Origin of the sequence: Staphylococcus sp. GDH8C109P, assembly GCF_017893405.1 — a bacterium.
Lineage (GTDB): Bacteria > Bacillota > Bacilli > Staphylococcales > Staphylococcaceae > Staphylococcus > Staphylococcus cohnii.
In genome coordinates this window covers 343030-395930 of record NZ_JAESMX010000014.1, presented here as the reverse complement: position 1 = coordinate 395930, position 52901 = coordinate 343030, and the positions used below count along the sequence as shown (strand labels likewise).

The following is a 52901-nucleotide window of genomic DNA, read 5'->3' as shown; positions in this document are numbered from 1 at the left end:
TTTTACTTTGCAACAGAACCTGATTTATTAAGAACTTGCTTTTCCCATTACAAAAGTTATCATACTTTAAATGTTATCTAAACCCTTAAAGGTTTTGAACAACTCACTTTAACTTAAAGTAACACTTTTATTTCAATATGTAGTCTAAAAGCGGGATAGATATTCACTATCCTGCTTTATTTTGTACGAATATAAATAATTAAAAACCTTTAATGATTGATTACTTTATCTATTACCCTTAATAAAAAATAACACAATAACAGTCTTTAATATTTAATCGCCAAACACTTTATGTACCTTTTATTAAACTTTGTAAAACTATATTGCTTTATAATAGATTGTACTGTATAAATAATAAAAAATGATGTAATTTTATAAATTAGGATGAGGATGATTTTATGAAAAAAGATAGTTTTCAACGATTTTCTTTAAGAAAGTTTAAAATTGGGACTGGATCCGTATTACTGGGTACATTTTTAATGATAGGTATGCACAATGAAGCCAATGCCAGCGAACTAGATTCAACACAAATTGCACATCAAACATTCGTCGAGGATAACAATAAGACAACCACTAAATCAAATGAATCAGCTAATCAAAATGATAATGAAACAAAAATAGCAAAAGCAGATTTCTCGGTAAGTATGAATGATATGACTAAATATACAAATACGACAGGAGAAGTAACAGCACTAGAAACTAATGTAAATACATCCGATGTAAATCAATCAGAAGTAATAAACAATACGCCATCTTCTTATGCTGAAAATCAATATCCTGCCCAAAAAATGACTTCAACGACAGTTGAAACTACTTCAGATATAAATAAAGATGCTGATAAAGATGGCAATTTAACATATTTCCAAGAACAAAACGGTTATATACCACAAAGCACTCAAACTGTTCAAAATGGTGTCAAAACAGGTGAAAATTGTACGGCAGACGAAATAACTACATCATATACAAATAATGTTAATTTAAATGCCAAAAGTATCATGGATACAAATTTAGATGATTATTCCAATAATGGATACCAAGAAAAAGTTAAAAATCCAAATAATCATCCTAATGCGATAGATACAGAAAATTATGGTCCGGGTAACTTAGAAATTCAACATTGGCAAGATGGTCCAAATGAAGCTACTAAAACACAATATTGGAGAGCCGTTTTCGCTACTGATTATGCAATAAACAACGCCGAGATGAGAGTTACACTACCATATGAAAATGTAACCACAACAGACGTAACAAACTGGGTGGTAAATCGATATTACCCTGCTGTTTCAACTAACGGCACGAGTAAGTATCAACATATAATTACTCCAATGAGCGTAACATTTGATGGTAATGTAGCAATTATCAGTTTTGGTAACATCGAAGCCAATAGTGCTTATGGCATAATGTTTACTAAACAATTTGATACACCGCAAAATTTGAGTAATGGATTACTTTCTACAAGTGCAAATGTAGGTGGGACGTGGAATGAAGAGGACCTCCAAAGACAGTTAGAAATTAAAAAAGAAAACATGCGAACGCAAGGTTTTACTGAAGATGAAATTAATAACGCACAATTAGATTATATAAAAAGTAACCTAAGTCCGAAGCAAATTGAGTATATAAACGAAGTATGCGAAATCCCGAACAATCCTAGCAACCCAGACAATCCGAATAATCCTGATAACCCTGATAACCCAGACAATCCGAATAACCCGGACAACCCGGATAACCCGGACAACCCGGATAACCCAGACAACCCAAATAACCCAGACAACCCAAATAACCCGGACAATCCTAGCAACACAGACAATCCGGATAATCCGAATAACCCTGATAACCCGGACAACCCGAATAACCCGGACAATCCTAGCAACCCAGGCAATCCCGATAATGCTGACACCTCTTCCAACTCGGGTAATCTAGATAACCTAAATTATTTAGATAATACAGGTAGATCTGAATTTATGAATAACTCAAATAATCACGTAACATCTAAACTTATGCATTCCACTTTAGAAACAGAAGTAACTAAAAATAGTAACGATTATTCTGATAAAGATCAACTACCTAATACTGGACAATTACAAGATAAAGCAAATCCATTATGTGGTGTGGTCGCAGCAATGTTTGGCGTTATATTCATCCTATTCAGACGTAAAAGCATACGAAAAGAACGTTAACTTTAATCCATAAAACAAAACATAAGGTAACATGCTAACCTTCAAAAAATTTCTTTTATAGTAAATATAGCAAAAAGGCTACTAAAACCAGTACTTCCGGTTACTTAGTAGCCTTTTAAATATATTCATTACTTCAATATTACGATATTACCTCTATAAAATTTTTGTTTGCTGTTAAGTAGTTTCCTTCTTGTGTGACTAATCGAGGTGTTGATTTATTGGTATAGGCAATATTAGCTATGTTAATCGTATCTCCAACTTTAAGTGTTTCCAGTGGTTCATTTTTAAATGTTCTAGAGTTATACAATTTACAAACTTTTTTAATTTTAACTTCACTAGGAACCTCTGTAATATATTTGTGATGGTCATCCATGTTAATCTGCGTTACAAAATCCTTATTTGCTGTGATTACACTACCGTCTTCAAGAATTAATCTAGGTGTACCATTCGATGTGAACTGAACGTCTGTCGGCACCACTTTTGTACCTGGATTTAAGCTCACAATCTGTTCTTTAAATTCAATGTCGCGATATACATTTGTTTTTTTAAGCGTCATCAGTGGTTCTGAAGCTTTTAAGAAATATTTTCCTTTGTATTTTTCCCTCAATTTATTGACGAACTCTAACTTAAAGCTTTGTCGTTTCATTTTATAAATTTCATTATTACTTGGGTAAGAAGCGTAAACCAAAGCGATATCATTCATTTCACCAAATTCGACACCGAGGTTAACATCTATCTCTTTCGCTTGTTTAAATTGTTGCTGATGAATATAAATGTTTTTATCTTTATACACATAATCAACATGATACGCGTTCGCTGCGTTATTAATTTCAACTAATTTCACACCATTGATTTGTATATTTTCTGGTTTCAACACTTTAATCACTTCATATAATTCACCATCTAGCATTTGTGTCCCTTCATAAACTGGATAACAACGCACAGGTGTGGGTTCTAAAACATCATAATTACCATCGATTTCCATGTAAATTGCATCTTTTTTAATATAATAATGCCAATAACCATAAACAAGTGCTTCTGTAAGGTTTAAGAAATCTTCCTTATTTTCTTGATGGTAAAGTGTATACATAGCTATGAATTTTTTATTGTTAATAAATTCCTTCATATCGTAACCATATTCATTTAGTATATGTTCTACTTCATCAAAAATAGCATAAAACGTTTGCTTATCATCAGATTTTAAAAACGTTTTTGTATGCAACAACCTTCTAAAAAAGTCTACTTCCACCATTCTAGATAACATCATCTTTTTCAGAGATTCGGATATATCCATATTACAAATGCGCTTGGTTATATTCACATTCAAATAAGCTTTATCTAACACTGAAGTCTCTTTCACAAGCGATTGATTCTCATCGTATCTATTCACATGATAAGCAGGTATCGTAGACATTGTAATATTTTGAATCTTAGAAATAAGATCAATGAAAAATAATTTGTCCTCCCCAAATTTCATATGTTCAAATTGAATCTGATTATTAATTACAATTTCGCGTTTGAATACTTTGCCCGGTGGCCCTACTGCTCGAAAAATCTTTTCAATATCTTGTGGCATCAACTTTGACGCATCTTTATATGCTGTGAATCTAGCATGATACGTAATGCTTTTATTCGTATGTTTGAAAGTTTGTCCTAAGCCTAACTCTGCATCATCTGCATTTACTTTCTCCATAAATCTAGGAAATCCTTCTGTATCTAACCAGTCATCTGCATCCAATAAGGCGATATATTTGCCCTTCGCCTCTTTAATACCTATATTTCTTGGTTCTGAAGGACTACCTGTATTCGTTGGTAACTGAATTAATTTTATAAAATCATACTGACTAGCATAACTTTCAATCATTGCTACCGAATGATCTGTAGAACAATCATCGACAAAAATTGCTTCTAATTTTGAGTGTTCCATATTTAAATTGATTAAAGATTCAATGCATTTTTTTAAAAATGGTTCCTTATTATAGACCGATATAATAACCGAGACTAATTTGTTCATTCAATTCTCCCCTTTTTAATCTACTAGGTTATTTTTATAACTTTGATAAAACTTGTCATACTTAACATTCCCGATGCCACCCACTATATATTTACCTAGTTTGAACTGGTTAACCACATAAGCAATACATATTGAGAACGTAATTGTCAGCGTAAATGTGAATAGTATATTGAATATAGGATGATCATGTAATGTCCCTAACCTATGTACAATAAAGTAGTGAATTAAGTATATTGAAAAAGAATAATTGCTAATTAAGATGAAAAATTTCGGTACATATTTAACGTAAGATGATATTAAAAAGAAGATTAAGATTATCATAGTTACATAAATTGGCGTGTCAATACGCTTAGAATCCACTAGTGTTAGCCAGCCCGATAAATAATTGATCAACGTTATAACTATCACAATGATAGTTCCTAACACAATGTATTTCGTATATTTTTGTATATTTGTCATCAGTGCTTCGTAATAATAACCCATATAAAAACCTAGCAAGAAATAACTAAGCCAACCTATGAAAATCATCCAGCCTTCTCGTTGCCATAACCAATTTAAATACCAAACTTCAGGTGCATCGACAAATGTTCTCATAGCCCAAAATAAAGTCGTAACGATTAACGAATATGCGATTAATTTTAATGGGTTAAGTTTTACTAAGTATTTCGCGAATAGCATATGTAAAGCATAAAATTGGAAGATAATAATAATGAAATACGTCAGCGTACCACCATGAAACATCATAAATTGAACAGAATCTAGGTATGCCGTTAAATTACTAGGCTGCCCGTAGACATACGCTAAACCTAAGTTAATGATGATATATGGAATTCCTAATGTCAGCACTTTCTGTTTCACAAAACCTTCTTTCACCTGGGTCTTATACTGTTTGGCTAATAAAAACTCAGAAATAAAAACAAACATTGGTGTTGCGTATAATAATAGTAATTGAAAAGTTCTTAATAAATAGCCATCATTAGGCATTTCAAATTTATAAAAAGTTGTAGTAATTGTATGAATCATCACAATACTTAGACAAGCAATTGCTCTCATCCAAAAAATAATTGATGTATATACTTTCATAATTGCGCTCCTCTTTGGATTGTTCTATGTATATTCAAATTTTCGCAAACATGAATTTGTCATTTTGCATGAAATAACGTGAATTATATTACAATGTTTTTTTGAATTCAAACATTTCATTACTTTTTAAATATATATTCAGAACCTAAACATTCGTATTATATGCTTACCTCTATAAACTTTATAATATGTGCGTAAATACAATTGTTGCTTTTCTGCAAAACATCTAAAATTTTAGACTTCCCTTAGACTACCCGTCAATGAATCTTACTAAAATATAAAAAACCCCAATACGTATACATACGCATTGAGGTCCTTACCTTATTAAAAGAAATATAATTATTAAAATTAAAAACTTAAAACGTGCTACTTTATCAATAAATTCAATATATTATCCTTAATTTTCTGGATAGACTTGCTTGATTGCATCATTGAGTGCTTCGGCAAAGTCATACATTGTGGTAGTCCAATTTTCTATTTTTTTACGTGACGCTGTGCTAGCATCTCCATCTTTGAAAAATGCTTTTCTTAAAGCAGTCGTTAATTCTAATTGAACACCTGTGCTTTCTTCTACTTTATTTATAAAATTAGCATTACTCAGTCCACCAAGGTATTCTGGTGGTATCTTCACTACAAATCCTTTACGTTCAAGTTGACTTTGAATAGCATCTCTAAGAGGTGATTGATAACCACCTAAGTATACGAGCTGTTCTTCCCCTTGAGCACCATGAATTGAAATTGTAGCTGTTCGGTCTTGGATCATGTCATGTAAAGTTGCATCATCATAATTTGTAGATGTGACATGTAATTGTGTATTATTGGATGGACGTATCGCTTCAAATGAAAAATAATCAAAATCACCATTGTTCGCCACTAATTTTGTTAATTCTGAAGTACCTTGTTCAATATTTCCGCCGTGTGGTGCCACGATCAACACTGATTTCCCAACATTTCGCGTATCTTTCTTCCAATCGATACCTTCTTTCGTATCATTATATAATTCTGTCATAGATTTATAGTAATCCTGTTTACGCGTTGCATTTTGTGTATTTGTCTCTGTTTCAGGAGTTACTTTTATTGCTTCTTGTGACTGCAATGTTTTATCTTGCGTGTTCGTATTTTCGAGTTTCGGAGTTGCTATATTTGGGAGTTCTTCATTTGTTTTGACTAGTGATTTGGTTATTGTACTTGGTTGCACTGGTGCAGATGTTGTAGGTACTGTTGATGATGTGTTTGGTTTTGTAGACGGCGACGTCGATGTACTTGATGTCTTTGGCGGTGTACTCGGTTTCTTTACCGTTGTCGTCGGTGCTTTTGTTGTTGTGCTTGGTTTTTTTATTGGAGTTGTTTGTGTCTTTGTCCGTGCTTTTGTTGATATTACCGAGGTCTTTATCGTTGAAGTTGGTTTTTTCACCGTTGTTGAGGTGGGTATTTTTATTGTCGTGTTCGGTTTCTTTGCTGTTGTCGTCGGTGCTTTTGTTGTCATACTCGGTTTCTTTACCGTTGTAGACAGTGTTTTAGACGCAACAGGCGCTTTAATCGTCGTTGTGGAAATAGCTTTACTGACTGGTTTTTTTACAGGTACTGACTTCTTCGTCACTGGTGCTTTTTGTGTTATGGGTTTTACTGTTGCTTGTGGTTTTTTAGTCGTTACATTGGTAGTAGCTTTAGTTGTCGATGTTTTTACCATTACAGGTTTTACTGTTTTCACCGTTGTAGATGGTTTAGTTGTCGCAGGCGCAGGTTTAGTTGTTTTTGTTACCGTTTGTGATTTTACTGTTGAAGTACTCGCATGTGCATTTTCACTTACTAAAGCAATCGTGCTAATCCCAATAGCAGTCGTTAAAAGCCCTAACATTAACTTCTTACTAGAAAAAGTACATTTATTCGTTTTCATATTCATTCTTTTCCCCTTAATGTTTTCTGTAATCTTAATAATACACAATGTTTTTCAAAAAACAATAATTAAATTAATGTTTAACTGTTATTTTTCATTTGTTGTACTATGACATTAAGTGGCTTAAATCCAGAAATATAAAGTACTTAATTTTTTATTAAAACAGAACGTTATATAACAAGTAAACCAAAATATTATTTAGGTTAAAAAATTAGAATAATTTCAAAAACTCGTTGAAGCTATGATTTTATATTTAAAAAAGTAAAAATATAAAATGAACATTCTATAATTATCTATTTAGTTTTTTACTTTATACTATTAAAAACCCCCAAATTTATATTTTTAGCCTTGGGGGAATAATGCCGAATGAGTAAAATGTTTGTTTTCAATGTATAAAAATTTTGAAAATATAAATCAAAAATAGTTCGATTTAATATTATTTTTGACGATTTTAATTGAAAGTTATGCTGTTAATATTAATCAAACTAAATAAGTACCTCTTACAATGTATTATTTAATTTTTTATATTTTAAACACTTTTATCCTCTTTATAGAGGTTACTAGTTTGTTCCACATAATGCGGTCTATTTTTTACTTCATAATAAATTCTACCTATATATTCTCCAATAATTCCAATAGATATTAACTGTACACTTCCTATGAACAAAATACTAAAAATGATAGTAAAATATCCTGGTTCAGTAACACCTGATGTTAATGCATTAATAAAGTTTATTAATAAATACATAATACTCATAAAAAATATAAATAATCCTAGATAAATCATAAGCCTTAAAGGTTTATGATTAAAAGATAAAATACCTTCAATTCCGTAGTCTAAAAGTTTAGCAAATGTCCACTTTGAATCACCTTCTTTTCTAACAATATTATCGTAACGAATAATTATCTGTTTATAACCAACCCATGAAAAAATTCCTTTTGAAAAACGTTGTGTTTCTTCCATTTTTGAAATAGTTATCAATACTTTATTGCTTAACAATCGATAATCTCCAATACCATCAACAATAGATGTATCTATCAATTTGTTAAGTAATTTATAGTACAATTGTGTTGGGAATTTTCTAAAAAAAGCTTCTCCCTTCCTATTTCTTTGAGCAATAACTTGATCATATCCTAATTTGTATTTCTTAATCATCTCTGGAATCATTTCAGGAGGATGTTGTAAATCAGCATCTATTATTATAGCAGCATCGTAATCAAGACTATTTTTAATCCCTGCGTACATAGCAGCTTCTTTTCCAAAATTTCTTGAAAATGATACATATTTAACATTCGAATCATTCTCTGAAAAATTCACCAATTTTTCCAGTGTATTATCCGTACTCCCATCATCAATAAATAATAAATTATAATGATAATTAATTCTTTTAGCATTCTTTTGCATTATTTCTGTTAGTTTATTGTAAGTAAACTTTATAATCTTACTTTCGTTGTGGCAAGGTATAATAATTTGTATTTTCAATTTACATGCTTCCTTTTTTTTAATGAAAATGCATAAATATAACAATCATATGATATCATATAATTATTATATGGAGTAAGGATGAACAATATTGAAAATTTTAAAAATTAAACCTATTATATTAATTGGTATATTTTTCTTTATAATGAGCTTATTGATACCATTAACTGGGGATGATTGGACCTGGAAGTCAGAAAAAGGTATCCAAAGACTTCAAAGTGCTTTTTATAACTATAACGGAAGGTATATAAGCAATGTATTAGAAATATTATCAGTTCGTTTTCAAATGTTTAAAATATTATTAATGACTCTATTCTCAACATTACTAATATTTTTTATGTCGAAAATAATTTTCAGAGACAACGCAAACAAAAATAGTATTTATGTAATAATATTTGTTATGATAATGCCAATTTCTATTTTTCAACAAACTTTCGGTTGGGTAGCAGGCTATGTAAATTATGTAATATCGATTGTCTTGGTGTTATATTTTATTTTATTGTTCAAAAATATTTTTGAAAATAATATTAAATTAAAAACTTGGCAAAAATATTCAAATACTATATTAGCTGTGTTCTCTATGTTATTTGTAGAACATGTAAGCTTATACTTACTTTTTATAGGAGTATTATTTAATATAATTTTATATGTGAAATACAAAATTATTAACAACGACTACTTATTAATTTTTATAGGATTTATTGTTGGAGCAATTATCATGTTTAGTAATAAAGCATATTTTTCTATATTTATGGGCACAGATACATACAGAACAGTAGGTAGCGATGACGGTTTAATTACTAAAATGTTAGATATTTTTGTTTATCAAATGAATTATCATTTCTATGTTAATAATATTATTATGATTTTAATGATTTTTATAATTTGTTTAATTATTGCGTTCAAACTTGATAAAATGAACACCGTAAATACTATATTATTAACACTTTTGGCGTTAGGACCTTTATTTCTATTTGTTAATCAAAAAAATTTATTAGAGTTTAGAAAAGGATCTGACATTTATTATTTTTCTAGTTTGATATTTATAATTTTTATAATAACTTTTATAATTTATATTATTTATAATTTTAGAAAAGAAAATATTTTTATAAATTTATTATTTTACTTGATAAGCAGCATTATTTTAACAGCGCCGTTTCTTATTATTACGCCATATGGTGGTAGAGCTGCATTAGGAAGTATTATATTTATAATATTGCTTTTATTAGAATTAACAAAATTTATTTTAAAAGACCATTTTTTCACCCATCTTAAGATATTAAAATTTGGAGTAATTCTATTACTTATAGTATCGATACTTTATCCATTATATGAAAACAAAAAAACTGAATTAGAAAGAAATTTAATAGTATCCAATCTAAGTAACAGCGAAAAATCGGTGAAATTACCTGAACTTCCTTATCCTGAGTTTCATCAAATGCCAGATCCTAAAGAAAATGTATATATGACTCAATTTTATAAAAAAATATACGACGTCAATCCTGAAGTGAAATTTATTTTTAAACCTAATTAAAACTACATTAATTTCCAAAAATAGTTATATATAATGTCTTAATTGAAAGCAAGTATGCAAAAAATCAAAATTTGCATACTTGCTTTTCTAGTTACTATACTGACAATAAATTATTATTTGAGTTTATATTTTATTTATAAAAATAAATGATAAACAATATATCAAAACATTTTACTGAACCAACGACTATTTTAATATATTGTTCTCATTAGTAAAAAATGTATTGCCATACACAAAAGAAAAAGTATATAATATTGAAGAAATAATCACACATTTACTTTTTACACAATAAAAATAGGGGGACAGATTAAGTGCATAAACCATCTTGGGCAATAAAATATATTGCTGCTATCATTACTACAGCTCTGATAGTTTGCTTGGGGATAATATTTCATGTTGATAAAGTGGAAGCCGCTGAAAAAATTACTGATATAGATTATACAGTTAACCATAAAGTAACCAAAAAATCTCCAATAACAACAAATGAGACAAAAAAGGCCAATACAATTAATGGAGTTAAAAATACTAAAAGCGTTAGTAACAAAAATTTAAAAACACAACACAATAAAGTTCAGTTTCCTCAACAAAGCACTAAATTGCAATACAATAATAAAGACATAAATATAAAAAGACCTGTTAAAAACGATGTTTCACAAGAAACTCCGAAAGTAATTTCAGGTAAAAATGCGCAACCATCATCAAAATCTATAAAAACACTATCACCTTCACCAATAACGCCAAAGAAAAAACAAGCAAAGCAACCAATCATTCAAAATAAAAATAAGACACAAGCTATTATGCCCACTGACAAAAATCAAAAAGCAAATACAGCTATTAAACAAAAACGAAGTGGATTATCAAAAGCAAAAGTTCGAGTATCTCAACATACTTCTTCTAAGCGTAAATCAAAAACTATAAAACCACAGCTACTATCAAGCTCAACTAAGGTAGCAAAGAAAAAAACGAATACGACTAAAGTAAATAAAAATAAGAAACCACAAACCTTATCTGCAACAGCAAAAAAGCAGCAAGTGAAGACATCAATTAAACAAACAAAAGCATCTAAAAGTGTAAAAGTTATTCCAAAAACAAATAAGAAAACTACAAAAAACAGCAACTACTATAATCAAGCACCTAAAGCATGGTCATCAAAGATACCAGGCAGTGATAATGTGCGTGATTTTGGTCAAACTACTAAAGCATCCGGCATCAATGATGCATTAAAAATCATGAAAAAATCCGGCAATAAAGGGGTTACTTTAGAACATACGACTGCGAAAACAGCCAATATTGCAACCGTATTTAATTGGAATCCTAGTAAAAAAGCACTGACTTATGGCACTGGAACTGCAATTGGTAAACATACCATACTAACAGCTAATCATGTCATCAATAATCCAGAAGCGCATAAACCAATGTCACCATCTTCAATACAAAATCTAAGAGTGAACTTGCTACAAGAAGGTTCAAGTTACACACGCTCACTCAAAGTAGTTGGTGTAAAGATGATGCAATTTGGTGATGTCGCGTTATTATATACAAAAGAAGATATTTCGAAGTATATGAAAATACGTAAAATAGCTCCTGAAAAATCGATTACCAATATCAAAGCTAATACACCTATTCACATGTATCATTATGGATTGCCAACTGGCAAATTCAAAAATGATCCTATGGGTACGATGTATCATTCTAAGGGTAAATATTCCCTTATGGCTCGTAACATCAATCCAATGGGCTATTATCAAATGATGGCTGAGCCAGGTTCTTCAGGAGGCGCCATTTTAAATAATAAAAATGAAATTTTAGGTATCCATGCTTTTAGAATCGATTCAGGTGATTATAAAAAATACCACCTAAATACGATGGCAGAATTAAGAAGTAAATTACGCAAAGAAGTTATTCAAAACATTATCTAAGCTATTTAAAAAGCATCTTCGGTTGTTATTGAAGATGCTTTTTTTATCTTTTATTTTTTCAAATTTGTAGCAGACTTTCACCGTAGAATTATTATGCTAAACAAATCAAAAAAAGGATTAAGCAACCTATGATTGCTTAATCCTCAAAGCTTATATTAGTGCTATTTAAAAAAGTATTCGTAACACTTTAATCAGTACTAACTTTTTTAATCAAAAGACTTTAATTTTTCTTTCTTCTAAACACCGTAAGTAGTATACCGCCGATTAACGCTAATATACTCGCAAAGAATCCAGTATTATTCGTTTCTCCTGTTTTTGGCAATTGTTTCTCTTTAGTTGTATTAGGTGATGCTGAAACTTTTGCTGTATTTTCCGTGATTGATACATTTGATGTATTTAGTGTATTTGGTATATTCGGTGTATCCGACGTATTTGGTGTGTCTGGTGTATTTGGTGTATTCGGCGTATTTGGTGTATCTGGCGTATTCGGCGTATTCGGCGTATTCGGCGTATTCGGCGTATTCGGCGTATTCGGCGTATTCGGCGTATTCGGCGTATTTGGTGTATTTGGTATATCTGGTGGTGTTGGATCTTTTTCATAAGGTACTGGTGTGTCCTTCGATGGATCCTTTGGATCTGTTATCGATGGTGGGATATATCCTCTTTCTGGATGGTCTGGATCTACCGGAACCAATGGGTTCCCACTTGGATCTTTCGGCGTATAACCTGGAATGTATGGTAATGGTGGATTATCTGTTGGCTCTTCTGGCGTCTCATCATATCCTACCGGCGGTTGTTCTGTACCTGGTTTATTTGGATCGTACACGTCTCCTGGGTTTTCTGGAATAAACGGAATATATTTCCCTAATGCTTTATAGATATACGTAACCGATGTTGTTCCCTCTACAACTTTTCCTGTTTCACGATCCCCTTCTTTGACTCTTGAGAAGAAGTACTTTTTTACCATCTTTTTCTATGAATTTCGGCTTGTGATCTGTCGTATCATACGCTGTGTCTACATTTGAATCTGGCGTATCTACTACAGATTCTTTAATCGGATTGCCTGCTTCATCAAGATAGTCAACAATGACATTTCCTTGTTTAATTTCTGGTGTTGGATCTTTTTCATAAGGTACTGGTGTGTCCTTCGATGGATCCTTTGGATCCGTTATCGATGGTGGGATATATCCTCTTTCTGGATGATCTGGATCTACCGGAACTAATGGGTTACCACTTGGATCTTTCGGCGTATAACCCGGGATATACGGTAATGGTGGATTATCTGAAGGTTCTTCTGGTGTCTCATCATATCCTACCGGCGGTTGTTCTGTGCTTGGTTTGCTTGGGTCATACCCTTCTCCTGGATTTTCTGGAATAAATGGAATATATTTCCCTAACACTTTATAAATATATGTGACAGATGTCGTCCCCTCTACTACGCTACCAGATTCTTGATCGCCATCTTTGACTTTTGAGAAGAAGTACTTTTTACCATCTTTCTCTATGAATTTTGGCTTGTGATCTGTCGTATCATACGCCGTATCGACGTTTGAATTTGGTGTGTCCTCTACTGTTTCTTTAATCGGATTGCCTGCTTCATCTACATAATTCACCACGACATTTCCTTGTTTCAATTCTTTATAAACGTAAGTAACCGTCTTTGTTCCTACTTCTATTTTACCTATCGGTGCATCTGATGTAGTTAAATGCCCGTGATTATCAACTTCACCTATCATATAATTACCTGCTGAAACAAGTTTATAAGTTTTTCCATCTTTTTCAATTGTCATTGGACGATGGTCTACTACGGTATCATAATCTGTCCCTGCTAACCCATCCTTAACATCTTCAACTGAAGATTTTAGTTCATTACCATCCGTATCAACATAACTGACAACTACATTCCCTTTTTTGGTGATGTAATAGTACACGACAGTATCTGGATACTCAAAGTTATTTGAAATATCAAACGTTCTTCCATTATCATATCGTGAATTAGTCACTTCTCCTTTTTTTAGTCTCACAATAGAGCTAGACGTTGCATCGCCCCCATCATAATCTGAAACAGATATTGCTACGTTTGAAGGTAACCCATTTTTATGAAAACGGAATTTTTGGAATACCACTTGTCCTTCCAAACCGAGTTGTTGATATTTTGCTTCAGACGCAACATCTACAATTTTTTCCCTAAATTCATAACCATTAGGATTTTTTTCAAAATCATAATTCATATCTGGAAGATTATTAGATGCTATTCTTCCTTTATCTGAACTACTGCCATTCACTGGATCAAATGTATCTGGTGCTTTTGCATAAGTAAACCATACTTCACTTTCTACAGTGCTTTTATCAGCTAGAATTTTATCTTTACGATACATTGTGCCACGGCTCGTTGTCGCTTTACTATATCGAACACTACCAATTATTTTAGAAGATTGTTTGTTAATTTTTCCATTTTGATTAAGCGGTGCTCTTGTACTATCGAATGCGTATCCATCAATTTCTGGAGGTGCCGTAGTATAAGTGCTCTTAGTCCATCCATACTGAGTGAATGGTGGCGCAATTTCATTACCTTGCTCATCATAGTAATATGTTGTCTGTCCTTTCCAATGTGGTAATACAATTGAATAACTCACAACCTCACCCGTTACCAATTGTGCAGAACTTCCATAGATGGGAAGGAAATTGGATGGTTCATTTCCATCAATTTTATTCAATCTGAAAGAAAATCCATTCTTTTTTGCAACTATATTTAAAAAAGTCAATTCATCAAGTTGAATATCACTAGGTGTGATGGTTTTGATATCAATCTCTTTTACTAAAGTTTCTCTATCTTTGTTAAATACCGTAACGAAAAATTTTGTAGGTTCCCCTAAGTGGTCAACATCCTCTTTTCTAACAGAAAAGACATATTGTCTGCCTCCACTTTCACCTCTTCTAGCTACTTCGAATGTATATTGTTTCGGATCTGCTGATTTATGAATTTTATATGTTACTTTATTATTAGTTGGAAGATCAGAGTTAACACTATAACCATCCGCAGGGGGTCGAGTTAAACTTTCATTGGCTCTTCTAAACATACTGTTTGAATCATATGCTTCTGAGACGTCACGTTTTTTTATAGATTTAGGTGCTTCACTGGCAGATATATTCTCTGATTTTGAAGTATTTTTTTGGTTATTTGGTGTTTCCAATACTTCTTTTGAAGACGTGTTCTCTGACTTTGAAATGTCCATTTGATTTTCAGTAGATTTTGATAATTCTTTCGAAAATAAGTTCTCAGATTTTAAAGTGCTTCCTTGGTTTTCTGGTGCTTCAGTTACTTCATTTGAAGTTACATTCTCTACTTTCGGAGTGTCTATCTGATTTTTTGGTGTTTCTTTTGAAGATGTATTCTCTGCTTTTGATGCATCTGTTTGGTTTTCTGATGTTTTAAATGCTGATTTCGAGGATACATTTTCTGCTTTTGGAGCGTCGTCTTGGTTTTCTAATGTTTCTGGTGCTGCTTTTGAATCTATGGTTGCACTATCTACAGTCAAAGAAGGTTTTTCATCAATTTCAGCAGCAGACGCATCATTTGTTGTAGCAACAAATAATATAGCGCCTATTAAAACACTAGCTGCACCAAAATGGTATTTTTTGATTGAAAAACGTTGTTTCTGTTCGTGGTGTTTGAAAATCTTCATTTTCGTTTCTCCTCCTTATATAAAACTTACTTATATATTAATATTACTCCACTCAATTGTCCACAATGAATTATATTTATTTTTTTAAAAATATAGTACATTTATTACTTATTTAAAATAAAGTTCACGAAATTAAATTTTATAGCGTAAAATATTAATGAGAATTGATTTTAATGGCTGCTTTAATTCCAAAAAATTTGTATATTAAGAAGGTAATGAGCTAAAATTTCATGAATTTATCGAAAATAGCAATCACTTTGCTGATTGTAATCAATACATTAATACTAGCAATTAAATATAAAAATGCTCCCATCATGTTTACATTCTTTAAAATGTCTACTTTGATGGGAGCATATCCTTATAGTTAACTTTTTTAAAATTCATATTTATTTTTCGCTTTAATTTCTAATGAAAGCAGGCGTTGACTAGAATGAAAATGTGTACTACTCATGCATGCGCATCAGTTCAGATAAATTTTCACATTGTTAATCTAGAGTGGGAGCACGATATTTTTCAACCAATCCAATAACTACCCCATCTCTAATTTGTGAATTTTCTAAGATACTGAGTTTCTTCCTCTACCACATAAAAATTAAATTATCTACTAAACTTTATGCTTCTTCTCCAACAACTGTGAAGCGTTCGTTTTTATGTTGTGGATTTTCAATTTCGTCTAAAATAGCAATGGCAAAGTCAGCATAACTAATATAGCTATTACCATTTGAATTCACTAATAAATTATCTTTACCTGATTGATAATTTCCTGTTCTGACACCATCTGCATTAAAATCTGCGGATGGGCTAAGGAAGGTCCAAGTTATACCTTGTGTAGCTTCTAAATCTTGTAAATTTCTACCTTGACCTTTTGCAGTAGGTGCAAATATTTCAGGGAATTCTGGTGTATCTATTAACTTAGTTGTTTGTGCTTCATCAACATATAAGCTACCAGCACCACCTACAATAATCGCTCTTGTATCTGTTCCTTTTAACGTTTCAATCAATGCACGACCAGCAGTTACATGTGCTTCTTCCTCACCAAGTGGTGCACCAAAAGCATTCACAACTACATCTAAATCTTTTAAGTCTTCCGCTGTAATGTCGTATATTTCTTTTTCTAATACATTTATATTACTATTAGATAATTTTGAAGCATTTCGAACGATGGCTGTTACATCATGTCCTCTATCTATTGCTTCTTCTAATACCAAATTTCCAACTTTTCCAGTTGCTCCAATAATTCCAATTTTCATAATAAATTCCTCCAATTTTTAATTAATATAATACGTTTAAAATGACTACTAATAGCGATAAAATGCTAACAATAAAGCGTAAACTGCTTTCATTTTTTCAATGACACTTGCTGCCAGGACACTAGTTTTGACGAGTTATTAACAGGCTCTAATCGAGCTAACGGTTTTGCTCACAGCTCAAACATTTGCCCTTCTATCGATACATCTGAGCCAGTTTCTCAGATTACTTTTTCAAGTTAATCCTTATCTATAAAATTGACACACATACCCCGAATAAATACTTATTTTCAGTGAACAACCAGCCTTCTTTCAGTTCAGTAAGGTTGATGATGATCGTTAAGGTTGTTTTAAGACACTTTATTAAATGCTTTTCAATTGTGGCTATGTTTGTAATTGTAATAGTTACAGTTACAAGTCAGTCATACGGATAGATTTATCCGTTATTTACGAGTATTTTATTGACGATGCTGTCTAATGTGACACCTTTTAATACCGCTTCCATTGCATCTTGTGCACTTTCTAAAATAACTTCCAACACACTTTGAATATTGGCACCAACTGTACAATTGATATTCGTGTCTTCATGTATTTGGAATAAATGTCCTTTTTCAACCACTTCCACAGCTTTATAGACATCAAATAATGTAATTTCATCCAATGGTTTCAAAAGCTTAGCACCTGAGTTGCCTCGAGATACGTCAATAAAACCCGCTTCTTTAAGTCTCCCCATCAATCTTCGAATAACCACAGGGTTCGTATTCACACTATCTGCGATTTGAGTCGATGTTAAAGTATATTCTCTTTCAACCTTAATTAAAGCTAATATATGAACAGCTACCGTAAAACGACTGCTTATTTTCATACCAATCACCTCATGTAACCATTATAGTTACATCTATTATTAATGTCAATGTAATAGTATTATTCATTTTGGTAACTGTTAGAAAAATGCCATCTTTCTAAATTAAATTATATTTATGATGACAATGGAAAAGCAGTGTTACGTTTATTGAAATAGGCAAAAACCTTAAAATTGTATTAGTAATGATTAACACACATTTTCTTTAAAACGGTAAAAGCAGAAGAGAATCAGGTTTAAATCTGATTTTCTCCTGCTCTTGAGGGGTTGAAATATCACACTTCCATATGCTTTGTGTTAACTACACATGCGTATGATATATAGCCAACTTCATATTTTCTGGGATTTTTATCAATAACTAATGCGATTTAGAACTGATAACAATGATTCAGTAAAAATATGACATTGAATTATTGGCCAATAATTATTTTAGTTAAATAACCATCTTCATCAAAGAATCCCTTATATGAACCGCCATTATTAGTATAAAATGGAACCATTGTCTCATCTTCTAATTCTGAAGCGTCATCATCTTTGTCCATGTTAGATTCATGTGCTTTTATAAATTCTGATTTAGTTACAGATTTGGGTTTCGTTTTAAAGCTCATTTGGATAACTTCGTCTTTATCGTTAAAATCTATCGTTGTATCATAAATTGTTTTGCTATAGGCATAATCTTTATACGCTTTAGGGTCTACTTTATATCCATTGATAGTTGCATTATCATATTTCATAGCTCTAACGAAATTATAATCTAACGTAAATGTTGGGTCGTATGTCGTATAACCTTCATACTTGTACCATGGTGTTTGTGATTGTAATTTTGAAACGTTTTGACTATTCATACTTTCTCCACCACTTGAACCACCTTCACCACTACCCCATTTTTGAACTTGTTCTGCTGCTTGTACGTCATTCGTTATCGTCGAAAAATACATTGCTGAGGATCCTATTACAAGTGTTGATACAACGGCTGTCGTTGATAATAATTTAGTTACTTTACGCATAATCAATCACTCCTTTAGTATTGAGTACCGCTTGGCTTTAGTTATTTAAACTCCATTCAAGTGGAACAATCTCTAAATTAGTAACGATTTCTCAATTTCCCATCAAATGATTGCGATTGACAACCACGCTTATGCTTCTATTTACGATGTTTGAACCAAATAATCATGACAAGTCGCTATACCATGACAATCATTTAACAGTCGTTGGGTTTATCACTCCTACGCTTTGACATACGTTAAATGCATGGTGTAATTATTCACTTTCATCATACATCATATCTTATTAAATGCAAGTATATATAATATTTTGATAGAAGATGACTAACAATGTATATTTACTTTTTTTGAGAGGTCATTTATCTTCTTTTAAATTTCACGTAATTATTCATATATTTAAGGTTCAAAAGTTATTAATGACACATTCACCTCATTGCAACCCTCAAATAAACATTCAAATAATTATAAATTGCACAATATTGTTGTCGATATATGTAAATGATATAGTTAAAGTGTATTTTAATATTTTTCAAACGGGAAATAATGAAGGAGCGTATTTCGATGTATAAGATAGGCATAGCAGGAGCTGGCGCAATGGGTGGGCGAATTGGTGTGTCCATAAAAGAAGCTGGCTACGATGTTACACTTATTGATAGTTGGGAAGCACACGTCAAACGTATTAATACAGATGGTATGGACATTAAAACAGAAACGGATAACTATTCAGTCAACATCCCAGCAGTATTAACAAAAGATGTTTCAACCGAGTTTGACCTTATCATTATATTGACTAAGGCTATGCACTCTGAAGCAATGTTACAACAATTACAAGAAGCTGGTTGCATCCATCAAAATACAGCTATAATGAGTATGATGAATGGCTTAGGTCATGAAGAACGACTATCACAAATTGTCCCTTTATCTCAAATTTATCTAGCAGTAACGATGTGGACTGCAGGTCTACGTGGACCAGGACAACTATTACTAGAAGGTGAAGGATCTATATATTTACAAAGCGCAGACGGTGAAACCGATGACCATACGCATGCTATCCTTCAAATTCTCAATGATGCAAATTTGAATGCCCAAATTAGTAGTAATGTATTCGAAGCTATATGGTCTAAAGCTACATTAAATAGTGTTTTAAATCCTTTATGCACGATACTAAACAAAACGATTTATGAATTTGGTAATCATCCGGATTCAGCTGAAATGGTTATGCCTATTATTGAAGAAATTGTCGCAGTTGCCAAAGCAAAAGGTATTCATTTAGATAGTCATGCACTATTAAAAAAAGTTGAAGCAGCTTATCCAAAAGAAGCTCAAGGCCTTCATTACCCATCAATGCATCAAGATTATACAAACGGACGTTTAACAGAAATAGATTACCTTAATGGGCAAATAGCTGCTTATGGAAAAACATTCAACATACCTACGCCTATTAATGCTATGCTCACCCATCTTGTACATCAATTAGAGTCAAAATTACAATAACTAGCAAAAGTAAATTTAATTATTGTTCTATCGACGAAGTGTTGCTTAGCACTTCGTCTTTATTTTGAGTTAGATACTATATAATCTAATATCTTCCTTTTAACATTTAATATCACTCACATAAAAGGCGATTTTTTTAAAGAGTAATAGTAGATACTGATGTTTTAATAATTAATATACCTATTCTTCAATACTTACTCTTGTATTACTCCAGTTTATTTAAAAAATCACTTTAAACCTAATAAATAAATGTATAAAAATCGTTACTCTGAAAACCACAGTAAAGTTCATAATCAATAAAAAACTAGGATACTGATTTCCTTATAGAATTTAAGAAATTAGCACCCTAGAAAATAATTAATACATTTAACCTTCACTTTGGTTTTGAAGCATATTCACATTTATTCTTTTATAGTTCACCATTTAAAAACTGGGCTTCTCCATTAAAAAAGCTCCAATCTTCATCCGTATTCTCAACTACACTAAACATGATGTCTTCTATACGTATACCTATGTCGTCATGAAGTTTATTTACCACTTCGTTATAAAATTGTTGCTTTTGTTGTTGGGTTCTTGGCCTTGTAATAATTGTAAACACGATTATATCCTTTGTCCGCTCTACACCTAAACCTGTATCCAAAATTTCCATTTCATAATCTTCATGTTGGTTAACAATTTGATATCTATCACCTTTAGGCGCATTAAAGGTTTCTAACATAACTTCATAAGAAATATCTAATATTTGCTTAATCTCTTCTTTTTCTCTTCCTTTTATCAAATCAATTTTTATTAATGGCATTATTCTTCGTCCTTCTCTCTACATATGATTTTCTATACACGATTATGAGACGTACATTTATAAATAATAGATTGAATGGTTTCTACCATAGCTTCTTTACTAGGGTTTAAAATTTGCTGTGGATTAAACAATGACTTATCTTGATTAAGTGTTTGTCTTAATTGATTGCTCCAGGCAATATTAATTTCTGTATTGAAATTAATTTTTGCATGACCCAAATGTATTGCCTTTAATAAGTCTTCATCTGAAATACCTGAAGCCCCATGCAATACTAACGGAACATCAATAGCATCTTGTATGGCTTTCATTTCTGCAAAGCCTAAATCGGGTTCTCCTTGATACTTTCCGTGAACTGATCCTAGTGCAGGTGCTAATGTATCTAGCAATGTTTCTTGAGCTAATCTTAAGCAATCATCTAAATCAGCATACTTCACGTTGCCAATCACACCGTCTTCATTACCTCCTATAGCACCTACTTCTCCTTCTACGATGACATTATTTTTATGCGCGTAATCTACGACTGCTTTAGTTTGTTTAATATTTTCTTCAATAGGTAATTTTGATCCATCAAACATTACAGAATCGTATCCAGCATCTACTGCTTTTTTACAATTTTCAACAGTTAAACCGTGATCTAAGTGAACGATAACTGGTATCGTTACATCCATCGCTTTAATTTTATTTTTAATCGTTGAACAAATAAATTGATAGCCACCAAGAAATTCAATTACTTTATCCGTTGTTCCTATGATAATGGGGGAACGTGTTATTTCAGCTGCTTTCAAAATACATTCTATCCAAATTAACCCATTGGCATTTATTTGAGGTATGGCGTAATGTTCTTCTTTAGCTTTTTGTATAATTGTATTCATTGATTCACATCACACCTTTCTTTATATTCTTTTTGGCTGATTTGATATAAGTGATTCTTTACATTTCAAAGCAATTTGTTGCGCTTTATATCCATCTTCAATAGAACAGATGACATCTGTATTATTTTGAATAGATGCTATAAATTCATCCATTTCTACTTTATATGCGTCACTATATCTTTCTAAAAAGAAATAAGGTGGATTATCTCTTCTGATACCATCTGTACGATAATAATTTAATGTTGAAGACTGTTCGTTACCTACATCTATTGCGCCATGATCACCTAAAATTTCGATACGTTGATCATATCCATAAACACTTTTTCTACTATTTTCAATGATTGCCATAGAACCATTTTTAAATTTCAATGTAATTAATGCAGTATCTATGTCATCATAATCTGCTATTTCTGGGTTAATCAATGCTTCTCCAGTCGCATAAACTTCTACTATTTCAGATTGTATTAAATACCTTGCCATATCAAAGTCATGAATACTCATATCCATAAATAGGCCACCAGATCGTTTTATATATTCAATTGGTGGTGGCTCAGGATCTCTTGAAGTAATCCGCAATGTCTGAACATTCCCTAACTCTTTTTTATTTAAAATACCTTGGAGTTGCTTGAAATTTTTATCAAATCTTCTATTAAAGCCTATCTGAAGTTTTACATTAGATTTTTGTACCGCTTCAACGGCCTCTTCCGCTTCTTCCAAAGAAAGACTAATTGGTTTTTCACAAAATATATGTTTACCGTTTGCTGCTGCTGCTTTGATAATATCAACGTGTGTGTCAGTTGGTGAACAAATAATAATCGCATCTACTTCAGGGTCCTTAATAATATCCATATGATCTTTAGTTTTATTTTCAACACCTGCTTTTTCAATCCATTCTGACATTTTGTCACAATATAAATCTGATACCCATTTAATTTTCACATTTTTATTTTTTTGTAAATTATTGATGTGTAATTGACCAATTCGGCCCGCACCAATTACTCCAAATGTAAGTGTCATAATTCCCCTCCTATTGAGCTAAACCAAGTGGTGAGAATAGGATATAAGTTGCGATTACAACAATTATGATAATACCGCCTACGAGATATCTATATTTCCACGGCGTTATATCTACTTTTGCGTAATTTACACTAAAATCAAATTCGTCTGATGGTTTTAATTTGTTAAATAATAATACTATGAATAAATCTATAAAGAATAATACGCTTAATACGTATAAATAATGTATATCTGATAACAAAATTTTTGAAAGCGCATACACAACTATGTGTAAAATGAACATTATTTTAGCACCTTGATGTGATGTACGTTTAGCAAAAAATCCTACAAGTATAAGCACTAATAATGGCATGTTATAAATACCGTTAAATTCCTGTACTACAGCATATAAACCTTGTGGAAATAGTGAAATCATTGGTGCAATAATTACTACAATTATACCTACAAGGACTGTCACTAATCTGCCCACTCTAGAAATTTGTTTATTTGTTGCTTCTTTATTAATTATTGATTTATAAAAGTCAAGTGAGAATAAGGTTGCTGTACTATTAAGTGATCCCACAAATGAACTTAGAATTGCTCCAAAAATGACTGCTCCAAACAAACCATATGCCCAACCTGGTAGAACTTCATTAATTAACATAGGGTACGCATTATCAGGATTTGTAATTTTATCTCCTAACATATTGAAAGCAAGAACGCCTGGAAAAACTAAGAATAATGCTCCAAATATTTTAAATATGCCAACATACATTGCACCCTTTTGTGCTTCTTTTAAGTTTTTACCTGCCAGTGCTTTTTGGACAATCATTTGATTGGTACACCAAAAGAATAAGTTGTTAAAAAACATTCCAAAGAATAGTGTTGGCCAAGGTACAATATCTGAGTCAACTGCACCAATTGAATTTAATTTTTCAGGTGTATTTTGTATAATTTTATCGAAACCTTTTAATAAACTACCATCACCAAACATGACCAATCCTAAAAAAGGTATAGCAAGTCCTCCGATAATGAGTCCAATCCCATATATAGAGTCACTGTGAGCACTTAAAGAAAGTCCTCCGATAAATAAATATATAATTCCGAAAATACCTATAAATGTAGAAATTAATACAACAGCAGTCATATCGCTAATATTTAAAATTTCACCAATATTAAATATTTTATTAAATACTAGAGCGCCTGAGTATAGTACTACTGGTAAAAAAGACACAACATATGTAAATATGAATAGCAACGATACCAGTCTTTTAGTAAATGTATCAAATCTCATTTCAATAAAATCTGATATTGTGTCTACACCATATTTAAAATACCGTGGTAAAAACAAAAGCGCTAATATAACAATAGCTACTGCAGCAGTTACTTCCCACGCCATTACTTCCATACCTGCCATAAAACTTTGACCGTTTTGTCCTACTATTTGTTCAGTAGATAAGTTTGTCATGATAATTGTAGAAGCAATAGTAAAACCTGTTAAACTTCTACCACCCATGAAGTAACCATCAGAATTTTTAGTATTGATTTTTCTACTTCTTAAAAACGCATATAAACCTATTAGTAGAACTACTGTAATAAATGAAATTATTGCAAACATACTCATGATAACTCTCTCCCCTTTGGAGCTTAGATTACTCCCACCCTTATATATAACTTAATTTTATTGAAATTGAGACATATATTCTTTCGCTTTTTTAGCGTAGATAAATGGATTTGCTATAGCTGGATCTTGTTCAGCTTCAACAACAATCCAACCACTATAACTTGACTGATATATAAGATTTAGAATAGGTTCAAAATCAATCGCGCCGTCACCAGGTACAGTGAACATACCTTTTCTAACACCATCTAAAAAACATTGATTACCTGTATCTACTGCCTCTTTAACTTCTTGTCTCACGTCTTTAAAGTGGATATGTTTAATCCTATCTTCATATTTATTAAAAATCTCTATAGGATTTTCTCCTGAAACTACAAGATGACCGGTATCAAATAAGAGAGAGACGTTATCTTTATTTGTTTGTTCCATTAATTTGTCTATTTCTTCTGTGGTTTGTATACCTGTTCCCATATGATGGTGATATACAATTTCCATATCTTTTTCTTGAGCAAGTTTTCCTAACTTTTCCAAACCAGCTATTAACAAACGCCATTCTTTATCGTTGAAAATAGGCTTGTCTTTAAATAATGCTTTATCCAAACTTCCTTGAATACTATTGCCTTGTTCAGATACTACAATTACTTTAGCGCCCATTTCACAAAGAAAGTCTCTATGTTTTATAAATGCTGCTTCTGTCACTTCATATGGTTTAGAAGTTAAATATAAACTAATCCATGCGCTAGCAACCGATAAACCGCGCGGTTCAAGATAAGACTTTAGAACTTCAGGCTCTCTTGGATATTTATTACCTATTTCTGTACCTTCGTATCCAGCTAACGCCATTTCACTAATACATTGTTCGAATGAATTGCTACTGCCTAATTCAGGCATATCATCATTCGTCCATGCGATTGGAGCACATGCGTAACGAATATTTCTAGTCATTCTTTTCACCTCATAACGTAATAACCTTCTTAGATTCGAAGGATGATTGCATAGCAATGGCTACTTCTGTACTTTTCAAACCGTCCACACCTGTAACAGAAGCTTTTTCTTTATTTCTTATTGATTGTATAAATGTATTTAATTCATTAATAAAAGCAAATCTAAACCTTTCAGGAAAATGACCTGATGTAGGCCTTACAACACCATTTTTATCATATAAAGTTACTAGATTTTTTTCTGGTGCGTTACCAATTCTTATCATGCCTTCTGTTCCTATTATTTCTGTTTCGACATGATAACCATGCTTGGCATTTCTTCCTGCTAAAAAATATGCAATAGTGCCATCTTCTAATTCTGATAAACATGCACCAGTTTCTAGCTCTTCACATTCAGATAATTCAGGTGCTGCAATATTATTTCCTAGGGAATAAACCGTTTTAAATTCTGAACCGGTGAACCATCTTACTAAATCAATATCGTGTATTGACATGTCTAAGAAGATACCGCCACTTGCACTATTTTTAGCAAATTGTATAAAACTATCTAATCCTATACTAGGATCAATACCATAACAACGCATTGCTGTAATTTTTCCTAAGCTTCCATTTTCCACTGCTTCTTTCGCATATAAATAAGATTCATCAAATCTACGCATAAATCCTAATTGGAATACTATATCTGGATTGTCATCTATTTTATCTACAACTTGTCTAATATTCTCTAACTCTAATCCGATTGGCTTTTCAGAGAAAACATGCAAACCTTTTTCAAAAGCTTGAGTAATTTGCACTGCATGAAACCCACTTGGAGAAACAATAACAACGGCGTCAAGTTGGTCATTATTTATCATTTCACTATAGGATTTATAACAATGTTGAACACCTAGTGTTTCTTTCGCGTATACTAGCTCTTCATCTACTACACTTGCGACTGCATATAATTCGGCATCATTAACATGATTTACAATATTTGATGCATGAACTTGACCTAATCTGCCGAGACCTACTTGTCCTATTCTAATTTTTGTCATAGTTTTTCCACCCGCTTTAGTAATGTTTTGCGTTTTTCATTATTTTTTCTTTATTTGAAAATGCTTCTTGTATGGATGCTTTGTCACTATGCTCTGAAACACCTACATTCCAAAATGATTCATATCCATCTGTCATTGTTTTGGGCAATGTTTTAATTTCTATTAACGTAGATTTAGTTTCTTCTTTAGCTTGCTTAATCACTTCTGTCAGTGCTTTCACATCATTTATTTTATAAGATTTCGCACCATAACCCTCAGCTACTTTTTGATAATCTATGTTTAATGGTTTACCACTAAAATCTGTGAATTCTGTGCAAAAACTATCGCTACCATTATCCATTTGTAAATTGTTAATACATCCAAAACCACTGTTATCAAATAAAATAATATTAATTTTATAGTTATACTGGAGCGCAGTGATTAATTCAGAGTGCAGCATAAGGAAACTACCATCTCCTACTAGCGCATAGACTTCTTTATCAGGTTCTGCAATCTTAGCACCAACTGCTGCACCAATTTCATAACCCATAGTTGAGTAACCATATTCCATGTGATACGTATTGAAATCATCTGTTTCCCACAATCTTTCTAAATCACCTGGCAAAGAACCTGCTGCTGCAACAATGATTGCATTTTTAGCTATTGTACGATTCACTGCAATTAATGCATTTGTTTGTGGTAACTCAGTCTTTAATGTTTCTACGTATTGCTTAATCTTTGCATGATCAAAATGATTGGCAATTTCAGGTGTATAATCCTCTACATTAATATTAATTTCTGCTAATCTAGCACATTCACTATTCCACTGTTGTTTAATGCCATTAACGGTCTCAGTGATATCAAATTGATGTTCTCCTAGTGCGCTCGTGAGTTTTGCCACAGACACTTTGGCGTCACCCACTACTTGTGTTGCATCTAGTTTGTATGCATCTACTCTATTGATATTAATATTGATCAATTGAGCAGTTTCAAAATTAATAGCTGTCTTCGAACTCGTTGTAAAATCAGAATATCTTGTCCCAATTCCTACAATGACATCAGCATCTTTAGCATATATATTCGCTGCTAAATTGCCTGTAACACCTAAACCGCCTAAATTTAATGGGTGAGAAGCTTCTATCGTTGATTTACCAGCTTGTGTTTCGGCCATAGGTATTTTATGCGTTTCAATGAATTGTTTGATTTCATTGTGTGCTTCTGAATACTTAGCACCGCCTCCAACAATAACTAAAGGCTTTTTAGCTGCTTTTAGCATTTTGCAAGCACGTTCAATCGCGCGTTCAGATGGTTCTAATCTATCGACATAATGTACACGCTTTGTAAAGAAACTCTCTGGGAAATCGAACACTTCTCCTTGTACATCCTGACTCAACGCTAATGTAACTGGTCCAGCCGTTTGCGGATTTGTCATAACTTCAAATGCTCTAATAAGTGCCGACATTATTTGTTCCGGTCGTGTTATACGGTCAAAATATCTAGATATTGGTTTAAGTGCATCATTTGTTGTTATCCCAATACTTTGGGGATTTTCTATTTGTTGTAATACTGGATCTGGTTGACGTGATGTAAATGTATCACCCGGAAGGAAAAATACTGGGATATGATTGGCAGCCGCTGTGCCTGCTGCAGTCACAAGATTAGCTGAACCAGGTCCAACGGAAGTCGTTACTGCAAAAATTTTCTTTCTTAGACTTTGCTTACTGAAACCAATCGCAGCATGTGCCATACCTTGTTCGTTTTTACCTTGAATTACTTTCAATTCATTTTGATATTTTGACAATCCTTCACCTATGCCAAGCACGTTCCCATGGCCGAAGATATTCATTACACCTTCAACGAACCGTGTTTCTTCGCCATCAATGTAAATGTATTGCTGTGTTAAAAACTTAACGATTGCCTCACCTGTTGTTAATCTCACTGTATTGACCATTTTTACCACCACCTTAAGCTTGTTCTTTGATTAACTTTTCTATTTTTTCTACAGTTGGCATGGCTTCTGACGAACTATGACTACTAACAACAATTGCTGCAGATGCCGCCCCATATTGAAGTGCTTCCGCTACAGATTTACCTGTAACAAGTGCATAGATAAAGGCAGCTGCGTATGAATCACCTGCGCCAAATGTTTTTACAACATTCGCTTTAAATGCTTTTCCTTCATATACTTCACCTGCTTTATCAAAAGCAAATGAACCTTGTACGCCATGTTTGACCACTACTAAATTAGGATTTCTTGTAAATAGCAAGCTGCTAATCTCCTGATCTGACAGTGTCTGATAACGCTTAATCATGTCGAATTCGTCTCTTGTACCAATTACAACATCTGCTTGTTCAGCAATTAGTTCATAATAAATCGACGTTTCCTCTGTATTTCTCCAACTATATGGTCGGTAATCTAATTCAAAAATCACTTTAACATTATGTTTTTTTGCAAGTGCTAAAGCCTTTAAGACCGCTTCTCTTGAAGGTGATTGCGCTAAAGCCGTTCCCGAAATGAGCAAATATTCCGAATTTTCAATGTATAATTCATTCACATGTTCTGGAGCAAGATATAAATCAGCAACTGCTTCTCTATACATCAAAATACTAGATTCTGTAGGACTTTTGATTTCAGTAAAAGTTAAACCAATTTTGCGTCCTTCTTCATCAATATGAATTTGAGAAGTGTCTACACCTACTTCATTAAAATAGTTCGTAATAAATCTTCCGTGTTGATCATCAGATACATTAGCAATCATACCAACATCTAATCCTAGTTTTGCAGCACCAATCATTATATTAGCTGGTGAGCCACCCACATATTTGCTAAAGCTAGCCGTTTCTTCCATTGGTCTATTAATTTCTTTAGCATTTAAATCAACTGCAGCACGACCGATTGCTACGATATGTTTCTTGTTAGCCATATATGTGCACTCCTTTTATTTACGATCAATTATCCATTCATGATTTGGTTGATTATAAAATTTCCAAACTTTTTTAGGTCCTGCCATGATATTTAAATAATAACCATCATAACCATCTGGGACAGCTACTGGGTGATATCCTTTTGGAACCACTACGACATCGCTATTTTCAACTGCCATCGTTTCATCAAGTGACAAATCATCTGTATACACTCTTTGGAACACAAACCCTGTACGTGGATTCATTTCATGATAGTAAGTCTCTTCTAGTAATGACTCATTTGGTAAATTATCCCTGTCATGTTTATGTGGAGGATAACTAGACCAATTTCCTTGATCCGTATATACTTCTACAACTAATAATTTTTCACTCGCTTTATGCGTATCTGGTAAGATATTGTGTACATGACGCTTATTAGCATATTTACCTCTATCTTCAATTGAATTCTCGCTTGCTGGTATAAACTGTGTCTCACGTGTTTCATCAGCAGGTGCGTAACATAATATTACTCTTGCATCTGTCACAGCCTCGATGGTTATATTATGTTGCTTTGAAATATACACGCTATCTGTTGGAATTCTTTCAAATACTGAATCCCTTGTACCGATATTATTAAAAGTGTCATAACCATCTGACACTGAAACTTTTCCTGTTAAGGCCACTATACATAATTCAAAGTCTTCAGTTGCTTCTTCATAAATGCCACCCGTTCTAATATCGAGTACTTTTAACCCTATATAGTTTAAATTTATGTCGTTTGGTTTTAAATCGTGGATAACTTGTACATCATCGCTTAAAGGATGATGTACAGGTTTATTTAATAAATCAGCCATATCTATTTTCACTCCTTAAAATTGTGGATCTCCATGACGTGCTGTAACGACTTTTCTGTGAGTATAAAAATCAATACTGTCTTTACCATTAGCATGTAATGAACCATAGAATGAAGATTTCCAACCTGAGAATGGGAAAATTGCCATTGGTGCAGGTACACCTAAATTAATACCTAACATGCCTGCATCAATATTTTCTCTAAAATATCTAATTGACGAAGCACTATCTGTAAACAAGCAAGCCCCGTTTGCAAATTCAGATTGGTTAGCTAATGTGATACCTTCTTTTAAACTATTCACTTTAACAAGTGATAATACAGGCGCAAAAATTTCATCTTGCCATAATTTCATGTCCGTTGTGACATCTTCAAAAATAGTCGGTTTGACAAAATATCCATCTTCTTGATTATCTGTTCTACCATCTAGGACTAATGTGGCACCTTCTTCCACACCTTCGTCTACGTATTGTAATGTTCTTGTTTTATTTTCTTCTCTAATAACAGGCCCTAAAAATACGTTATCTTCTATGCCGTTACCAATCACAATATTTTTAGATTCTTGTACTAATTTTTCTTTGAATTCGTCATAAACATCAGCCTGCACTGCTATAACAGCTGCAGCCATACAACGCTCACCTGCTGAACCAAATGCAGCACCTATGACATCTTTGACTGCTGTATCAATATCTGCATCATTTAATACGATTGTATGGTTCTTCGCTCCAGTTAAACATTGAGCACGTTTTAAGTTCTCAGTTGCTTTTTTATAGACATACTCACCAACTGGCTTAGATCCTACAAATGAAACTGCTTTGATATGTTCATTTTCACAAATACCATTAACGACATCGTGTGCGCCATGTACGACATTGAACACACCACTAGGAAAGCCTGCTGCTTCAACTAATTCAGCTAATTTATTAACCAATAGTGGTGTCTTTTCTGATGGTTTAATCACAAATGTATTGCCTAATGATATAGCCATTGGGAACATCCAGCACGGTACCATCATTGGAAAGTTAAAAGGAGTTATACCACCAACAACACCTACAGGATATTTATAACTTGTCCCTTCAATATTCGTTGCAATACTTGATAAAGAATCACCCATCATTAGTGAAGGTGCCCCTGCTGCAAATTCAACATTTTCAATCCCTCTTTGCACTTCACCTAAAGCTTCAGTAGTATTTTTACCATTTTCTTTAGTGATGATTGATGCAAGTTCATATTTATTATCTATGAGTAACTGTTGTAACTTGAACAACAAACGCGCACGTTTAGGTACTGCCACTTCTTTCCATTCTTGAAATGCATCATGTGCTAATTGTGCCGCTTCGTTTAATTCTTCACGTGTTGATACAGGTACCTTTGCAATCACTTCTTTAGTTGCAGGATTTAACACATCAAGTGTTTCTGTACTCTTCGATACTTTCCATTCGCCATTAACATAGTTCTTTAAGATTTCTGCCATTATAAAATCCTCCAATCGTTTTTAAGTAACCGCTTACAAAAACAATAAAGCGAATATCAACTTTTGGTTAACTTCTGGTTACTTGTTGAAAAATATATTATAATATTGTTTAAATAATGTCAACTTTTGAGTAATTTTTTAGTTTTTATGTTGTTTACACTACTTAAATTGGGTATATTGTAATTAATGGGGGTATCATATATGAAATCTAAACGCATTTATGAAATTGAAGCTTTCATAAAAAAAAACAAGACAGCATCAATAGAAGAACTTTGTGAAACTTTTAATGTCTCAACAAATACTATTCGACGCGACATTAACCAACTTGTTGATATGAAAATCGCCAAAAAGGTTTACGGTGGAATAGAAGTCATTGAAGATTCACATAAAGCTGTGGATTACTATAAAAGAAATATAGAAAATTACCAATCTAAAAAATATATTGGAGAAATAGCCTTTAATGAAATAAAGACTAATGATATTATATATATCGATACAGGCACGACTACAATACATCTATTAGATTATGTTGATAAAAATATGACCTTCACTATAATAACGAATAGTTTAGACATTATGAATAGAGCATCACAATTTGAAAATGTAACACTATTCATTATTGGAGAAAAATATAAACCAATCACAAGGTCATTTATAGGTATGGATTCCAATATGTTGCTAGAAAAATTCAATATTAATAAGGCTTTTATGTCCGCAACTGGTGTTAATATTCAAAATGGATTATCTAATTCCGAAATGGAAGAAAATTTAATAAAACAATATATTACGAGCAAAGTTTCAGAAACATTTATCTTAGCCGATCACAGTAAAATGGGGAAATCCACTTTACTCACATATTGTAATTTGGACGATATTAGTAAAATATTTACCGACAAAACCCCACCAAAAGATATCACCGATTTTTGCCAAGAACACAATATAGACATTCATTTTTAGTAATGTTATTAAAAGATTATTATGAGTCATCTAATAAACTATTTTTAATTGGTTTATTAGATGATTTTTTTATTTTGAACTATTAATGAAATTACCCCTCAAATTAACAAAATATTATATTTTATGTTAAATAACATTTATAAACGTTTATCCTATTATATTATATAATGATTAATAAGATTATAAAAAATTGTCCATTGTATTGGACAATTTTAAATTAAGCGCTTACAAATTATTGCTATACACTTTATGTATGGAGGAGGGAATATTTATGAATAAGGAGGAAAAAAAGAATAAGATTATAAATTTTTTATTAAACAACTCTGGATATACCAAAGCAACTGAACTAGCTAATTTATTATCGATCTCTTCTAAAAGTATTTATCGTTTAATCAATGAAATTAATGGTTCTACTGATAATAAAAAAATTTATTCAGCAAAAGGTAAAGGTTTTTATATAGATCCTGACTTTAATAGTTTGGATATTGAATCAAATACAATATCCAAAAGTGTGAAGTTAGCTATGTCACCTATTGAAAGAAGAAATGAAATTTTTAAGGACCTATTAATAAGCTCCCCAAAACCAATGACTGTGAATCAAATCATTAATAAATTCTATATTAGTGAAAGTATGTTATCCGTAGATGAAAAAATGATTATAGAAATGGCCCAACCATTTAACCTAAAATTGATTCGTAAAGACCGTACCTTAGTAATTTCAGGAGAAGAATCTGATATTAGAAATGCATTAATGCAAAGTATGGATACTCTATTCTTAGATATTGAAAAATCAGATAGTATACCCAAAAGTATAGAAGAAAAAGATAAAAATTTTGTTTATAACCAAATAAATACGATTGAAAAAACGCTCAATGTTAGCATACCGTATCCATACAATATCAATATCTTTTCACACTTATATATTCTAATATTACGTTTTAGAAAACATGGAAAACATGAAGTTAAGAAACATAAAAATATAAAAAGCACTGATCATACAATAGACCAAAGATATTACAGAATCAGTGATATCATTATCAAAAATTTTGAAACGTACTTATCTTCCCAGTTGCCTAACATAGAAAAAGACTATTTATATAAATATCTAACATCCTATCGCGTAGAACACGAGACACCTTCAAACCAGGATAGCGAATGTGACTTTTCGGATGACATTATTACTTTTACAAACAATTTAATAATACCTATGGAAAAGAGATTGAACAGTGATTTTTCTAATACTACATTTCGTATTGATTTAATGAAACATATAAAGCCAATGATTAATCGAATAAATAATCATATTCTTATTAAAAACACTTTATTAGATCAAATAAAGTTTGAATATTCTGAAATATATACTCAAACATCTTATATTTCTAAAATGCTAATTCCAAGTATTTCAGAAGATGAAATCGGGTTTCTAACACTTTATTTTGCTCGAGAAATAGAACGTAATCCTAGAAAAATCAAAACACTTATTACATGTACAACCGGCATAGGCACTTCAGAGCTACTACGTGTCAAAATCGAGAAAAACATTCCTGAGATAGAAGTAATAGATGTCATATCATCAGACACTATCAACAGCGAAATTATTAAAGATATCGATTTGGTAATTTCTACTATTTCAATAAAGAATTTCGATGTTATTCCGGTTGTTGTTGTAAGTGCAATGTTTAATAAAAATGATCAACAAAAATTAAAATCCCTTATTCCGAAATTAGGTGTTCATCATGGATGAAATTTTATTTGAAATAACGACACAATCAAATAATACGTACGAAATTTTAGATGATATAGAAAACTTACTTATTGAAGACAATGTTATTGATAAACAGAATACAATGCTAAAGGATATTGCTTATAGAGAGGACCAAGGCGACTTAGAAATCTATCCAAAAATAGTATTACCTCATATTAAAGAATCTTACGTTTATCAAACACGCATTGTGTTAGTAAAAAATAATTCATCATCTATAAAGTGGCAAGACAAGTTCATTGATTTAATTATTTTAATACTAGTGCCTATGAAGGTTGAAGACAGTGACAAAGACTTAATAAGAAGCTTTATGAGGAATTTAGCACATGAAGATTATATAAAAAAATTGATTACAAAGGAGTAATTTATATGAATATCGTAAGCGTTTGCGCATGCACAGTAGGAATTGCACACACATATATTGCAGCAGAAAAATTAGAACAAGCCGCTAAAAAGAAAGGTCATTCCATTCAAATTGAAACACAAGGAACAATTGGTTCGGAAAATGAATTGACTGAAGAAGCAATAAGTAATGCAGATATTGTATTACTTGCAATAGACGTGAAAATAACAAATAAAGAGCGTTTTGATGGAAAAAAAATAGTTGAAATACCTACAGATTTAGCAATTAAATCACCAAATAAATTAATAGAAAAAATAGAAGAAATTGCTGTGAGTAAAAGTTAAGGGAGATGAAAAATTTGGAACTTACAAATATCTTAGATAAAAATATAATTTTTCCTAAATCTAATTATACAAGCAAAGAAGAAATCTTAAAAAGTTTAGCAGCTTCGTTCAAAAAAGAGCAATACATCGATAATATAGATGTTTTTTTAAATGATGTTTATAACAGAGAAAATGAAGGTGTGACCGGAATTGGTAATTTACTAGCAATTCCACATGGCAAAAGTAAAAGTGTTCAGAAGCCAGGCGTCGCAATTGCTACATTAAATAATAAAGTCGAGTGGGAATCATTAGACAATGACGGTGCTCAAATTGTGTTTTTAATTGCAATAGGAACCGAAAACTCAACAGATCACCTCAAATTATTATCACAAATAGCTAGAAAATTAGGAAATGATGAAATAAATTCTAAATTACTTAACGCCAAAAGAAAAGAAGAAATCATACAGGTGCTTACATCTTAAAGGGGGCAGGATTATGAAATCATTTTTCAATAATTTAAATTTCAAAACACATTTATTAACAGCCATTTCGTATCTTATCCCTGTAGTCTGTGGTGCTGGGTTTATGATTGCTATAGGAATGGCGTTCGGTGGAGATAGCTCTACTGATTTAACTAAGTCAGGTTATTCATTTTGGGATGTCCTCGCTGTAATAGGTGGCATTGGATTAAAATTATTACCTGTAATAATCGCTACTGGTATTTCCTATTCTATTGCAGACAAACCGGGTATCGCACCTGGGGTAATTATAGGTTTAACCTCAACTGCAGTCGGTGCTGATTTTATAGGTGGTATCATTGGTGGATTTCTAACAGGTTATCTTGTATTACTAATTATTAAATTTGTAAAATTACCAAATTGGGCTAAAGGCCTTATGCCAATGCTCGTTATTCCATTTATCGCTTCACTCATTGGTGGATTGATTATGGTCTATGTCATTGGTGTTCCAATAGGTGCATTTACACATTGGTTAACAGAATATTTACAATCGTTAGGTGGCACTTCTAAATTATTCTATGGCTTATTGATAGGCGTACTAGCCAGTATTGATTTCGGAGGTCCTATTAACAAAACAGTATTCGCTTTCGTTTTGACTTTACAAGCTCAAGGTATTCATGAACCTATAACTGCATTGATTGTTGTTAATACTGCTACGCCATTAGGATTTGCTTTAGCTTATTGGGTTGCTAAGTTATTCAAAAAAAATATTTACAAACAAGTCGAAATTGAAACCCTGAAAACTGCGTTTCCAATGGGCCTCATAGAGATTGTTGAAGGTGTGCTACCTCTTGCATTGAATGATATTATTCGTAGCGTTATTGCTACTGGAATTGGTGGTGCTGTTGGTGGTGCGATTTCTATGGTGTTAGGCGGAGATGCACAAGTACCATTCGGAGGCTTTCTCGTGCTGCCTACCATGTCACAACCTTTTACTTTTGTCCTAGCCGTCTTGGCTAACGTAATTGTTACTGCATTTGTACTCACTATTTTAAAAAAACCGATTGATGCATCTAATGATATACAAGAAGAAACAGAAGAAGATGATATAGATTTAAATGAACTAAAAATTTCTTAAGGAGTGACATTTATGGTTAAAACACAATTTTCACCATCATTAATGACGATGGACTTAGATAAATTTAAAGAGCAAATCACTTTTTTAGATCAGCATGTCGATTCGTACCATATAGATATTATGGATGGACACTATGTTCCAAACATCACGTTGTCACCATGGTTTATTGAACAAGTTAAAAAAATTTCTTCTGTACCAATTTCTACACATTTAATGGTAACTCATCCAACACAATGGATAGATCAATTAATAAAAATCAGAAGTGAATTTATATGTGTACACGCAGAAGTTATGAATGGCATTGCTTATCGTTTAATCAATCAAGTGCACAACGCAGATTTAAAATTTGGAGTTGTTTTAAATCCAGAAACTAAAATTGATATCATAATGCCCTATATAGATTTAGTTGATAAAGTAACAATTATGACTGTTGATCCAGGTTTTGCAGGTGAAAAATTCATTGATAGTACATTGGAAAAAATACAAGAATTACGTGTTATTAGAGATGATAATAACTACAATTATCTTATTGAAATGGATGGATCATCAAATAAAAATACATTTGAAAAAATTCAAAAAGCTGGGCCAGATATCTATATATTAGGACGGAGTGGACTTTTTGGATTAAATGAAAATATTGAAAAAGCATGGTATGAAATGTTACAAGATTTTAATAGCGCTAAACAACAAATTTACTAACTATAAATTCAATAAAGACAACCAGAATAAGATGTGGGTTGCTGTGTGGCTACAAATCTTTGTTATTGATAGCCATGATAAGCGCTCTGAGAAGATCATCTATATGTACTAATTTCCTAACAACCCTTAAAAGGGTTGTTTATTTTTTCTTCCTAGCTTCCTCGCCAGTAAAAGATTTATATATTCAACAAGTGTTAATTGCTCTGCAACTCTTACTATTCTTCATTCATGTGGTTGTTAAAGATCGTATTTCTCTAAAATTGCGATGTAAGTAAAAATGAATACTTGCGACATATCACATGGTAAAACTCAACATAACAATTTCAATACACACTTAATATACACGGTAGCGTATAGTGACGGCACACAACCCGATGACTTACCGCTCTATATTTTGATAAAATTATCACTTGTCATATCATAACTGACAGCAGGTTTAATTATCATCTTTATTAATGCGGACACGATCAATCGGGTCACCTAGTTTTTCATTACCTTGTGGTACATGGTATGTTAATACTTCAATATAATCCTTCGTGATATTCACTTTCGTATAAGCAGGTTGGTTATCCTGTATTGATTTAACTGCATAATCTTTTTTTCCATCTAATTCATAGAATTTGCTACCACTAGCAGAGTTTAATGTTACATAAATTGTACCGTTTGGATTTGAATATGTTTGTGGTGCTACTCCATTTTCATCCCATTTAACTTGAGCATCTTTACCATTCATAACATGTGAACGACTATAAGAATGGTCGTGTCCACCTAATACTAAATCAACATTGTACTTTTTCATCAACGGCGCAAATTTATCACGTCTGATTTTTGTTGCTAATTTATCAGAATGTTTACCTGCTGAATATGGATTTCTGTGAGTGAGTGCGACAACCCACTTGGGATTTTGATCTTTAGTATCTGCAATCGCACGTTTCATCGTCTCTTCGTGCCCTTTATAATCCAAACTCTCAGAGTTCAAACTGACAAAAAGTGTATCATTGTGCGTAAAATAAAAATCAGAACTCGCCAGGTTTTTACCACCATTTTGCAAATTAGGAAGATTAAAATGTTCAGAATAAGCTTTATTGGCGCGATCATGATTACCTAAAGTTGGTACAACTGTGAAATTTTCCATTCCTTTTGCTTCTATAAAACCACTATATGCCTTTTCATCCCAAGGCAAATTGACTTGATCTCCCAAGCTCATTAAGAAATCTGGATTTTTATTTAACTGTGCCATTTGATTCACAGTATTTTGCCATCCTGCATTTTCCGCTACTAAATCTCCTGAAGCACCTAGTTGTGGATCAGCGACTGCGATAAAATTCGTTTCTCCATTATTATTCGTATCAAAACGACGTATCGGTGATTTTTCTCCATTAACACCGTTAAAAAAGCGATACATGTATGTTGTATTTTCTTCTAAATGAGGCAGCGTTGCATGGGTATAATTCATTTTTGGTATATCTTTATTTAACAAACGTTTTGTATTGCTACCCTTATATGTTTCTCCTTCTATACGTCTTGCATTAGAAAAATCACCCTGCTCATTTGCTTTTGCAATTTCCACATAACCTTGCTCGTCCGATTCATGATACCAAGTTAAATTCTTTTCTGTATTATCTTTACCAATCGTCATAATCGCATAACGATGCTCATTAGATTGTGTTTGCTGTGTAGTTGCTTTTTTATTATCTGATTCCTGATTAGTAGTACGCTCAGTGTTATTTTGTTGTGGTGGATGATTTTGCTGATTTGTACTTTTGGTTGTAGCCGTTTCATCTGATGTTAACGATTTGTTCGACTTATGATTATCTTCTGTTGTCCCTTTATCTAATTGTTCCTCTTTGGGTTGTTGCTCTGAAATAGCTTCCTCAGTTTTAGCCGCTTCATTTTCCCACTGTTGCTTATTTCCTGGGTTATATTGATTGGAAATCGATTGATTTGGTAACTTTGGTTGTTCTTTCGCTGCTGTATACGATTCTTTTTGTTGTTGATTATCAGATGGTTGTATATGTTTATTACTTTCATCTTGTTGCTTATATGTAATTTGTGTATTTTGGTCTACTTCCTCATCGACATTTTTAGATGAAGTTAAATTTTGATTATTATTTGCTTTTGACTGTACCTTTGTATCATTTGTTGCATCTTCCTGATCATTATCCTCAATGTTAGCTACTTTATTAACAGGTGATTCTGTTTTCAACGCTTTATCTGAAGTTTGTGTGATTGTATCATCGTTTTGATTCGTTTCATTGATTGCTTCTGTTGTTTTCTGTTGATCCTCTAATTCCGATGCACTAGCATCTTGTGTCCCTACAAAAATTCCTGCCGCAGACATCGTAAATATGATACTCGAGGTGCTTTTTTTCATAAAATAACGCCACTCCTATCTATTTTTTAAGTTACCAATTCATATTGATTACCATGAATGTAACAAAATAGTATGAAGTTCAAATTAACTAGAAGTAAATGTTAAATTAAAAAAGTGAACCAGAAATCTAATTAAAAAGATTTCATAGTCCACCTCATAATGTTGACTAGTTATAAAATACGATTACATTTCACCAGCATTTATACAGTTATAATAAAACAGTATTTTATGCACCGTGCTAATTATTTATAATTTCTATCCTCCAAAGAACAAATCGACAATATCTGTTGTTCTATTTTTATCCACTTTATAAAATTCTGTATACCCACAATTTTTACATGTTATTGTTGTAAAATTATTATGTTGCAAGTCAAATATTTTAGAAAAACCTGAACCTGTCGCTGAAAGTGTTCCTTCTTCAATTTCTGTATGTCCACACTTAACACAACCTTTATGTGTTTCTGCTGCCATTATTTTCCACCCCTTTGTCATAAGCGTTATTATGTACATATCACTGATATGGTCACTTTAAACTTGATGGGATGTTATAGGCGTTGTGGCATTTTTTAGGGGTGAATATAGATCGAATTATTAAAAATTCATTTCTCATATGACAAATTATTGCTTATCGGTTAGCGATGCAGTTTTTATATTTATGATTTATATTTAAGAATTTATAATATGTGTTATCTTATTTTAATTAGCTTTCAGACCATTTACAATTTCATTTTCACCTTAATTACAAGAATCCCATTTATTACATTATGCGCTTCAATAACTCTCATCATTCTACCTTGTTTGTTTATTCCTCGATTACTACTTTTGATAGGTAAACCATGTTGCATATTGTAACTTTTAAAAATAAATTTTCTTTAGTAAATAATTTCAAAATAAAAAATGCAAAGATTAAGTAGATATTCTTAAGTCTTTTATATGTTTAAAACTAACACTTTCTAAGAAATATCTATAAAGATCTTCGACAAAAACAAAACTCACAACCTATTTTTATATCATTTTAAACCATAAAATTATATGGTATTATTTTTATATAATAAATAATTTATGAATGAGGAGGCTCATATGAAAGAATATCTATTGTTGTTAGGTGCAGATCAGTTCCTTAGAGAAAGATCTTATGCAGGTGGCAAAGCAATTGGAGATTTTCAAGTTTGGACAGCTATTAAAAATGCAAAATATCAATATAATGCTTATTGGGATTTTTGTATTAATGCTAATCCTTTAAACTATGAAGAAATTAAAAATGAAATAGCTTACTATAAAACGCAAGGTTTCAAACCTAAATCTATTGTTCCTTTAAATGATTGGACACTAAAAGTTGCTAACAAACTAAATCAAGACTACGGTTTGCCTTACCTTGAAGAACAGGTCATAAACGCTTGTAGAAATAAAAGTATAATGAAGTCAATATTTGAAAAGTTTAATATCCCTACACCAAAGTCTATGTATTTTAATAGTGGATTACAATTAAAACAGCTAATGAATGAATTTAATTTTCCAGTAATTATAAAGCCGGTTGATTTCGGAGGTAGTGGCGGTGTTTATTTAGCCAATAATAAACAAGAATGTATGGAGGCCTATATTAAATCGAAACAAACGATGGAGGTCTATGCAGACGATTTCCAAGTTTCTAAAAGTGGATTTCTGATCGAAGCATTTATTGATAGTGATGATGAAGTTTCAGTTGAAGTATTATGTGGTCATAATTTCTATGAAGTCATTACTGTTACAGAAAAATATTTATCATCTAGACCGTGGTTTACTGAAATGGGTCATTTAATTCCCAGTTTCAGATATAAAGATAAAAATATTAAAGACCTTGCAATACAAGCTTGTAAATCTTTAGGAATTTCACGTGGGGTTGCTCATGTTGAAATAAAAATTAAAGACAACAACCTCTATGTCATAGAAGCTGCAGCTAGACCTGGTGGCGATGCTATTATGGATTTAGTCGAATCTTCTTATGACATTAACCCCTACAGCCTTCATATATCTATGTATATTAACAATGACGTAAAACCTACATATCCATTTACCCCCCAAAAAACTTCTGCCATAGCATTTATGAAAGCTCAAAAAGGTAAAATCATGCATATTCATTATCCGGATGTATCAAAAGATCCCGAAATCAAAAAATAAATATACTTAAAAAAGCTGGAGATATCGTAACTGACCCTGAAAATTGGAGTAATCGTGAAGGACTCATTCAATTGAACTGGCCTGAGTTACCAACTTCAAAAACATACAAACATATTCACAAAGCCAATGAATTAGCAAATGAAATTTTTGACTGTAGTGATGTTCATAATGACTAAATATTTAACCATTACAGCACTATATCGATTTATCTGTGGAGGTTTAATACTCATTATAAATTGGGAACTCGCAAATCCTGAATCTACGAGTGATTTAGCGCTGGCTACAATCCTTTCATTTGTTCCAGCAATATTCACTCCATTTCTAATAAGGTTATTCTTTAAAAATTATTCTGGTGCTGGCCTGACAAAATTATCTTTTTTAGTACTATTTTATATAGTCATTATCATAACAGTATGTTACCGAAACGCTTTGCTATTAATTATTCTAAATTTTGCTCTATGGATTGTATTTTTCCTTTTAGAAACAAGTTTAGAATTTTGGTTTTCACAATTAGTTGAAAAGAAAAGTGAAATATTTATTAATAAATATAGTTCCCTTTCAATGACTATCAATCAAGTTGCTTTAATGATAGGCCCATTGTTTGTTTCAATAATTGTTAAATTTATTACACTTCGTTGGATATTTATATTGTATGCTTTAATCTATCTACTTCTTTACTTTTCCATTAGGAAACAAAATAAGGAAAATCAGCTACCTTCTAATGATGATGAAGTTCATACTAAAGAATCTATAAAATTTACACATTACTTTATAAGTATGCTTATGTGGCCAATATTAGGAACTATCAATTTTATGTTACCTACTTTTACAGCTTTTAAGAGTGGAGAAGTTCATGAAGTCGCACTGTTGGACTGTGCTTTAGGGCTGGGAATGGCTTTAATTGGAATAATACTCAGTAAATTACGATCTAATAATTGGTTGTCTCTATTTTTTATAATAAGTATTGTTATCACTGTAATGTGGTATTTGGCTGAAGGAACGCTGGTAATGAAATTACTATTAATGCTATTGTTCGGTTTCACTTTTGGCAGTGCAAGAATTATTTTCAGAAAAATCATTGTTACAGCATACGCTAGTCATACTGTAAAACATATTTATTCCCTGGGAAATGCTTTAGGGCTACCAGTTCTTGCACTCTGTATTTATCTTGGTATATTCAATTTAAACTTCGTTTGGTTACCATCATTTATTTTGTTAATTATATTAATGCTTTTATTGAAAATTGAACATCACGAAAGGAACACTACAATTGAAAAATCATTTAATTAAAAGGAAAGATATTTATAACAATGTATATTACTCGCAACAAGAAATTAATATCGAAAAATTATATGATCATCTTTATGGAATGATTGAACCAATTCAATATGTAAATATTAATACTCAAGATATATTTCTATTACAATTACAAACAATTGAATATTTAAGTAGCATGGAAAAAAGAAAGCATAATAAAGCATTAGAGAATTTAAAAATTCTAAACACCAATTCAATAGACAATACTGATACCGTACTTTTAAATAATGCTCTAGAAAAACAAGCAACTTGTAAATACACTGATGCTCACCAAAAATATAGAGAGCTACTTAACAATAACCCAAAAAACCGACTTGCTTTCTTTGCCCTTCATATGATGGAATTTAATCTTGGTTGGCAAAAAAGTATGCTTGAAACATCACAAATTGTAGTCAATGCTTTTACAAATACAAACCATTCTTTTTATGGATATAGTAAAGGTATTGAATCATTTGCTTTAATTGAAAATGGAATGTTTGAAGAAGCAAAAAATGCAGCCAATATTGCACTTAGTATAAATCCTAAAGATGTATATTCAATACATGCTATGTGTCATTATTTTTATGAAACAGGTAAATATCAAGAAGGCATATTGTGGATGAAAAAAATGAAACCATATTGGGAATGTAATAAAGGTATGAGAATTCATGTTTGGTGGCATTTAGCAGTATTTCATTTATTCAACTTGGATTTCAAAGAAGTTAAACAGATTATGACGAATGAAATCATACGCAAAAACATTGAGAATGGGTTTGAAGATTTAGACGTCACTGCCCTACTTTGGAGATTACATTTATTGGATGAAAATAATATTATTCCTTATAAGTCATTAAACAATTGGGACGATTACTTAAATAATAGTCACTTTATTTTCAATGATTTACATGCTTTAATAGCCTATATATTAAAAGATGAAAAAGAAAAAATTGAATCACTTATTCAACAAATAAGAGAAAGACAATATAATACAATTAATTACGAACAATATAACTTATTAAGTGGCTTTTACGATTTTGCTAGACAAAATTATTCTGAAGCTTCTAAAAAATTGTTTCCGTTATTAAATAATACAAATTTTGGAGGTAGTAACGCTCAAAGAGATATTATTCCAATAACACTCTATTTTTCATTATTAAAATCTAACAATTTAAATGAAGCTCGGAAATTATTAAACACCTGCAGAGCATTTAAACATCCTTCTAAATTAAAAGAAAAGCTATTGTTTGAGTTAGAAGGTGATGATGATTAACACTCTACAATTTATAGAAAATAATGATTTGCGCACTTTCAAAATAACTAGTGATAAAGAGAATAATCTAACTGTTGAAAGTGGTCGTTTAGCCATAATAGAATGTTCTAATAAAAGTAAAGTAGCAAAACCATTTCTTATTGGTGTCGGAGAAAAGTTTGAAATACACAAAAATAAAAAGTACTTTATAAATTTATTAGTGTCTAACACATGTATTTCACTTTCAAATCACTATAATCTAGCCATAGAAAATGATGAAGATGCTCAAAAACTATTTGCTGATATCGATGACTACTATTTTGGTTACGAAGAAAGATATAAAAAAATTTATAGCATTGGTGTTGATTTATGGAAAACAGGAAAACCAAATGAATCATTATTAATGGTTTTTCGAAAACATCCAAATATATTTAAAGGGAAAGTTATAGATTTAGGGTGTGGAGAAGGAAGAGATACCATTTTTTTACACAAACAAAATATTGATGTACAGGGTATCGACATTTCTCACAGTGCAATTGAAAAAGCAAAAGAAAAAATTGGAAACTTTAATGACGAACAATCTATATTCAGCACTGGAAATGTACTTTATTTAAATAAATATGAAGATGAAACTTTCGACTTAGCTATGAATATGGGCTGCTTACACATGATTAATAAAAACTCAGACAGATTATGTCATCTACAAAATGTTGCAAGAGTCTTAAAAAAGGATGGTTACTTCTTAGTTGATCATTGTAAATCAGAGTGGGGCAAAGGATTCCATACAATAGAAGATTACGATCAAGTTAAAGAACAATTAAAAAACTTTCATAAAGAAAATTATATAGATAGAATGGTACGAATAAATGGAGAAAAAATAAAAATACCATTAAAAGTTATTCCTTATTTAGAAAAGTCAAAGACAGCTCTAATAAGAGAAATCACATACTTTGGATTCGAAGTAGTCGAAACTTTTGACACAGACACAGAATCCTTTGGCAACTCTACATTAGCCCTGTTTAGAAAAACATTATAGTAGTGCTTAGCATTAGAAAAAGACTGTAAAAATATTTAAAATAATGTGCACCCCAAAAGTTGGACTAAAAATCTAACTTCTAGGGTGCATCTTTATGGATAAAAATTATAAAGCTGAAATTGAAGTAGACTTTCAGTCATCTACTGCCAATATGAAAAGGAGCAGGATAACATTAATTGCCCAGCCTCTACTCTATACTATTATTCTGTTGTTTTTAATACGAATAGTATTTTCTAAATAATGATAAAGTAATTTAGTTTCACCATCTAATCTTTCAGATTCCCAGATAAATCACATTTTAGCTAAAAATGCTTGTTCAGCTTTTTTCATTTTCTTTGAAAAATCTTTATAATTTTCAACTTCTTTAGGGATAGCAAGACCAAGTTTAGTTACTTTTATATCCTCACGCATTTGCACATTTCTCTCATAGCTAATCCCTTGATTTAAATATAATACTTCATCTCTAGTTTCTTTATGGTTTGGATAGAAATAATAGCCTGTTTTAGAATCAAATCTGAACATATAAGCTAGAACTTGCAAATAGTCTCTATTAGCTATATTTTGGATTGGTTTATATTTTGCATCGGCAATTATTCTATTTTCTTGATTACGTCCAATAAAATCCGGATAAACTAACCCAATTTTCGGTCCTAAATGTCTACTAAACAATCTTTGAGATCCACTATCCCCCTTATTTTTAGGGTGATAGAAATCTGTACTAACTAATGTATCAATATATTCTTCCCACAACCATGCTCCATCAAATAAAATACCATGAATTTTCTCTTTACCATTACCAATATAATGCTTATGACGCTGCAAAATTGTTAAACAAAGTTTCTGTAACTCTCTATATTCCTTATAATAGGCATGTCTTATAGGTCGCTTATTATTAAACGCTATTATTTTATTTCTATCCATATGATTATAACTTGTAGTAACTTCACGAATTTCCTTCACTTCATTTCTGACACTATTTAACACGCCTGCGCCTTCTTTTCTTTTTTTAATAAATTCTATTGTATGTCTAATTAACTGAAGCATATAGTTATCATATGAAAACTCTCTTTGGGAATAAGCAATATTACCTATAAAAGGTGTGTTATTTTTAATATGTCTTTGTATATCAATAGTGCCCTTTATATTATTATTGTTATATTCATTTCTTGTATATTGTTTGAACAGGCCTTTGCACATAGCTTTCTTTAAATAATATGGAAAAATAAATATAAATAAATCAATAATTTTATTGTCTTGGTCAATTATTGTATTTAGATCAATAACATAAGGTATTTTCAAAACATTTTCTATTAAATATTGAAAAAAATAATCTTGTTGTCCTTCCGAAAAACGCGATTCAATTATTAAATTTTCGTCATTGCAACCTATAAATCCCATAATATTACTGGAACGATATTCTTGCCCAACTTTATTAAGAATAAATTGATCTGTTGTTATACCTTCTTGCTCTTTTAAACTATTAGGGAATACAAATACGCCCGTCTCATCAAGTTCTGATATGTTTTTATCTAATATTGAAGAAATTATATTGGGAATTTCACTAAACTCATTGGAAGATTCAGTAGAATTATCCTTAATTTTAACCAACTTCATCTTCTGAACCTAATTCTGAATTTATTTGTGGGTTATCATAAACCGATTTAAATGATTCCATGATCTCTTCTTCATTAAACATTCCTCTTATATAATCGGATAATAGCGGTTCTAAAAAGTCTTCCCATAGTTCTTCAAAGCTTATATCTTTTAATTTCAAGAAATACGCAGCCCCAATATGGTAATTTCTATCCAACTCATCAACTTGAGATATTGCATCGTTAAGGCTAATCATTCTATTAATTGCTTCATCTTTGTCATCTCCGAGAGAATCTAACATTTCAAGGTTTTCATTCGCCTTAATCTCGACAAATCTAAATCTACGTCTCATTGCAAAATCAAAGGTATCTACAGAGCGATCTATATCATTCATAGTTCCTATTATATAAACGTTCTCAGGAATATAGAATTTGTCTTTTTCAGACTCCATATTTGAATACTGTTTTTTTACTGCTCCAGCTATTCCTCTATAACTAGGATCTATTGAAAAAAACAATTCACCAAATATCTTTGAAATTTCTCCTCTATTTATTTCATCAATTACAAAGATATACTTTTTATGATTATCGCCATATTTAATGTGATTTTCATGTTTTTCGCTCGTTTTATCTGAAGAATTACCACTTTGTGTCTCTAAAGCTTGCTCACAAAACATTTTGAATATTCCTGATTTTAAATCAAACCCCATAGTGCCATCATGATATATAACAGGTCTAATGCCTTCAACAAAATCAGTATAATCATAATTGGGATGAAATTGAACAAACTCAAATTGTTCTGAAGACTCTAGATCTTCATTAGAAGCCCCTATCATATTACAAGCTATTGCTTTCGCTAGATAACTCTTACCTGTTCCAGGAGCACCCCTCAATATGAGGTTTTTGGATTTTAATAATTTATCTGTTAACTCTTTCACTATTTCACTTTCTATCATTGGTTCCACCTCGTTTTTATAACCCATATAATCATCATAAAATTGTTTGAAATATTCATTAGGTGGATTGTCCGAAAATAAGTCCATATCTACAATATTATAACTTTGCCCTGTTTCTTGTTCTTTTTGATCTATTTCATTCCATAATGTCACTCTAATAGTACTCATTTTATAATTTTCAAAAGTTGTTCTAATAGTTGCCCATCTTGCATTTGAATATTTATAACATACATATGGAATTTTACCGCTTCCGTTACCGCTTTTTCTACCATATTGTCCATTACTAAATAAATGGATATGAAACTCAACATCGTACATTTGTATAGAGTTATAATCTTTAATTTTAGTAATTTTTACCTCTTCAAGGCCTTCATGTTTTATTTCAGTACTTTTGTCATTACTCGTAATATTAATTTGACTTTGTTCTACAAAATTTCTAAATAAATTTTTGAATAATTGGTATTTTTTATCTTTTGCATTTAAAATATATCGATAAAATTGATCAAGATTTTGCCTATTTTCTTTAAATTTAGCAATTAACTGTTCATAATCATTCAACAATTTATTCATGTCATTTTCAATTATTGAAGAATCTGGCAAATCATTTATATTATATTCGAAGCCACTAATCGTGGTTTTTTCATACCCTTTCCCTAATGATGTCTTAGCTTTTAAATCAATATCAATAGGCGCGCTTTCAGGAGAATCTAATATTCCATAGATCGCGTTAGATATTTTTACGATGTCATGTTTTTTTAATTTTTTATTTTTAAAATACGTAACACCTTGATTTAAAGTAAGAAATACCTTCTCTCCATCTCCACTAAATAAGAAAACAATATAGATACCTTCAGTAGTACTTTTTGTTATATTTCCATCCATAATAGCAACCCACGGTACTTCTGCAAAATTCCCATTTCCAATACTACCTTTGAGTTTAAAGCTCTTCAGCCGTTCTATATTTTTTAGTTCATCGACCATCTGATTTCTTACTAACTTTCCAACTGGTGCCCCCGTAAATTCACCTGATTCCTTTTCTTTAAGGTATGTATTTCCTATCTCTTTAATTAAAGTTGATAATGTCACTAATTATTCCCCTATTCCATAAGTAAAAAATTGTATTATTTATTCCATTATAATGGTTTTATTGTAAAATTTTAATTTATACGTCGTTTAATAGTTATATTTTAGTTCTATATTATATCTTTCTGATAAAACATCAGCTAGACTATCACTATCATTTCTTATTACAGAATTTTTCAAGTGTTTGTATTTATTATCTTCATAATCCACAAGAATTTCAGCTATATGTTTTGCCCTGGAAATTGCAATATAAAGCAAGTTTCGATATTTTTCATTAGTAAATAAATTTTCCTGTAAATCTACAATAAATACGACATCAGCTTCAAGTCCTTTAAATTTTCTAGCTGTTGTGAATAACACTTTATCTTCCTCACGTTCAAAGCTAATATTTAATCCATCTAATTTACTTTTATTCATATTCTCTTCATTTTCTAATGATAAAATAACAATATTCGATTTTTTTATCCCTTGTTCAATGTAATAATCCACTCTTTTTAATAAGTGTTTATTCATATCATTAAGATTTTTTATAATATTCATAGAAGGTTTCGTGCCGCTTATACCATGTTTACAATACATTTCTCCTGCAGTTTTTAACTTTGAAATCGTTTCAGCTATTTCAAATGTATTTCGACAATTGTTGTATAGTTTTGCTTTAGTTAAATCATTTTTAAGTAACCAATCTTCTGTATTATTATTTGTATGTTTCTGATTTAAGTCATAAAATGCATAATATTTCCCGCCCTTTTTTTGAGTGATTTTATATAAATTGCTAAGTATATCTGCTGTAAAATCTTGAGCTTCATCAATGACAACATTTTTAAAGGGGAATTTTTCAATATTATTTAACAAATTTTGTAAAAATTGTTCTTGCTCTTTTTTATTAAATGATTCATGACCCATTTTATTAACACAACGATATAAGTCGAGCATATTCATAACGTTAATATTCTCACCAAAACTGGATAAACGATTGACAAAGTGTTCTTTTAAAAGCCTATTAAAACAAAATATGACTGTATCATTTTCGTTTTCAGTCAATTTTTTAGCCTGTTCTAAAGCGATTATAGATTTACCAGTCCCTGCCAATCCTTCAACAAGAACGGCTTTGTTATTTTCAAACGATTTAATAACTTCTATCTGACTTTTTGTCATAGCTTTGAAAGTAGTTTGATGATTAATAAATAAATCATTCAATGGTATAAAAGCAGTAAATTTAGGAGCTATTGTATCAATTACTGTTTTTATTGCTTCTTCATTTTTTCTAATAACATTATTATTTGTTAAATCTTTAAACATCTTATCTAAAGTATATTGAACATCATTCATATGTTCTTTGCATAACATTCCATTGTCCTTATACTCTAGTGGTAACTGACCTGTTATATTTTCACTTTTGATATCAGGAAACCACACACAAGAATATAATTCATAGGGTTTAACACCTTTTGGGTATTTTCTTTTTAATGTATTTACTGAACTATATTTTACTTTTTTTAGTTGCTTATATGGATATATTTTTTTATAATCATCTTCGCTATTTTGATCACAAATTTCTTTACTTTTCTTTTGTCTCAGAATATTATCCTCGTATTTTATGAGCCCACCTTTAACTTCAATACATAAAATTCCATAGGAAGGATTAAAGATAATAAAATCAATTTCTTTATCTAATATTCGTTTACCATTTTTAACAGGTATATTCGTTGAATGAAAAACATAGTAGTCATCATTTAAATTTTCAAAAGCTTCATATAGCTTTTTTTCAGCTTCACTATTGTTAAAATCCTCTTTTCTTTCATTATCATTTGGAATTAAAACAACCAAAACAATCTCTCCTTTGTTTGACAGTTCTTTATCTTATTAATTATTAAAAATTTCAATTTATATTTCGATGATTTGCAGTATATTTTCTATTTTTGTAATACTCTCATAGACATTATAAGCTAATTAATTTTAAATTGCATATTTATTTTTATAATATTCTGAATTTTTAAATATTCAATTCCTTTAAATTATTATTTTTAAATATAATTTATTTCACTCCATTTGATAAAACATCTATACTTGAGTAGAAAAACAACTGAATGTCATTACAAAACAAATAAACCAGTTTAAGTAACAGCAAAATCAAGAGAAATTATCTTACGATACTAAACAAGTTTCTGTTATGCTATGTCATATATTTAAATATAAAGACAATGGATAAAGTTACAACTCAAAAAATTATATTTTACTGTCATTAATCATATTGATATTCGTGTAGAGTTTAAAAAGACAATTCTGCGTCACACTAAACTTAATAATTCCCCTCCCGTAATACGTCTCAGCACTTTATTTTTGGTTCATACATTCTTTGTTCAAATCTATTATCTTTTTCCTTGATGAAAATTTTGTAATAAAGCAACTTAATTTTCAATCAAATTTGAGTAAGGCATTATCACCAGTTATTCCATTCTGTGTTATAATACAGTTAATAAAATAGTTCTCTTATTAAGAGTGAGTGGAGGGACTTGGCCCTTAGAAGCTCCAGCAACAGCTAAATAGCGATGTGCTAATTCCAACAGTTTTAAATAACTGAAAGATGAGAAGATGTGTAACGCTCTTCTTAATTTGAAGAGCTATTTTATTGAATATAATTAAAAGGTGGTTATATATCATGAAAGCATATCATGAACTATTTTCAGAATTAGAATATTGGGATAATTATCAACCCCAAAATTTTTCCAGTAGTATTTTAAGACAATGTAAATTGAATGATACTAAGAATCAAATTCTTCAACAAATCGATGTTTCAAGTAACAAAGAAGCCATATTAAAAATTCTAAATTCTTCTCATTAACAACAACTCCTACTATAATAAGTTCAAGTAAAAAAGACTCGAATCTAATCGGGTCTTTTTTGTTAATTAATTATATAAATGTATGATTGGATGCTGTTAAATTATTTCAAATGACCTATTGTATTATTAAATATCTATCAAATAGCATCACTTGTGACACACTACTGGGTCTTCTTTGATCATGTGATTTTTATTCATTACTTTTTAATTTATCATTGGAATTTATTTTGTCATAAAGGGATATACAACATGCCCGTCATCTTCAATGATAGGCATAGCTCCCCATTCTCCTAATTTATGCGATTTTAATTCAATGCCATTATTATTTAAAATAACATGTGTTACATTTTCGTTATGTGCCTGTAGCCAATTACTAATAATCAAACGATGACATCTTGAAGGATGACGTTCAGCACATAACAATGCAACCACATTATTATCTTTCTCTTCCATCAATATATTGATACCTTCTTTAAAATCGTCGGTCAAAGTATAATCTGCATAATTGTGAAATGATTGATTTTTCCAACCAGCATTCAAATTTTCTACAACTACGCCAGAACGTTTTCTTCTTCCGCCTAGTAATGAAATATGTTTATATTTTATATTGTGCTCTTTTAGCCAATCCATGAAGTCATGTTGGTTATATTGTGGATGTTTTTTACTATTTGGAAATGAACGAACATCTATAATTTTTGTTATCTTGGCTTTTTCTAGCATTTCAAGAAATGTTTCTAGATTATAATTATAATGACCTATTGTAAAT

At 31.2% G+C, this 52901-nt stretch carries 41 protein-coding genes and 1 riboswitch (1 of these 42 running past the window's edge); of the genes, 16 read left to right on the top strand and 25 right to left on the bottom strand.

The window, feature by feature from the left end; all coding sequences use genetic code 11:
- The first annotated feature begins 398 nt into the window (after positions 1–398).
- On the top strand, positions 399–2177 hold the full coding sequence (locus KA867_RS08575) for a YSIRK-type signal peptide-containing protein (RefSeq protein ID WP_210137704.1): 1779 nt from the start codon (positions 399–401) through the stop codon (positions 2175–2177).
- Positions 2178–2316: 139 nt separating this feature from the next.
- On the opposite strand, the gene KA867_RS08570 is transcribed toward KA867_RS08575, so the two are convergent.
- The 3 genes from KA867_RS08570 to KA867_RS13455 all read right to left on the bottom strand — a co-directional run bounded on the left by KA867_RS08570 (position 2317) and on the right by KA867_RS13455 (position 6370).
- Complete coding sequence (locus tag KA867_RS08570) at positions 2317–4191, bottom strand: glycosyltransferase family 2 protein (RefSeq protein ID WP_210137703.1); 1875 nt, start codon at positions 4189–4191, stop codon at positions 2317–2319.
- A 15-nt stretch (positions 4192–4206) separates the two neighbouring features.
- Entirely contained in the window at positions 4207–5274 is a 1068-nt protein-coding gene (locus KA867_RS08565; RefSeq protein WP_210137702.1) for an acyltransferase family protein, read from the bottom strand.
- 397 nt (positions 5275–5671) lie between these two features.
- A complete protein-coding gene (locus KA867_RS13455) occupies positions 5672–6370 on the bottom strand; it encodes a poly-gamma-glutamate hydrolase family protein (RefSeq protein WP_245355950.1) in 699 nt (232 codons plus the stop codon).
- A 67-nt stretch (positions 6371–6437) separates the two neighbouring features.
- On the opposite strand from KA867_RS13455, the gene KA867_RS13450 reads away from it, so the two are divergent.
- Positions 6438–7283, top strand: a complete 846-nt coding sequence (locus tag KA867_RS13450) for a hypothetical protein (RefSeq protein WP_245355949.1) — start codon at positions 6438–6440, stop codon at positions 7281–7283.
- Positions 7284–7700: 417 nt separating this feature from the next.
- On the opposite strand, the gene KA867_RS08555 is transcribed toward KA867_RS13450, so the two are convergent.
- Positions 7701–8654: a glycosyltransferase family 2 protein gene (locus KA867_RS08555; protein WP_210137700.1), complete on the bottom strand. Its 954-nt coding sequence runs from the start codon at positions 8652–8654 to the stop codon at positions 7701–7703.
- Between the two features lie 91 nt (positions 8655–8745).
- On the opposite strand from KA867_RS08555, the gene KA867_RS08550 reads away from it, so the two are divergent.
- Both KA867_RS08550 and KA867_RS08545 read left to right on the top strand, forming a co-directional pair.
- Entirely contained in the window at positions 8746–10188 is a 1443-nt protein-coding gene (locus KA867_RS08550) for a DUF6056 family protein (RefSeq protein WP_210137699.1), read from the top strand.
- A 311-nt stretch (positions 10189–10499) separates the two neighbouring features.
- A complete protein-coding gene (locus KA867_RS08545; RefSeq protein WP_210137698.1) occupies positions 10500–12107 on the top strand; it encodes a trypsin-like peptidase domain-containing protein in 1608 nt (535 codons plus the stop codon).
- Positions 12108–12327: 220 nt separating this feature from the next.
- Here KA867_RS08545 and KA867_RS08540 read toward each other — a convergent pair whose 3' ends face one another.
- From KA867_RS08540 to isaB, 5 genes are all read right to left on the bottom strand, one after another.
- Positions 12328–13074: an LPXTG cell wall anchor domain-containing protein gene (locus tag KA867_RS08540; RefSeq protein WP_210137697.1), complete on the bottom strand. Its 747-nt coding sequence runs from the start codon at positions 13072–13074 to the stop codon at positions 12328–12330.
- Complete coding sequence (locus tag KA867_RS08535; protein ID WP_210137696.1) at positions 13028–15793, bottom strand: MucBP domain-containing protein; 2766 nt, start codon at positions 15791–15793, stop codon at positions 13028–13030. Before KA867_RS08535 ends, KA867_RS08540 begins: the two co-directional genes overlap by 47 nt.
- A gap of 611 nt (positions 15794–16404) precedes the next feature.
- Entirely contained in the window at positions 16405–17043 is a 639-nt protein-coding gene (locus tag KA867_RS08530) for an NAD(P)-dependent oxidoreductase (protein WP_210137695.1), read from the bottom strand.
- Between the two features lie 433 nt (positions 17044–17476).
- Positions 17477–17905 (bottom strand): Rrf2 family transcriptional regulator, encoded by a 429-nt coding sequence (locus tag KA867_RS08525; RefSeq protein ID WP_070038715.1) that lies wholly within the window; start codon positions 17903–17905, stop codon positions 17477–17479.
- Positions 17906–18312: 407 nt separating this feature from the next.
- Positions 18313–18909 carry an immunodominant staphylococcal antigen IsaB family protein gene (isaB, locus tag KA867_RS08520; RefSeq protein ID WP_210137694.1) on the bottom strand — a complete coding sequence of 199 codons (597 nt, stop codon included), beginning with the start codon at positions 18907–18909 and terminating at the stop codon, positions 18313–18315.
- Between the two features lie 558 nt (positions 18910–19467).
- Between isaB and KA867_RS08515 the strand changes: the two genes are divergently transcribed.
- Positions 19468–20400, top strand: coding sequence for a ketopantoate reductase family protein (locus KA867_RS08515; protein ID WP_210137693.1), 933 nt, complete (start codon positions 19468–19470; stop codon positions 20398–20400).
- 409 nt (positions 20401–20809) lie between these two features.
- Here KA867_RS08515 and KA867_RS08510 read toward each other — a convergent pair whose 3' ends face one another.
- Genes KA867_RS08510 through KA867_RS08465 form a run of 10 tightly spaced genes read right to left on the bottom strand, consistent with a single transcriptional unit; the run spans position 20810 to position 31870 of the window.
- Complete coding sequence (locus KA867_RS08510) at positions 20810–21199, bottom strand: tautomerase family protein (RefSeq protein WP_210137692.1); 390 nt, start codon at positions 21197–21199, stop codon at positions 20810–20812.
- Between the two features lie 32 nt (positions 21200–21231).
- Positions 21232–22071, bottom strand: a complete 840-nt coding sequence (locus KA867_RS08505) for a ketose-bisphosphate aldolase (protein WP_210137691.1) — start codon at positions 22069–22071, stop codon at positions 21232–21234.
- 21 nt (positions 22072–22092) lie between these two features.
- Positions 22093–23091: an inositol 2-dehydrogenase gene (gene iolG / locus KA867_RS08500; protein ID WP_210137713.1), complete on the bottom strand. Its 999-nt coding sequence runs from the start codon at positions 23089–23091 to the stop codon at positions 22093–22095.
- A gap of 7 nt (positions 23092–23098) precedes the next feature.
- Complete coding sequence (locus tag KA867_RS08495) at positions 23099–24691, bottom strand: solute:sodium symporter family transporter (RefSeq protein ID WP_210137690.1); 1593 nt, start codon at positions 24689–24691, stop codon at positions 23099–23101.
- A 57-nt stretch (positions 24692–24748) separates the two neighbouring features.
- Entirely contained in the window at positions 24749–25633 is an 885-nt protein-coding gene (iolE, locus tag KA867_RS08490; protein ID WP_210137689.1) for a myo-inosose-2 dehydratase, read from the bottom strand.
- Between the two features lie 10 nt (positions 25634–25643).
- The gene (locus tag KA867_RS08485; RefSeq protein WP_210137688.1) at positions 25644–26663 is read right to left on the bottom strand and encodes a Gfo/Idh/MocA family protein; all 1020 of its coding nucleotides are present in this window, start codon (positions 26661–26663) and stop codon (positions 25644–25646) included.
- 16 nt (positions 26664–26679) lie between these two features.
- Positions 26680–28593, bottom strand: a complete 1914-nt coding sequence (gene iolD, locus KA867_RS08480) for a 3D-(3,5/4)-trihydroxycyclohexane-1,2-dione acylhydrolase (decyclizing) (RefSeq protein WP_210137687.1) — start codon at positions 28591–28593, stop codon at positions 26680–26682.
- A 13-nt stretch (positions 28594–28606) separates the two neighbouring features.
- The gene (gene iolC / locus KA867_RS08475; protein ID WP_210137686.1) at positions 28607–29566 is read right to left on the bottom strand and encodes a 5-dehydro-2-deoxygluconokinase; all 960 of its coding nucleotides are present in this window, start codon (positions 29564–29566) and stop codon (positions 28607–28609) included.
- Positions 29567–29581: 15 nt separating this feature from the next.
- Positions 29582–30400, bottom strand: a complete 819-nt coding sequence (iolB, locus tag KA867_RS08470; RefSeq protein ID WP_210137685.1) for a 5-deoxy-glucuronate isomerase — start codon at positions 30398–30400, stop codon at positions 29582–29584.
- A gap of 15 nt (positions 30401–30415) precedes the next feature.
- On the bottom strand, positions 30416–31870 hold the full coding sequence (locus KA867_RS08465) for a CoA-acylating methylmalonate-semialdehyde dehydrogenase (RefSeq protein WP_210137684.1): 1455 nt from the start codon (positions 31868–31870) through the stop codon (positions 30416–30418).
- 201 nt (positions 31871–32071) lie between these two features.
- On the opposite strand from KA867_RS08465, the gene KA867_RS08460 reads away from it, so the two are divergent.
- From KA867_RS08460 to alsE, 7 genes are all read left to right on the top strand, one after another.
- Entirely contained in the window at positions 32072–32827 is a 756-nt protein-coding gene (locus tag KA867_RS08460) for a DeoR/GlpR family DNA-binding transcription regulator (RefSeq protein WP_210137683.1), read from the top strand.
- A gap of 271 nt (positions 32828–33098) precedes the next feature.
- A complete protein-coding gene (locus tag KA867_RS08455; RefSeq protein WP_210137682.1) occupies positions 33099–34571 on the top strand; it encodes a BglG family transcription antiterminator in 1473 nt (490 codons plus the stop codon).
- A complete protein-coding gene (locus KA867_RS08450; protein WP_210137681.1) occupies positions 34564–34953 on the top strand; it encodes a PTS sugar transporter subunit IIA in 390 nt (129 codons plus the stop codon). The genes KA867_RS08455 and KA867_RS08450 overlap by 8 nt, the downstream gene beginning before the upstream one ends.
- A gap of 5 nt (positions 34954–34958) precedes the next feature.
- On the top strand, positions 34959–35276 hold the full coding sequence (locus tag KA867_RS08445) for a PTS fructose transporter subunit IIB (protein ID WP_210137680.1): 318 nt from the start codon (positions 34959–34961) through the stop codon (positions 35274–35276).
- Between the two features lie 14 nt (positions 35277–35290).
- Positions 35291–35737 (top strand): PTS sugar transporter subunit IIA, encoded by a 447-nt coding sequence (locus tag KA867_RS08440; RefSeq protein WP_210137679.1) that lies wholly within the window; start codon positions 35291–35293, stop codon positions 35735–35737.
- Positions 35738–35750: 13 nt separating this feature from the next.
- Complete coding sequence (locus tag KA867_RS08435; protein ID WP_210137678.1) at positions 35751–36851, top strand: PTS fructose transporter subunit IIC; 1101 nt, start codon at positions 35751–35753, stop codon at positions 36849–36851.
- Between the two features lie 12 nt (positions 36852–36863).
- Positions 36864–37550, top strand: a complete 687-nt coding sequence (gene alsE, locus KA867_RS08430; protein ID WP_210137677.1) for a D-allulose 6-phosphate 3-epimerase — start codon at positions 36864–36866, stop codon at positions 37548–37550.
- A 436-nt stretch (positions 37551–37986) separates the two neighbouring features.
- Here the strand turns inward: alsE and KA867_RS08425 are convergent, their stop codons facing one another.
- Together KA867_RS08425 and KA867_RS08420 are read right to left on the bottom strand one after the other, a co-directional pair.
- Positions 37987–39924: a metallophosphoesterase gene (locus KA867_RS08425; protein ID WP_210137676.1), complete on the bottom strand. Its 1938-nt coding sequence runs from the start codon at positions 39922–39924 to the stop codon at positions 37987–37989.
- 255 nt (positions 39925–40179) lie between these two features.
- Complete coding sequence (locus KA867_RS08420; protein WP_046207202.1) at positions 40180–40395, bottom strand: zinc ribbon domain-containing protein; 216 nt, start codon at positions 40393–40395, stop codon at positions 40180–40182.
- Between the two features lie 609 nt (positions 40396–41004).
- Here KA867_RS08420 and KA867_RS08415 point away from each other — a divergent pair.
- The 4 genes from KA867_RS08415 (at position 41005) to KA867_RS08400 (ending at position 45662) form a co-directional block, all read left to right on the top strand.
- A complete protein-coding gene (locus KA867_RS08415; RefSeq protein ID WP_245355947.1) occupies positions 41005–42081 on the top strand; it encodes an ATP-grasp domain-containing protein in 1077 nt (358 codons plus the stop codon).
- A gap of 168 nt (positions 42082–42249) precedes the next feature.
- A complete protein-coding gene (locus KA867_RS08410) occupies positions 42250–43371 on the top strand; it encodes an MFS transporter (RefSeq protein WP_210137675.1) in 1122 nt (373 codons plus the stop codon).
- Positions 43352–44647, top strand: coding sequence for a tetratricopeptide repeat protein (locus tag KA867_RS08405; protein WP_210137674.1), 1296 nt, complete (start codon positions 43352–43354; stop codon positions 44645–44647). The genes KA867_RS08410 and KA867_RS08405 overlap by 20 nt, the downstream gene beginning before the upstream one ends.
- A complete protein-coding gene (locus KA867_RS08400; RefSeq protein ID WP_210137673.1) occupies positions 44640–45662 on the top strand; it encodes a class I SAM-dependent methyltransferase in 1023 nt (340 codons plus the stop codon). The genes KA867_RS08405 and KA867_RS08400 overlap by 8 nt, the downstream gene beginning before the upstream one ends.
- A gap of 291 nt (positions 45663–45953) precedes the next feature.
- Here the strand turns inward: KA867_RS08400 and KA867_RS08395 are convergent, their stop codons facing one another.
- The 4 genes from KA867_RS08395 to KA867_RS08380 all read right to left on the bottom strand — a co-directional run.
- A complete protein-coding gene (locus KA867_RS08395) occupies positions 45954–47276 on the bottom strand; it encodes a 5-methylcytosine restriction system specificity protein McrC (protein WP_210137672.1) in 1323 nt (440 codons plus the stop codon).
- The gene (locus KA867_RS13545; RefSeq protein WP_210137671.1) at positions 47263–49296 is read right to left on the bottom strand and encodes an MrcB family domain-containing protein; all 2034 of its coding nucleotides are present in this window, start codon (positions 49294–49296) and stop codon (positions 47263–47265) included. The genes KA867_RS08395 and KA867_RS13545 overlap by 14 nt, the downstream gene beginning before the upstream one ends.
- An 87-nt stretch (positions 49297–49383) precedes the next feature.
- Complete coding sequence (locus KA867_RS08385) at positions 49384–51120, bottom strand: nuclease-related domain-containing DEAD/DEAH box helicase (protein ID WP_210137670.1); 1737 nt, start codon at positions 51118–51120, stop codon at positions 49384–49386.
- Between the two features lie 660 nt (positions 51121–51780).
- A riboswitch (SAM riboswitch) is annotated at positions 51781–51884 on the top strand.
- 473 nt (positions 51885–52357) lie between these two features.
- On the bottom strand, positions 52358–52901 hold the 3' portion of the coding sequence (locus KA867_RS08380) for a DUF488 domain-containing protein (protein ID WP_210137669.1). Its footprint extends 8 nt past the window's final position; the window shows 544 of its 552 coding nt (coding positions 9–552); its start codon lies beyond the right edge, outside the window; it ends in the stop codon at positions 52358–52360.

What these genes read in the sequence shown, in the direction of transcription:
- KA867_RS08575 (WP_210137704.1), top strand. Translation starts at nt 399, where the DNA reads ATGAAAAAAGATAGTTTTCAACGATTTTCTTTAAGAAAGTTTAAAATT.
- KA867_RS08570 (WP_210137703.1), bottom strand. Translation starts at nt 4,191, where the DNA reads ATGAACAAATTAGTCTCGGTTATTATATCGGTCTATAATAAGGAACCA.
- KA867_RS08565 (WP_210137702.1), bottom strand. Translation starts at nt 5,274, where the DNA reads ATGAAAGTATATACATCAATTATTTTTTGGATGAGAGCAATTGCTTGT.
- KA867_RS08540 (WP_210137697.1), bottom strand. Translation starts at nt 13,074, where the DNA reads ATGGTAAAAAAGTACTTCTTCTCAAGAGTCAAAGAAGGGGATCGTGAA.
- KA867_RS08535 (WP_210137696.1), bottom strand. Translation starts at nt 15,793, where the DNA reads ATGAAGATTTTCAAACACCACGAACAGAAACAACGTTTTTCAATCAAA.
- KA867_RS08530 (WP_210137695.1), bottom strand. Translation starts at nt 17,043, where the DNA reads ATGAAAATTGGAATTATTGGAGCAACTGGAAAAGTTGGAAATTTGGTA.
- KA867_RS08525 (WP_070038715.1), bottom strand. Translation starts at nt 17,905, where the DNA reads ATGAAAATAAGCAGTCGTTTTACGGTAGCTGTTCATATATTAGCTTTA.
- isaB (WP_210137694.1), bottom strand. Translation starts at nt 18,909, where the DNA reads ATGCGTAAAGTAACTAAATTATTATCAACGACAGCCGTTGTATCAACA.
- KA867_RS08515 (WP_210137693.1), top strand. Translation starts at nt 19,468, where the DNA reads ATGTATAAGATAGGCATAGCAGGAGCTGGCGCAATGGGTGGGCGAATT.
- KA867_RS08510 (WP_210137692.1), bottom strand. Translation starts at nt 21,199, where the DNA reads ATGCCATTAATAAAAATTGATTTGATAAAAGGAAGAGAAAAAGAAGAG.
- KA867_RS08505 (WP_210137691.1), bottom strand. Translation starts at nt 22,071, where the DNA reads ATGAATACAATTATACAAAAAGCTAAAGAAGAACATTACGCCATACCT.
- KA867_RS08495 (WP_210137690.1), bottom strand. Translation starts at nt 24,691, where the DNA reads ATGAGTATGTTTGCAATAATTTCATTTATTACAGTAGTTCTACTAATA.
- iolE (WP_210137689.1), bottom strand. Translation starts at nt 25,633, where the DNA reads ATGACTAGAAATATTCGTTACGCATGTGCTCCAATCGCATGGACGAAT.
- KA867_RS08485 (WP_210137688.1), bottom strand. Translation starts at nt 26,663, where the DNA reads ATGACAAAAATTAGAATAGGACAAGTAGGTCTCGGCAGATTAGGTCAA.
- iolD (WP_210137687.1), bottom strand. Translation starts at nt 28,593, where the DNA reads ATGGTCAATACAGTGAGATTAACAACAGGTGAGGCAATCGTTAAGTTT.
- iolC (WP_210137686.1), bottom strand. Translation starts at nt 29,566, where the DNA reads ATGGCTAACAAGAAACATATCGTAGCAATCGGTCGTGCTGCAGTTGAT.
- iolB (WP_210137685.1), bottom strand. Translation starts at nt 30,400, where the DNA reads ATGGCTGATTTATTAAATAAACCTGTACATCATCCTTTAAGCGATGAT.
- KA867_RS08465 (WP_210137684.1), bottom strand. Translation starts at nt 31,870, where the DNA reads ATGGCAGAAATCTTAAAGAACTATGTTAATGGCGAATGGAAAGTATCG.
- KA867_RS08460 (WP_210137683.1), top strand. Translation starts at nt 32,072, where the DNA reads ATGAAATCTAAACGCATTTATGAAATTGAAGCTTTCATAAAAAAAAAC.
- KA867_RS08455 (WP_210137682.1), top strand. Translation starts at nt 33,099, where the DNA reads ATGAATAAGGAGGAAAAAAAGAATAAGATTATAAATTTTTTATTAAAC.
- KA867_RS08450 (WP_210137681.1), top strand. Translation starts at nt 34,564, where the DNA reads ATGGATGAAATTTTATTTGAAATAACGACACAATCAAATAATACGTAC.
- KA867_RS08445 (WP_210137680.1), top strand. Translation starts at nt 34,959, where the DNA reads ATGAATATCGTAAGCGTTTGCGCATGCACAGTAGGAATTGCACACACA.
- KA867_RS08435 (WP_210137678.1), top strand. Translation starts at nt 35,751, where the DNA reads ATGAAATCATTTTTCAATAATTTAAATTTCAAAACACATTTATTAACA.
- alsE (WP_210137677.1), top strand. Translation starts at nt 36,864, where the DNA reads ATGGTTAAAACACAATTTTCACCATCATTAATGACGATGGACTTAGAT.
- KA867_RS08425 (WP_210137676.1), bottom strand. Translation starts at nt 39,924, where the DNA reads ATGAAAAAAAGCACCTCGAGTATCATATTTACGATGTCTGCGGCAGGA.
- KA867_RS08420 (WP_046207202.1), bottom strand. Translation starts at nt 40,395, where the DNA reads ATGGCAGCAGAAACACATAAAGGTTGTGTTAAGTGTGGACATACAGAA.
- KA867_RS08415 (WP_245355947.1), top strand. Translation starts at nt 41,005, where the DNA reads ATGAAAGAATATCTATTGTTGTTAGGTGCAGATCAGTTCCTTAGAGAA.
- KA867_RS08410 (WP_210137675.1), top strand. Translation starts at nt 42,250, where the DNA reads ATGACTAAATATTTAACCATTACAGCACTATATCGATTTATCTGTGGA.
- KA867_RS08400 (WP_210137673.1), top strand. Translation starts at nt 44,640, where the DNA reads ATGATTAACACTCTACAATTTATAGAAAATAATGATTTGCGCACTTTC.
- KA867_RS08395 (WP_210137672.1), bottom strand. Translation starts at nt 47,276, where the DNA reads ATGAAGTTGGTTAAAATTAAGGATAATTCTACTGAATCTTCCAATGAG.